The 57,671-nt window shown below is 45.3% G+C and carries 54 protein-coding genes (1 of these 54 running past the window's edge); 26 read left to right on the top strand and 28 right to left on the bottom strand.

Annotation, left to right across the window (positions count from 1 at the left end; all coding sequences use genetic code 11):
• The 3 genes from O3C43_09675 to O3C43_09665 all read right to left on the bottom strand — a co-directional run.
• A protein-coding gene (locus tag O3C43_09675; GenBank protein ID MDA1066759.1) for a nucleotide excision repair endonuclease crosses the window boundary here: on the bottom strand, positions 1 to 734 show its 5' portion. Its footprint begins 163 nt before the window's first position; only the first 734 of its 897 coding nucleotides appear in the window; it begins with the start codon at positions 732 to 734; its stop codon lies beyond the left edge, outside the window.
• A gap of 8 nt (positions 735 to 742) precedes the next feature.
• Positions 743 to 2,020 carry a glutamate-1-semialdehyde 2,1-aminomutase gene (gene hemL, locus O3C43_09670; GenBank protein ID MDA1066758.1) on the bottom strand — a complete coding sequence of 426 codons (1,278 nt, stop codon included), beginning with the start codon at positions 2,018 to 2,020 and terminating at the stop codon, positions 743 to 745.
• A 65-nt stretch (positions 2,021 to 2,085) separates the two neighbouring features.
• Complete coding sequence (locus tag O3C43_09665) at positions 2,086 to 3,726, bottom strand: NAD+ synthase (GenBank protein MDA1066757.1); 1,641 nt, start codon at positions 3,724 to 3,726, stop codon at positions 2,086 to 2,088.
• Positions 3,727 to 3,745: 19 nt separating this feature from the next.
• Here O3C43_09665 and O3C43_09660 point away from each other — a divergent pair, with 19 nt between their 5' ends.
• The gene (locus O3C43_09660) at positions 3,746 to 4,465 is read left to right on the top strand and encodes a Maf family protein (GenBank protein ID MDA1066756.1); all 720 of its coding nucleotides are present in this window, start codon (positions 3,746 to 3,748) and stop codon (positions 4,463 to 4,465) included.
• 195 nt (positions 4,466 to 4,660) lie between these two features.
• Here the strand turns inward: O3C43_09660 and O3C43_09655 are convergent, their stop codons facing one another.
• Entirely contained in the window at positions 4,661 to 5,077 is a 417-nt protein-coding gene (locus tag O3C43_09655; GenBank protein ID MDA1066755.1) for a hypothetical protein, read from the bottom strand.
• A gap of 94 nt (positions 5,078 to 5,171) precedes the next feature.
• On the bottom strand, positions 5,172 to 6,662 hold the full coding sequence (locus tag O3C43_09650) for a tetratricopeptide repeat protein (protein ID MDA1066754.1): 1,491 nt from the start codon (positions 6,660 to 6,662) through the stop codon (positions 5,172 to 5,174).
• A 214-nt stretch (positions 6,663 to 6,876) separates the two neighbouring features.
• Here O3C43_09650 and O3C43_09645 point away from each other — a divergent pair, with 214 nt between their 5' ends.
• The gene (locus O3C43_09645) at positions 6,877 to 7,053 is read left to right on the top strand and encodes a hypothetical protein (protein ID MDA1066753.1); all 177 of its coding nucleotides are present in this window, start codon (positions 6,877 to 6,879) and stop codon (positions 7,051 to 7,053) included.
• A 39-nt stretch (positions 7,054 to 7,092) separates the two neighbouring features.
• Here O3C43_09645 and O3C43_09640 read toward each other — a convergent pair whose 3' ends face one another.
• Together O3C43_09640 and O3C43_09635 are read right to left on the bottom strand one after the other, a co-directional pair.
• Positions 7,093 to 7,419 carry a hypothetical protein gene (locus tag O3C43_09640; protein ID MDA1066752.1) on the bottom strand — a complete coding sequence of 109 codons (327 nt, stop codon included), beginning with the start codon at positions 7,417 to 7,419 and terminating at the stop codon, positions 7,093 to 7,095.
• A 58-nt stretch (positions 7,420 to 7,477) separates the two neighbouring features.
• Entirely contained in the window at positions 7,478 to 8,098 is a 621-nt protein-coding gene (locus tag O3C43_09635) for a TIGR00730 family Rossman fold protein (protein MDA1066751.1), read from the bottom strand.
• On the opposite strand from O3C43_09635, the gene O3C43_09630 reads away from it, so the two are divergent.
• Positions 8,098 to 9,417, top strand: a complete 1,320-nt coding sequence (locus O3C43_09630) for an N-acetylmuramoyl-L-alanine amidase (GenBank protein ID MDA1066750.1) — start codon at positions 8,098 to 8,100, stop codon at positions 9,415 to 9,417. The genes O3C43_09635 and O3C43_09630 overlap by 1 nt on opposite strands.
• A 288-nt stretch (positions 9,418 to 9,705) precedes the next feature.
• On the opposite strand, the gene O3C43_09625 is transcribed toward O3C43_09630, so the two are convergent.
• The gene (locus tag O3C43_09625) at positions 9,706 to 9,957 is read right to left on the bottom strand and encodes a hypothetical protein (protein MDA1066749.1); all 252 of its coding nucleotides are present in this window, start codon (positions 9,955 to 9,957) and stop codon (positions 9,706 to 9,708) included.
• A 4-nt stretch (positions 9,958 to 9,961) separates the two neighbouring features.
• Here O3C43_09625 and O3C43_09620 point away from each other — a divergent pair, with 4 nt between their 5' ends.
• Positions 9,962 to 11,287: a hypothetical protein gene (locus O3C43_09620; GenBank protein MDA1066748.1), complete on the top strand. Its 1,326-nt coding sequence runs from the start codon at positions 9,962 to 9,964 to the stop codon at positions 11,285 to 11,287.
• Between the two features lie 5 nt (positions 11,288 to 11,292).
• Here O3C43_09620 and hemE read toward each other — a convergent pair whose 3' ends face one another.
• From hemE to xseB, 5 genes are all read right to left on the bottom strand, one after another.
• On the bottom strand, positions 11,293 to 12,318 hold the full coding sequence (gene hemE, locus O3C43_09615; GenBank protein ID MDA1066747.1) for a uroporphyrinogen decarboxylase: 1,026 nt from the start codon (positions 12,316 to 12,318) through the stop codon (positions 11,293 to 11,295).
• A gap of 64 nt (positions 12,319 to 12,382) precedes the next feature.
• Positions 12,383 to 13,318 (bottom strand): oxygen-dependent coproporphyrinogen oxidase, encoded by a 936-nt coding sequence (gene hemF, locus O3C43_09610; protein ID MDA1066746.1) that lies wholly within the window; start codon positions 13,316 to 13,318, stop codon positions 12,383 to 12,385.
• 159 nt (positions 13,319 to 13,477) lie between these two features.
• The gene (locus O3C43_09605) at positions 13,478 to 13,939 is read right to left on the bottom strand and encodes a helix-turn-helix transcriptional regulator (GenBank protein ID MDA1066745.1); all 462 of its coding nucleotides are present in this window, start codon (positions 13,937 to 13,939) and stop codon (positions 13,478 to 13,480) included.
• Between the two features lie 169 nt (positions 13,940 to 14,108).
• Positions 14,109 to 16,055: a 1-deoxy-D-xylulose-5-phosphate synthase gene (dxs, locus tag O3C43_09600; protein ID MDA1066744.1), complete on the bottom strand. Its 1,947-nt coding sequence runs from the start codon at positions 16,053 to 16,055 to the stop codon at positions 14,109 to 14,111.
• Positions 16,056 to 16,101: 46 nt separating this feature from the next.
• The gene (gene xseB, locus O3C43_09595) at positions 16,102 to 16,338 is read right to left on the bottom strand and encodes an exodeoxyribonuclease VII small subunit (GenBank protein ID MDA1066743.1); all 237 of its coding nucleotides are present in this window, start codon (positions 16,336 to 16,338) and stop codon (positions 16,102 to 16,104) included.
• Between the two features lie 116 nt (positions 16,339 to 16,454).
• Here xseB and O3C43_09590 point away from each other — a divergent pair, with 116 nt between their 5' ends.
• The 4 genes from O3C43_09590 (at position 16,455) to O3C43_09575 (ending at position 21,095) form a co-directional block, all read left to right on the top strand.
• Positions 16,455 to 17,702 carry a M48 family metallopeptidase gene (locus tag O3C43_09590; protein ID MDA1066742.1) on the top strand — a complete coding sequence of 416 codons (1,248 nt, stop codon included), beginning with the start codon at positions 16,455 to 16,457 and terminating at the stop codon, positions 17,700 to 17,702.
• 6 nt (positions 17,703 to 17,708) lie between these two features.
• Entirely contained in the window at positions 17,709 to 18,605 is an 897-nt protein-coding gene (locus O3C43_09585) for an endonuclease/exonuclease/phosphatase family protein (GenBank protein MDA1066741.1), read from the top strand.
• Positions 18,605 to 19,747 carry a radical SAM family heme chaperone HemW gene (gene hemW, locus O3C43_09580; protein ID MDA1066740.1) on the top strand — a complete coding sequence of 381 codons (1,143 nt, stop codon included), beginning with the start codon at positions 18,605 to 18,607 and terminating at the stop codon, positions 19,745 to 19,747. Before O3C43_09585 ends, hemW begins: the two co-directional genes overlap by 1 nt.
• A gap of 103 nt (positions 19,748 to 19,850) precedes the next feature.
• The gene (locus O3C43_09575; GenBank protein MDA1066739.1) at positions 19,851 to 21,095 is read left to right on the top strand and encodes a mechanosensitive ion channel; all 1,245 of its coding nucleotides are present in this window, start codon (positions 19,851 to 19,853) and stop codon (positions 21,093 to 21,095) included.
• An 18-nt stretch (positions 21,096 to 21,113) separates the two neighbouring features.
• On the opposite strand, the gene O3C43_09570 is transcribed toward O3C43_09575, so the two are convergent.
• Positions 21,114 to 21,773, bottom strand: a complete 660-nt coding sequence (locus O3C43_09570) for a YceH family protein (protein ID MDA1066738.1) — start codon at positions 21,771 to 21,773, stop codon at positions 21,114 to 21,116.
• An 81-nt stretch (positions 21,774 to 21,854) separates the two neighbouring features.
• Here O3C43_09570 and O3C43_09565 point away from each other — a divergent pair, with 81 nt between their 5' ends.
• A complete protein-coding gene (locus O3C43_09565; GenBank protein MDA1066737.1) occupies positions 21,855 to 22,502 on the top strand; it encodes a DUF445 family protein in 648 nt (215 codons plus the stop codon).
• Here O3C43_09565 and O3C43_09560 read toward each other — a convergent pair.
• Entirely contained in the window at positions 22,499 to 22,936 is a 438-nt protein-coding gene (locus tag O3C43_09560; GenBank protein ID MDA1066736.1) for a hypothetical protein, read from the bottom strand. The two genes, O3C43_09565 and O3C43_09560, sit on opposite strands and share 4 nt — an antisense overlap.
• A 24-nt stretch (positions 22,937 to 22,960) precedes the next feature.
• The gene (locus tag O3C43_09555; protein ID MDA1066735.1) at positions 22,961 to 23,440 is read right to left on the bottom strand and encodes a DUF456 family protein; all 480 of its coding nucleotides are present in this window, start codon (positions 23,438 to 23,440) and stop codon (positions 22,961 to 22,963) included.
• A gap of 153 nt (positions 23,441 to 23,593) precedes the next feature.
• Here O3C43_09555 and O3C43_09550 point away from each other — a divergent pair, with 153 nt between their 5' ends.
• Positions 23,594 to 24,991, top strand: coding sequence for a DUF839 domain-containing protein (locus tag O3C43_09550; protein MDA1066734.1), 1,398 nt, complete (start codon positions 23,594 to 23,596; stop codon positions 24,989 to 24,991).
• Between the two features lie 14 nt (positions 24,992 to 25,005).
• Here the strand turns inward: O3C43_09550 and O3C43_09545 are convergent, their stop codons facing one another.
• Positions 25,006 to 25,884 carry a polyprenyl synthetase family protein gene (locus O3C43_09545; GenBank protein ID MDA1066733.1) on the bottom strand — a complete coding sequence of 293 codons (879 nt, stop codon included), beginning with the start codon at positions 25,882 to 25,884 and terminating at the stop codon, positions 25,006 to 25,008.
• Positions 25,885 to 25,920: 36 nt separating this feature from the next.
• On the opposite strand from O3C43_09545, the gene O3C43_09540 reads away from it, so the two are divergent.
• From O3C43_09540 to O3C43_09525, 4 genes are all read left to right on the top strand, one after another.
• Positions 25,921 to 26,508, top strand: a complete 588-nt coding sequence (locus O3C43_09540; GenBank protein MDA1066732.1) for a DUF4013 domain-containing protein — start codon at positions 25,921 to 25,923, stop codon at positions 26,506 to 26,508.
• 46 nt (positions 26,509 to 26,554) lie between these two features.
• Positions 26,555 to 26,851: a zinc ribbon domain-containing protein gene (locus tag O3C43_09535; GenBank protein ID MDA1066731.1), complete on the top strand. Its 297-nt coding sequence runs from the start codon at positions 26,555 to 26,557 to the stop codon at positions 26,849 to 26,851.
• Positions 26,852 to 26,853: 2 nt separating this feature from the next.
• Positions 26,854 to 27,495, top strand: coding sequence for a hypothetical protein (locus O3C43_09530; protein MDA1066730.1), 642 nt, complete (start codon positions 26,854 to 26,856; stop codon positions 27,493 to 27,495).
• Positions 27,496 to 27,617: 122 nt separating this feature from the next.
• The gene (locus O3C43_09525) at positions 27,618 to 28,604 is read left to right on the top strand and encodes a hypothetical protein (GenBank protein ID MDA1066729.1); all 987 of its coding nucleotides are present in this window, start codon (positions 27,618 to 27,620) and stop codon (positions 28,602 to 28,604) included.
• Positions 28,605 to 28,611: 7 nt separating this feature from the next.
• On the opposite strand, the gene O3C43_09520 is transcribed toward O3C43_09525, so the two are convergent.
• Positions 28,612 to 29,790 (bottom strand): AAA family ATPase, encoded by a 1,179-nt coding sequence (locus O3C43_09520; GenBank protein MDA1066728.1) that lies wholly within the window; start codon positions 29,788 to 29,790, stop codon positions 28,612 to 28,614.
• Positions 29,791 to 29,800: 10 nt separating this feature from the next.
• Positions 29,801 to 30,832: a phosphate acyltransferase gene (locus tag O3C43_09515; GenBank protein ID MDA1066727.1), complete on the bottom strand. Its 1,032-nt coding sequence runs from the start codon at positions 30,830 to 30,832 to the stop codon at positions 29,801 to 29,803.
• 133 nt (positions 30,833 to 30,965) lie between these two features.
• Here O3C43_09515 and murJ point away from each other — a divergent pair, with 133 nt between their 5' ends.
• Both murJ and O3C43_09505 read left to right on the top strand, forming a co-directional pair.
• Positions 30,966 to 32,525 carry a murein biosynthesis integral membrane protein MurJ gene (gene murJ / locus O3C43_09510; protein MDA1066726.1) on the top strand — a complete coding sequence of 520 codons (1,560 nt, stop codon included), beginning with the start codon at positions 30,966 to 30,968 and terminating at the stop codon, positions 32,523 to 32,525.
• A 5-nt stretch (positions 32,526 to 32,530) separates the two neighbouring features.
• Positions 32,531 to 33,505, top strand: coding sequence for a bile acid:sodium symporter (locus O3C43_09505; GenBank protein MDA1066725.1), 975 nt, complete (start codon positions 32,531 to 32,533; stop codon positions 33,503 to 33,505).
• 50 nt (positions 33,506 to 33,555) lie between these two features.
• Here O3C43_09505 and rpmB read toward each other — a convergent pair whose 3' ends face one another.
• The 3 genes from rpmB to O3C43_09490 form a co-directional block, all read right to left on the bottom strand.
• Positions 33,556 to 33,786, bottom strand: a complete 231-nt coding sequence (gene rpmB, locus O3C43_09500) for a 50S ribosomal protein L28 (protein ID MDA1066724.1) — start codon at positions 33,784 to 33,786, stop codon at positions 33,556 to 33,558.
• Between the two features lie 100 nt (positions 33,787 to 33,886).
• Complete coding sequence (locus O3C43_09495) at positions 33,887 to 34,249, bottom strand: cupin domain-containing protein (protein MDA1066723.1); 363 nt, start codon at positions 34,247 to 34,249, stop codon at positions 33,887 to 33,889.
• A 75-nt stretch (positions 34,250 to 34,324) separates the two neighbouring features.
• A complete protein-coding gene (locus O3C43_09490) occupies positions 34,325 to 34,660 on the bottom strand; it encodes a rhodanese-like domain-containing protein (GenBank protein ID MDA1066722.1) in 336 nt (111 codons plus the stop codon).
• A gap of 641 nt (positions 34,661 to 35,301) precedes the next feature.
• Here O3C43_09490 and O3C43_09485 point away from each other — a divergent pair.
• Together O3C43_09485 and O3C43_09480 are read left to right on the top strand one after the other, a co-directional pair.
• Positions 35,302 to 35,574, top strand: coding sequence for an HU family DNA-binding protein (locus O3C43_09485; protein ID MDA1066721.1), 273 nt, complete (start codon positions 35,302 to 35,304; stop codon positions 35,572 to 35,574).
• A 50-nt stretch (positions 35,575 to 35,624) separates the two neighbouring features.
• A complete protein-coding gene (locus tag O3C43_09480; GenBank protein ID MDA1066720.1) occupies positions 35,625 to 36,125 on the top strand; it encodes a hypothetical protein in 501 nt (166 codons plus the stop codon).
• 34 nt (positions 36,126 to 36,159) lie between these two features.
• Here the strand turns inward: O3C43_09480 and O3C43_09475 are convergent, their stop codons facing one another.
• Positions 36,160 to 37,071, bottom strand: coding sequence for a glycosyltransferase family 2 protein (locus O3C43_09475; protein MDA1066719.1), 912 nt, complete (start codon positions 37,069 to 37,071; stop codon positions 36,160 to 36,162).
• Between the two features lie 142 nt (positions 37,072 to 37,213).
• Between O3C43_09475 and O3C43_09470 the strand changes: the two genes are divergently transcribed.
• Positions 37,214 to 40,135, top strand: coding sequence for a hypothetical protein (locus tag O3C43_09470; protein ID MDA1066718.1), 2,922 nt, complete (start codon positions 37,214 to 37,216; stop codon positions 40,133 to 40,135).
• 39 nt (positions 40,136 to 40,174) lie between these two features.
• Here O3C43_09470 and O3C43_09465 read toward each other — a convergent pair whose 3' ends face one another.
• Genes O3C43_09465 through O3C43_09450 form a run of 4 tightly spaced genes read right to left on the bottom strand, consistent with a single transcriptional unit; the run spans position 40,175 to position 49,330 of the window.
• Positions 40,175 to 42,046, bottom strand: a complete 1,872-nt coding sequence (locus O3C43_09465) for a hypothetical protein (GenBank protein MDA1066717.1) — start codon at positions 42,044 to 42,046, stop codon at positions 40,175 to 40,177.
• A gap of 2 nt (positions 42,047 to 42,048) precedes the next feature.
• The gene (locus tag O3C43_09460) at positions 42,049 to 45,219 is read right to left on the bottom strand and encodes a glycosyltransferase family 2 protein (GenBank protein ID MDA1066716.1); all 3,171 of its coding nucleotides are present in this window, start codon (positions 45,217 to 45,219) and stop codon (positions 42,049 to 42,051) included.
• Positions 45,212 to 47,416 carry a glycosyltransferase family 2 protein gene (locus tag O3C43_09455; GenBank protein ID MDA1066715.1) on the bottom strand — a complete coding sequence of 735 codons (2,205 nt, stop codon included), beginning with the start codon at positions 47,414 to 47,416 and terminating at the stop codon, positions 45,212 to 45,214. Before O3C43_09455 ends, O3C43_09460 begins: the two co-directional genes overlap by 8 nt.
• Before the next feature lie 51 nt (positions 47,417 to 47,467).
• On the bottom strand, positions 47,468 to 49,330 hold the full coding sequence (locus O3C43_09450; GenBank protein ID MDA1066714.1) for a glycosyltransferase family 4 protein: 1,863 nt from the start codon (positions 49,328 to 49,330) through the stop codon (positions 47,468 to 47,470).
• 130 nt (positions 49,331 to 49,460) lie between these two features.
• Here O3C43_09450 and cysC point away from each other — a divergent pair, with 130 nt between their 5' ends.
• From cysC to O3C43_09430, 4 genes are all read left to right on the top strand, one after another.
• Positions 49,461 to 50,075, top strand: coding sequence for an adenylyl-sulfate kinase (gene cysC, locus O3C43_09445; GenBank protein ID MDA1066713.1), 615 nt, complete (start codon positions 49,461 to 49,463; stop codon positions 50,073 to 50,075).
• Positions 50,076 to 50,094: 19 nt separating this feature from the next.
• Positions 50,095 to 50,997: a sulfate adenylyltransferase subunit CysD gene (cysD, locus tag O3C43_09440; protein MDA1066712.1), complete on the top strand. Its 903-nt coding sequence runs from the start codon at positions 50,095 to 50,097 to the stop codon at positions 50,995 to 50,997.
• 8 nt (positions 50,998 to 51,005) lie between these two features.
• Positions 51,006 to 52,277, top strand: a complete 1,272-nt coding sequence (locus O3C43_09435; protein MDA1066711.1) for a GTP-binding protein — start codon at positions 51,006 to 51,008, stop codon at positions 52,275 to 52,277.
• Positions 52,278 to 52,487: 210 nt separating this feature from the next.
• Positions 52,488 to 53,480 carry a transposase gene (locus O3C43_09430; GenBank protein ID MDA1066710.1) on the top strand — a complete coding sequence of 331 codons (993 nt, stop codon included), beginning with the start codon at positions 52,488 to 52,490 and terminating at the stop codon, positions 53,478 to 53,480.
• 38 nt (positions 53,481 to 53,518) lie between these two features.
• Here O3C43_09430 and O3C43_09425 read toward each other — a convergent pair whose 3' ends face one another.
• Positions 53,519 to 54,307 carry a glycosyltransferase family 2 protein gene (locus tag O3C43_09425; protein MDA1066709.1) on the bottom strand — a complete coding sequence of 263 codons (789 nt, stop codon included), beginning with the start codon at positions 54,305 to 54,307 and terminating at the stop codon, positions 53,519 to 53,521.
• A 1,496-nt stretch (positions 54,308 to 55,803) separates the two neighbouring features.
• On the opposite strand from O3C43_09425, the gene O3C43_09420 reads away from it, so the two are divergent.
• From O3C43_09420 to O3C43_09410, 3 genes are all read left to right on the top strand, one after another.
• Complete coding sequence (locus tag O3C43_09420; protein ID MDA1066708.1) at positions 55,804 to 56,574, top strand: aldolase/citrate lyase family protein; 771 nt, start codon at positions 55,804 to 55,806, stop codon at positions 56,572 to 56,574.
• A 36-nt stretch (positions 56,575 to 56,610) separates the two neighbouring features.
• Positions 56,611 to 57,324: an acylneuraminate cytidylyltransferase family protein gene (locus O3C43_09415; protein ID MDA1066707.1), complete on the top strand. Its 714-nt coding sequence runs from the start codon at positions 56,611 to 56,613 to the stop codon at positions 57,322 to 57,324.
• A gap of 28 nt (positions 57,325 to 57,352) precedes the next feature.
• Positions 57,353 to 57,671 (top strand): hypothetical protein (locus O3C43_09410; protein MDA1066706.1); only part of this gene is annotated, 319 nt, incomplete at its 3' end.

Raw genomic sequence — 57,671 nt, 5'->3', positions numbered from 1 at the left:
TGCCGCAAGGATTTCTCCATACGAAACATATTCAGAAGCAAGGGAGCCGATAGTGCCCAAAGTGCCCAGCGGTGTTTTCCTCGGAGGTAGGAAAGAAATTGTTTCTGAAGCCAGTGGTTGAAGCGACCACGTCCGAAGGAAAGTGTGAGCTGCTTGTAATACTGGTTTTCCATGAGGTTTTCCGGCAGAGAAAAACCGTTTTTAGATTTGGACTGCTTAATAAGCAGAAGTCGCTGCCAAGCCCGAAGTGCTCGTGGAGTCAAACCAGCCGGGAAGGAACCGAACAGCAGTTCATCCCCTTTAATCTGAGGAAACTCTTCGCCGGAATGGCGACGAATTGAAAAGCGGTCTCCTTCGTAGCGGCAAATGACAAACGGGTTTTTGTAGGGATAAACCTGCGCGCGGTTGTAGCATGGGTTGTGCTCGCGAATCAATTTGTTCTCTAGTTTGAGGGCCGCTTTTTCTGAACTGCAGGTTTTGAAAGTGATGGCTCGCGTGGCGTTGACGAGTCGCACGAGGCGCTTATCTGCTTTTTCCGCTTTGATTCTACGGTAAGAATTCAGACGTTTTTTGAGGTTCTTGGATTTACCTATGTAGAGAACCTTATCCTCTTCACCGCGAAAGTGATAAACTCCGGGGATTTCTGGTAAATTGAGGAAAAAGTCTCGCCCCACTGTTTTCGTCAGAGGGTTTGGTAAATCAAAAAGAAGGAGTTGTTCAGTGTTGGAATCCACTTTGCAGTTTAGAGATTTTTAATAGCCTCACTGAGCACATCGCAAGCCATATTAATCGCATTTCCCTCATGAGCCGAAGAAATAAAGCAGGTCTCGAATGGGGAAGGCGGTAAATAGACACCATTTTCTAGGGCTTGATGGAAAATGGACTTAAAATGCGCGGTTTCAGTAGCGATGGCTTCATCGTAATTGGTCACAGGTGATTCTGAAAAATAGAGGCAAAACATGCTGCCGGTTTGAGGAACCTGCAGGGGTAGTCCTTTTTCATCGGCCGCTCCCAAAAGCGCATCGCGGATCTGTTCACCAAATGACTCGAGGCGAGGGTAAGGATTTTCAGATCGGAGTTTTTCAAGCGCGGCAATACCGGCGGCCATCGCCAGAGGGTTTCCACTCAATGTTCCTGCCTGGTAAACCGGGCCGAGTGGAGCTATGGAGTCCATAATTTCGGCTTTGCCACCAAAAGCACCTACCGGTAAACCACCTCCGATAATTTTTCCGAGTGCGGTCAGGTCAGGAGAGATACCGGTTTTTTCCTGAACACCGCCAGGAGCAACTCGGAACCCGGTCATGACTTCATCGAAAATGAGGATGGTGCCATACTGGGTGCATAAATTCCGCATGTGATGCAGATAACCTTCGAGCGGGAAAATCAGTCCAACGTTTGCAGGAAAGGGTTCAACAATTACTGCTGCCAGTTCGTCACCGTAACGCTCGAACGCAGCTGTTAATGCATTCGAATCATTATAGGGAAGAACAATGGTTTCAGCCGCAAAGCTCGGGGGGATTCCTGCACTGTCTGGATTACCCAAGGTGAGCGCACCGGACCCGGCCTGGACCAAAAGGGAATCAACATGCCCGTGATAGCACCCCGCAAACTTGATGATCTTATTTCGACCCGTGTGACCACGTGCAAGGCGAATGGTGGACATAGTTGCTTCGGTGCCGCTGTTGACCATCCGCACTTTTTCAACGGAAGGAACCATAGAGACCAGGAGCTCAGCCATCTCAACTTCGTAAGGATTGGGCGTTCCGAAACTGGTCCCTGAATCGAGGGCCTTCGAAATAGCTGCCTTTATCGTGGGATCATTGTGGCCGTGGATCGAAGGTCCCCAGGTGCAGACAAAATCTACGAGCGCCTGATCGTCTGCGGTGTAGAGCATTGCACCTTCTGCCCGCTTTGTGAAAAAAGGTGTTCCACCTACTGAACGAAACGCCCGGACAGGCGAGTTAACTCCACCAGGAATGATTTTCTGAGCGCGTTCAAAAAGGTCTTCTGAATTAGTCATGGGTGATTCGGTCTAAATTTATTGGATGATATTTGTTTGGTTATCGATTTTCGGGCTTCGCCAGATCAATCAATATACTTCTGGACGATCGGGATTCGTCTGCCGACGCCGAAGGCGAGGGGAGTGATCTTGAGTCCCGGGGCAGCTTGTTTGCGCTTGTATTCGTTGAGGTCGACCTTGCGTACCATATCGTCGACCACGGCGCGGTCAAATCCCATGGCGGCGATGTCGGATCGGGATCTGCCTTCTTCGACATAGGCTTTCAATATGGCGTCCAGAATGTCGTAAGGTGGAAGACTGTCTTCATCCTTTTGGTCTGGGCGAAGCTCAGCTGACGGTGGTTTTGTAATGGTTGAATCAGGGATAATTTCGACTTTTCTGTTTATGTGGCGAGCAAGTTCGAATACCTTGGTTTTAGGTAAATCCGAAATGACGGCCAAGCCCCCACACATATCGCCATATAAGGTGCAATATCCGACAGCCAGCTCACTTTTATTTCCCGTAGTTAACAGTAGCGCTCCATATTTGTTGGAAAGGGCCATGAGCAGTAATCCTCTGGCGCGGGCCTGGATGTTTTCTTCTGTCACATCCCGTTCTTGTCCTTCGAACAAAGTTTGAAGGGTTTTTTCAGAGGACTCAACCACATCTCCAATGGGAAGGTAGTGGAATTGAATTCCCAGGTTTTTGGCCAGCTCCTCCGCATCATCTTTACTATGTTGGCTGGAGATAGTTGAAGGTAGACTGATACCAATCACATTTTCAGCGCCTAAGGCTTCTTGGGCAATTACAGCGGTTACCGCCGAATCGATTCCGCCACTGAGTCCGATCAGTGCTTTCTTGAACCCTGACTTGTGAACGTAGTCACGAAGGCCAAGAACGAGTGCATCCCGGATATCCTTCATCTCTGACTGGATGTAAGAGGGTGCAATCTGGTAATGCGGATTCTCCAAATCAACGATAGTAGTATCCTCCTTGAATGCTTCCATGGCGCAAATGATGTCGCCCAACTCATTGGCAACCAGGCTGCGACCATCGAAAATCAGCTCATCGTTGCCGCCGACCATGTTGCAATAAACAACCGGGCAGTTACATTGACTTGCTGCGTCCGTAATCAGGATGGATCGGATTTCGTTCTTCTGATTATGCCAGGGACTGGCGGATAAATTTATAATCAGGTCGACCTTTTCTTCAGCCAACGTTTTGATCGGATCCGTATTGTATCGGTGTCTTGTTTCGACATTCGGGTTAGTCCAAATATCTTCACAAATGGTCACACCAATTTTTAGACCCTTGAACTGAATGCATTCGGGGCAATCGGCAGGCTGAAAATAGCGGTCTTCATCGAAGACGTCGTAAGACGGAAGGAGCGACTTACGGAATATTTTATAAACCTGGCCGCCTCGGCACCAAGCAGCCGCATTGAAAAACCTCCGTCCGGTTTTTGAACTATTGGTTTCCACAAATCCCAGCAAAATGGGGATATTTTCGGTGATGCCAGCGATCTTTAAAAGAGCCTTTTCATTGTCAGGGACAAATCGTTGCTTAAAAAGCAGGTCTCTTGGCGGATAACCGGTTATAACCAATTCAGGAAATACCACCAACTCAGCCCCCTCGTTGCAGAGCTGTTGGTAAGCTTTAACAATCAGGTTTGTATTCCCCTGAATGTCACCGACTGTGGTGTTAATCTGAGCGATTCCAATCCGCATGGTGGCATTAGAAGGATAGTTGAACTGGAGGAAAGGAAATAGTTTTGTTGGTGTCGCTTGCACCCGAAACGCTTCGCCAGCCGTCGTTGAAGCTATGGCGCGGCACAGCTTTTGCCTGGCGGCTTATTGCTTCGAATATCGGGTTTACCTTCACGTAAAACTCTTTCTTATGAGCCTCATGCTTATTTTAGCCTCTGGTTCACCTCGAAGAAAAGAGCTACTCGCAAGCCTGGGAGTAACCTTTCAAGTGATTACATCCGACGTAGAAGAGAATAACGATTTGTCAGATCCGCGCGAGTTGGTGGAGACTAATGCAAGATTAAAAGCAGATCATGTGGCCAACTTGCATTCTGACTATTGGGTGTTGGGTTCTGACACCACCGTAGCGCTGGGAAATGAAATATTAAATAAGCCAGTTGATCTTGTGGGTGCACGTTCGATGCTCAAAAGGATGAGTGGCCGTACCCACACCGTTTATACGGCAGTATGCCTGCTCCACAAAAAAACGAATATCGCTGAATTATTTACTGTGAAGAGTCGGGTCAGTTTTAAATCTTTGGATGATGATCTTATCACGAAATACTTCGAACAGGTTAACCCTCTTGATAAAGCAGGTGCCTACGGAATTCAGGAAGGCAAAGAGTTGATTATTGAAGGCTGGGAAGGCTCTTTCTCCAATATCATGGGGTTGCCGCTTGAGGAGCTAAAGATTCTTCTGGAAAAATATTCGTTACTTTAATGATTGGGTGCAGGTGCCGATGTAAGCTTGGATGCCAACCAGATTTTATTATCATGGAATTAGAATCCGCTAGAAAACACTCCTTTGGCGGTTCGAGGAGAGATGAACACCGTGTGGACTCGTATCAATCTAAACAATGGGAAAAAAAGAGTCGGTGCAATCACCCGAAGGAATAGTTGAAAAGCTCTCGGGCGATTAATCGACTGATTTAGGTTTTGATCGAAGCGAGTCGGGCATCTTTACGTCAATCTGAACGTCGATGGGTCTAATCTTTATTGCCTGTTTGTTTTCCTTTAATTCGATCGATTCCTCCAGGACGATGGGCGACTCTTCTTGACGATTGAACATGTAGTCTGGATTGGGCGGTGGAAGGCGAACCACTCTTTCTTCGGGTGCAGGTACAATCCATCCTGAATGTATGGTCTCCGATGGTTTAAGAGCTTCGTTGGCATTCTTAATGTTTCTTTGAACACTCAATAGGGCGAAAAACATTGCGACAAAAATGATTGCTAGCCACAAGGACGTAGTCGGACTGGAAAGGGCTTTGCCTCTTGCAGTACCTCCTGTGGAAAAGCCTCTTAGAATTGGCGGATTATTTTCTTTTTTGGCCATAAAACATTATCATCAATAAGTGCGGATTGCTGCCTGTCAAACTCTGGGAGTTGCTGAGTTATCTTTTCAATCGACGATTAAAGAGCTGTTTTTATTAATCGTTAACCCAAAAATCACCTGCAGGTAGATCCTCAGGAAGTAACTCGATTAACTGACTTCTGTTTAGCTCTCCCAGTTCACCTAGACGATTGGCTTGTCGGGTAATGGTCAGTTCGAAAAAATTCCTTACCCCGCGACCATTTCCAAATAGGCCGATATCTTCAGGAGCCAAACTCTGGAAAGCTTCGGCTGCTTTGGATTTGGCAGCTACATTCAATTCGTATTGGTGATCGGCACACATCTTTTCGAAAATAGACAATAATTCAGTAAAGGAATAGTCTTCGTAGCGGATGACTTTGCTAAAACGTGATTTGATGCCCGGATTTGCCTGGAGAAATTGTTTCATCTTCTCCGGGTAACCGGCGACAATGATCACCAAGTCATTGCGATTATCTTCCATGCCTTTGATCAATGTATCAATGGCTTCCAGTCCAAAGTCCTTTTCGTCTCCACGAGATGTGAGTGAGTAGGCTTCATCAATAAAGAGAACGCCACCTTTGGCTTTGTTAAGAACCTCATGAACTTTCAGGGCTGTTTGGCCCACATAGCCAGCGACTAATCCTGCTCGGTCGACCTCGACCAGGTGGCCTTTACTGAGGACACCCAAGACATGATAAATGAGAGAAATGAGTCGCGCTATTGTGGTTTTTCCCGTGCCAGGGTTTCCAATGAAAACCAAATGAAGGGACATCGGAACTGCCGGTAATTGTGAATTTTTCCGAAGCAGTCGGATTTTCACCAGGTTCATTAACGATCGGACTTCCTCTTTTACTTTATCCAGCCCAATGAGTTGATTGAGGCTTTCCAGGAGCCTGTCCAAAAGCACTTCAGGGTTGTCCAAATAATCCAGCTGAACATTTGGATTGAGTTCTCGCGCACGTATGAAGTCAGCAATGCCATTTTCCAAATCATTTTCAGAACAACGAATGATGCCACGAACCCGGTATGCTTCTGCTTCTTCGGGGTCTAGTTCGAGGGATCGATTTATCGCCTCATTCGCCAGATGATTCTCGTTTGTTCCAAGGTAGACATGCGCCAGGATCGCATAAGCGGCGGCACCTTCAGGTGCGAGGGTCAAAGCAGTTTCACAATCAGAGCGGGCCAATTCCCAGCTTTTGTTGGCGATGTAGGTGACTGCCCGGTTTTGAAACACCAATGGATTTTCAGGATCGCCAGCTTCGGCTTTGTTAAAAGAGTCAATAGCCTCATCAATTTTTCCTGCGTCCCGTTGAATACATCCAAGGTTAAGGAAACCAACCCGGTGTGATGGGTCGATGGTCACCACTTGAGCCAGGTCTTTTAGCGCTGCTTCAAAATTTCTTATTTCCCTGTGAGCTAATCCACGAAATGTAAATGCATTGGCATCGTGCGGGTCCCATTCGATGACTTTGTTGAAGGCATGAATCGCTTTCTCAAATTGGCCAGATTCGAAGGCTATCCGGCCTCGTTTGAAAAAGTCATTTCGTTTTCTGAAATCTCCTGACATGAAAGAGTTAAATCCCAATTTCCTGTGAGATTACAATGATTTCCTTTCGTTTGTAGTATCTTACACAGTCTTCAATTTTGAAAGGTGCTGAGTTGGCACCCCATTGTATTATGAAATTGTTAAAAACGGAGACATTCTCTGGAAACCTCCTGCCCCCTGGGATGCTCACACTTGATGTATTTTATTCGAAGCAACCCACTAAACCTTTTTATAGATGAAGATTAAACTCGGCAGTAGACTCAACGGTTTGGCGACCAGGATACTCTCCCTTAAAAAGGAAATGACTGGATACTCTATTCAGTCAGCCCGTAATCCCTTTCAGTCTACTCGTAAGGATGTTCAGTTGTCTTCCTATTATCGATACCCCACTACCATTGAACGTCGTCTTTGAGCCTTCCCATTGACTGTCCATAGAATTGAAGGGGGAATCCTAAAACTTTTTCGGCGATAAGGTTGACCAAATCTGTCGGTAAGAAAAAAACTTTTCTCTTTGATCGGGTGTCTTTGAAATCGCATCGCGGAAATTCGGATAGTTGATATGATCAAATGTTGCGGCAAGTAGGCGCCGAGCTGAGCCTCGTTTCAACCGTATTGAATAACGATAGTCAGCAGCGTCAGATTGCTTTATCTCTGTTTTAAACGTTACTAAGTTGGCAAGATTTTCGAGATCATGTTGCCTTCTTGTGCGAATCAGCAAATATCCTGGCTCCTTATCTTCAATAACTGAGTACAAACCGTGTTGAGTCATTAACCACATAATATTTTGAACAGTAAGTGCCGTTAAGCGTTAAACAACCTTTTTCTTGTTCATGTTTTTAGGGTATCATAGAGGAGCGGTCATCGGAGATCAACCAATCCTGTACTTGTTCTATGGATTCGCGAATATCGAAAAGTTTTAAATGCTCAGGGCGCAAGAATCGGTCGCGAATACTATTTTCAAATAATTGAATAAAGGGATCATAGAAACTCCACAAATTGGCCACGCAAATAGGTTTGTTGTGAAGCTCAAGTCGTTTCCAAGTAATGATCTCCATCGCTTCTTCGAAAGTTCCACAGCCTCCAGGTAAGATTACAAATGCGTCGGATTGTTTTTCCATTTGCTCCTTTCGTTCGTGCATTGTTTGAACCTTAATCTGTTCCGATACTCCTTTATGCGCCCATTCTCGATCGATCATAAACTCAGGAATAATACCGATAACGTGCCCCCCATGATCTAATGCGCCATCCGCCAATCTTCCCATTAAGCCTGTACCTCCAGAGCCATAAACCGTCGTCATCCCTTGTTCTGCCAGAAATCTGCCTAGAGAATAAGCGTTTTCCAAAAACGTTTCATTGGAATCCTTTGAGGATGCACAGTATACACATACCCGTTTGATCATGCTTGGGTTTATGGAAAGGTCAGCATCATTGGCAATATCGGAAAGAGAGAAAAGCATTGCAGTGGGATCTATCAAATCGACAGCTTTCAGGTGTGATGAACGGGAGTAAATTGGGGAGAACTTTTTTCGGAGTCCTTTTATTGTCGAGCCAATGTCTGATCTGGCCCGGTGCTTTGCAGGGTTATAAGCTCGGTATGCTTGGAGAAGATCCTGATTGGAATTCCCTGGATGTTTACCAGGAAACAATGAGCCGTGAAGAATTTGTCGCAGCACTTGAGACCTTATACTTGCCCTACGGCTATAATGATAAATTTGTGTCCGTACAAACGGGCTATGCACGTATCAAGATGAACGAGGATGAAGGCGATCAATATTACCATTTTCGTTTTGCGCCATCGGTACAGGTTGAAGAACAGCAAGCCACCTCTGTCGTCAAAGTGGCTGAACAAAATGGTAAATCACTCGATGGATTGATTATTGCCATTGATCCTGGGCATATCGGAGGTGATTTTTCTGAATTGGAAGAGAGACATTTCAAAATCGGTGACGACCCTCCCATCAAAGAAGGGGACCTAACTTTAATCGTATCGCGCAAACTGAGTATCGCTTTAGAAGCTCTTGGGGCAACAGTTCGTCTTATAAGAAAGGATGCTCAGCCACTGACAGAGAGACGGGCCAAAGACTTTATTGAAGAAGCCAGTATAATTGAGAAGCGGCTTTATTTGGATGGTGACGGGCGTTTTCTAACGGTTACGCCGTGGGATTCCGATTGGTTTAAAAAACGAATTCAACTTCGCGCAGAAATGTTGTTTTATCGAGTGAGCGAAATTCAGGCCCGGGCTAAACTCATTAATGAGGAGGTGAAACCGGATCTTACGATTGCCGTACATTTTAATGTGGCTCCTTGGTTGGAAGAGACACAGCAGGTTTTGGCAGAGGAAAACCACATGCATGTCATCGTTCACGGAACATACACGCCTGGCGAATTAGGCTTAGATGATGTGCGCTTTCATCTCTTCAGAAAACTGCTTTCCAGAAACCACGAAATTGAAATCCCTTTAAGCAGTGCGGTCGCAAATTCGTTGGCAAAGGTGAATGGCTTACCGGCATTCAGGTATGGAGGGAAAAATGCTTCTAATCAGGGAAATAACCCGTATTTGTGGGCAAGGAATTTGTTGGCGAACAGGCTGTTTGTCGGCCCGGTGGTGTTTTTGGAGGCTTATTGCGCCAATTCGAGAGTGGTTTATCAGCGCATCCAATTGGGTGACTATAATGGGCTCAGAGAAGTAGACGGACGGAATGTCCAAAGCTTGTATGCTGAATATGTTGAAGGCGTGGTAGAAGGCATTGTTGACTATTACCACGAAGGTAGTTAGTTTTCAGGCTCAATTTGCAACAACCTGGTTAACAGGGGGTTTAATCCCTCAGTTAATCTTCACCTTGATCGACATGAGCATACGACCACAGCATACCCTCGTTTTATTAGCGGTTGTCTCGATGACATATCTAGCCAATTCTCTTAGAGCCCAAGACGAAAAAGCGAATCCACGTTTCCAAAATCGGAGCACACAGAGCAATCAACATACTGGAGTCTCGAATCGAACCGCAGTCCAACAACAGCGCCTAAGGGAACAGAATCAAAGTTCATCCAGCAGTTCACAAAGTCAGAGTAGCGTAAGACCGAGGAGCAGCCAAAACAAAACTCCTTCTACAAGCAGAAGTCGAATTACTACAACAGCGGGTACTTCCAACTCCGACAGTCGCACCAGCCGGACTACTCCCAGCACGGGTGGTGGCAGCGATCGAAACAGACCGACAACCACAACAACGAGCGGTGATGACCGATATGGTCGTTCAGCCACGATGGAAGGGAGCAGGAATTCCTCGATCACCTCAGATCGAAGAGGATCGTCCACCGTTTTGAATCCTGGCAGCAGCGGCTCCGATAGCAGTAGCGGAAGTAGTTCCAGGAATCGTGGGAGTTCCAATGGTGGCTTTGATCGCGATTCACGCTATCCAAGCATTGCCTCTGGGAGCTTGAACAGAGGAAGTGGAAGTACGGGAAATTCTACAGGTAGTTATAATCGAGGTGGCAATTCGAACGGTGGTCACGAAAATAATAAGACAGGCAGTGATTCTAGAACGGGTCGGGATACAGATTCCAGAACCGGTAATGATCGAGGAGGGCATGGGGATGGTGGTCGACACGACCATGACGATGACGACAAAAATTATGGTAGAGGTCATGATTCTTATGGAAGGGACGGTCACAACGACTACTATAGACGCACCAGCTACAGTCGGTATAATAGCCCATTGAGACGTTATGGTTCTGATCACTACAATAATATTTATTATGACAGATACTCCACTCGCTACCCTTCCTACTCTTCATTTCATACCAGTATTATTTTAGGTGCAGCAGCAGTTTCTCATGGTAGCAGGGTCCTCAGTGAGGAACGTCGAGCGGAGGCGGTTGGCTATGCCATATTCTTTGAAGATAGTAGTTTTCGTGGCGAAGCCCTCGAGATCTATGCCGGTGAAAGTGTCTACAATTTAAAAGACATTCAGCTGGACTACTCAAAAACCTTTAATGACCGTATCTCCTCCTTGAAAATCTACGGAAGCTTGACCGTTGTTCTTCATACGGATGCGGCATTTGGCGGCGAAAGAATTTTCGTTCATGGAGACCTGATAGACTTTAGCCGTATTAGCTCAATGCGACGCTTTAACGACCGTATTTCTTCGATAGAAGTTCTTCAAGGAATCGTGGACGAGCACAATTATTTACCAGCCAGAGGTGGCGAGTATGCCGTCTATGGTGACCCAAATCCTGAGGTTGATTATTCCGTTGGTGATCCCACCGTTTCGTATCAAGATTCAGTGCCCCCAGCTCCGATTGATTCAGCGAGAGCTTCAATTCCTCAACCATCGAATTCAGGACAAGTTAATGCCCGGGTTCACTTATTTGACCAACCTGGATTTAGGGGAAATCAAATTGTACTTACTGGAGGATTTTCGGAAGCTGACTTAGCTGCCATTAAAAAAGGTCTCGTTGGAAGTTGGGACAACAGCGTCGCTTCAATCCGGATTGAAGGGGGTGCGGAAGTATTTCTTTACACTGACCGGGATTTTTCGGGACAAGCCATAGCACTTAATAACAGTGTTGAGAATTTGAGCCTTGCGGGTGAGCTAGGCCCTTTTGTTGGCACAATCAGTTCAGTGATTGTAAATTCACCCCGCTGATTAATTCAGGGTCCAGATCTTACTGTATCGAGAAGCGCTTCGACGTTTTCTAACTTGGCATCTTTGTCGATACCGTGTCCCAGATTAAAAATGTGTCCGGGTCTTCCTCGCATTGAATCCAGTATTTTTTGAGTTTCTCTGCGAGTAACATCCCAGGTGCCGTTTAAAATCATGGGATCCAAGTTTCCTTGAATAGCTATATGGTTGGGAATCTCTTTAGATATTTCTCCAATATCTACTGTCCAATCCAGGCCTATGATTTGAGCTCCAGTTTGGCAAAGTTGTGACATGTGCTCGGCGCAACCTTTGGCGAACAGAATAACTGGAATTTCTTCCCGGATGGCTTCGATAATTCTAATGATCCACTTTAACGAACCTTCCATGTAGTCATCCCCTTGTAGAATCCCTCCCCAAGAGTCGAAAATTTGTACCGCGTCTACGCCTGCATTGATCTGCATTTTATAATATTCAATCAGCGCGTCCGTGATCTTTGTCATCAGGACTTCAAAATCGTCACGGTTATTCTGATACATATCCAAAACAACTTTATAATCCTTGGATGAGCCGCCCTCCACCATGTAGGTCGCTAGGGTCCAGGGGGATCCTGCAAATCCCAAAAGAGCTCGTTGATCGGATAGTTCTTTCCGAAGTATTTCTAACGCTGCCCTTACATAATCAAGACGTTCCGTTACCGAGTTTATGGTAAGTCGATCGATGTCGGCACGTGAACGAACCGCAAAGTCCATTTGAATTCCACCCTGTTCACGGAAAGAGTAGGGCTGACCCATCGCTTCGGGGATTACCAGGATGTCGCTGAATAAGATGGCTGCATCGTAATCAAATCTTCGGATTGGTTGGAGTGTTACCTCGACAGCCAACTCAGGAGTTTGCGCAAGTTCTAAAAATGAATAACGCTCTTTCAGCTCACGATATTCTGGCAAAGATCGGCCTGCTTGCCGCATGAGCCAGACAGGTGTTCTGTCAACGGGTTGGCAGTGTGCGGCGGCTAAAAATCGTTCTCTGTAATTCATAGGGTGGATCGTTTCCAAGATAGCCGTTTAGAAAAGGTGGGTGATTTTGTTTTGCCAAACAAAATCATTCCTCTTCAGCCAGACCTAGCCAGTCGCGAGGTTTCAGGTATTTAGCATACAGTTCATCCTCGCGAGTGCCAGGTGTCGGTTGCCAATCATATTCCCAGCGTGCCAAAGGCGGAAGGGACATCAGGATTGATTCAGTACGACCTCCCGTTTGAATACCAAACTTGGTGCCGCGATCCCAAAGCAGATTGAACTCTACGTATCGGCCTCGTCGGTATAATTGAAATTCTCGCTGTTCCGGTGTCCATAATTCATGTTTTCGTTTTTGAACAATGGGAATGTAAGCAGGGATAAAATGATCCCCGACGCTTTGCATCAGGCTAAATCCGAAATTGAAATTCTCTTCGTTAAAATCATCAAAGAACAATCCACCTATACCTCGTTGTTCATTTCTATGGGGCAGGGTGAAGTAGTCGTCACACCATTTCTTGTAGGTTGAATAGCGTTCTTGACCAAATGGATCGCATGCATCTTTCGCCGTGTGGTGCCAATGAATGGCGTCCTCTTCAAAGCCATAATAGGGTGTTAAATCAAATCCGCCACCAAACCACCAAATAGGCTCAGCGTGTTCTCGTTCGGCGTAAAAGAATCTAACATTGGCGTGTGTGGTCGGAACAAAGGGATTGAGTGGATGAATTACCAAACTGACCCCCATGGCCCTGTATTCGCAGCCAATGAGTTCAGGTCGATTTGTTGTAGCTGACGCGGGCAATTTATTTCCCTGAACGTCGGAAAAATTAACTCCTCCTTTTTCAATCACATTTCCTTGAAGCACTCGGCTTCGACCTCCGCCACCTTCCTCTCGAACCCAATTATCCTCTCTTACCGCGAGAACTTCATCTTCTTCTTCAAGCGCATTGCAAATACGGTCCTGTAGATTGAGTAGGTAGGTTTTTACGCGTTCCGGATCTGCGGATTGTTCAGGGTCGTTCATCTAGTTGAAGAGGATCAATGAGCTAGGAGGAAAATCAATGGTCTATAAAACGCAACTCTTCGCTCAGAATCTTCATTATTCCATCATGTCCGGAACAATACTTATTGTACAAGGAAATGACGGACCCAGAGGCCCGTCATTAAAAAGGGAAAATTAAAGCTAACCCTTAACTTTTCTATTAGGTAAGTATTGTGGCTTTTTAAGTATCACAGCCAGGCTCGACGTGAAGTCTTTCGTGAAGTCTCGAGCCTCAGCGGATTCCGCGCACATCTTGTACAGTTTTTCAAATTCCTTCTTAAATGCCGCAGGAAGCCGATCGACTTCAAAGAACCAATTTTGATCCTCCTGAGGTTTTTCCAAAGGAGTGATTTCCAGGTAGTTCTTAACTGAGTCGGGGGTGACATCCAGCAGATAAGACTTAGCCAATTCAGCTCGTTCACTGTTATCTTCTGAACATTCTATTATTATAGCAGCAAGATGCTCCTTGGTAATAGACCTGAAGTTTTGATGAAGATAATTGTGTACTTGTGACGGCGTTAAGTTGGTGCGCTTTGCCAACTCAACCTGATTTATACCATTCTTTTCCAGAATGATACGCAGACGAGTGGAGAATAAACTCATTTACGGATTGGTAAGATGTTCTAGTATGTTCAGTAACTTTCCTGAGTCAAAACAGATTCCTATCGGAAAATCCATTAACGCAAGATTCACCGCTAAATTTATATCGGTTTGTTGAGTTTACAATCTATTACTCAACAAAAATTTATTCCTAAATTTTAGAGAATGTGAATTAGTCTCTACCAGCTGAGCTTATAGTATTTGTGCGGGTAATCCCTAAAAGCTTCCTGATACGGTCTTCAATTTTGCCTAATATCGATGCATCATCCAGTCCGTTTTCCAATCTGAGCTGATTCACTGATGAACCGTGTTCGACAAAATTATCAGGCCAACCGATTCTAAGAACGGACGTCTTAATATTTAATTCGTTGATTGCTTCGAGGACGCCGCTTCCGAATCCGCCTTGAATCACGTTGTCTTCAAAGGTCACAATCATCTGTGCTCGCTTGCTTTGTATCTCGAGTAGCGACTGATCAAGTGGTTTTGCAAAGCGCGCATTCACAACTCCGACACTAACATTGAAAGTTTCTGCTATAACGGGGGCCAATCGTTTGCAGTCTTCTACCCAAGGACCGAGTGCCCATAATTGAATATCTGCGCCTTCTCGAATTATCTCAGCTTTCCCCATTTCAACCATGGCCGGTTGACTCTTAATTGGGGTCCCTATGGCTGCTCCTCTAGGCCACCGAATAAAGGTGGGTCGTTCGTATTTGATTGCAGAATAAAGCATATCCACTTGTTCGTCTTCATCTTTTGGCTGCATGATTACCGCGTTGGGAACACAGCGAAGGTAGGATAAATCAAACAGGCCGTGGTGTGTCGGCCCATCATTCGGAGAAAGTCCCGCACGATCCATACAAAAAACAACGGGAAGATTTTGTAGGCAGACATCGTGGATAATAGGATCGTAGGCTCGTTGTAGGAATGTGGAGTAAATAGCAACGACGGGTTTTTTCCCTTTTGTTGCCAATCCGGCGGCAAACAACACCGCATGTTCTTCGGCAATTCCGACATCAAAAAATTGTCCCGGTAGCTCTTTCTGAAAAATGTTTAGCCCTGTTCCGGAAGGCATCGCAGCTGTGATGCCGATAATGTCCTTATCTTTCCTGGCCAGTTTGCTCAAATGTTCACCAAAGACATTTTGATAGTTAGGCGGAGAATTGGGCTTTGAAGGAAGAGATTTGCCGGTTTCAGGATCAAACGGACTTGCCCCGTGAAAGCGCTCGGGTTGATTTATGGCTATATCATATCCTCGACCTTTTTGAGTTATTACGTGCAGCAGCACTGACTCGGGAGAGGTTCGGGCAAATTCCAGGTATTTCTTTAAAAGATCAAAGTCGTGACCATCGATCGGACCCAGGTAACGCAGCCCCAGTTTCTCAAACAGAGATGAAGGTACAAAGAAGTCCTTGGCTTCTTTTTTCATCTTTCCTCCTAGTTGGATCAGAGAATCTCCGCCCGGAATCTTTTTCAAGAATCCTTCCAGGTCGTGGTGCAAACGGTTGTAGGTCGGGTTGGTGATCAGCTCCCCCAGATACTTCGAAATGGCTCCAACGTTTTTAGCGATAGACCATTCATTGTCGTTTAGGATCACCACCATCTTTTTGGTGGATTGAACGATGTTGTTCAACGCTTCCAGGGCGATTCCACAAGTCAGTGTCGCATCACCTATTACCGCGACCACATTTTCATCGGTGCCATTGAGGTCCCGAGCAGTTGCCATACCCAATGCAGCTGAAAGAGCAGTGCCCGCATGGCCAGCCCCGTAACTGTCGTATTCACTCTCAGCGCGATTTAAAAATCCACTCAGTCCTCCAGTTTGGCGGAGTTTTTCAAATGCTGCACCTTGTCGACCGGTAAGTAACTTATGTACGTAGCCTTGATGAGCTACATCAAATACAAACGGGTCCTCCGGGCTGTTGAAAACACGGTGTAACATGATGGTTAGCTCGACGACCCCCAGATTTGGTCCGATGTGCCCCCCATTCGCTGCAGTCACTTCGATAATTAGGTCACGAATTTCCTGGGCCAATTGCTCCAGTTGATTCTTCGCCAGTGCTTTAACATCAGCAGGGCCTTTTAGGGTCGGCAGTAATGGTTTTTCTTCGGATTGGGACATTCGTTGGTTTGGTTGAGGGGAATCTAAAAGCTCGTATGAAAGCTTCTTATTCGTCGGGGTCAAAGTTTTCGAAGACCGGTTGGTCGGATTTTTCCCTCAGCTTTTCGATTTTCAATTCGGCTTCATTCAAGCGCTCATGGCAGGTTTTTAAGAGATGTGTGCCTTTTTCATATTGGTCTACCAGTTCGGAGAGGGGTACATCTCCCGTTTCCAATTCTTCAATTATGGCCTCGAGGTCTTTCAATGCTTCCTCAAAGGACTGATCCTTTTTTGTTTTACTCACTTTTTCCACAGTGAGAGTTCCTTTCTTCTTTTCAATGTTATCCTTCAATTCTTTTTAGAGAATTTGAAAACTTGCGCTACGTCCAGGGGTCGCCTAAAACGCTCACTTTTCATTCAATGCATTGGCTACTGACAACCTTTCTCCTTCTGCTAATCCTCAACAGTGTAAAATCACTTGTTTTAGACCTGCTTAACGCGCGCAATATTCGCGCCAACGCCGGGAAAATACCCGATGCCTATGCAGGAGTTATGGAGGAGGAAACTTACGCCAAAAGTGTGGCATATTCTTTGGAGAAAACGCGTTTTAGCATTATTACTTCTTTATATGGAAGCATCATTCTGGCTCTGGTCATTCTCGGCGGATTTTTGCCCTGGATGTGGCACGTGCTCGAAGGTTTCTGGGGTGCTTCGCTTTGGGCTCAAGCTGGCTACCTGGTAGTAGTAACCTTGGTATTAAGTATACCTGATATGCCATTTGACTGGTACAGCACCTTTAAATTGGAAGAAAAATATGGATTCAACAAAAGCACACTCGGCTTATGGATCTCGGACAAAGTGAAAGGTACGCTCATCGGTTTTGTAATCGGTTATCCTTTAATATGCTTGTTGTTGAAATTAGTTGATTGGCTTGGTTCCCATTGGTGGATCTGGGGATTTGTGGTTATCTTTGTTTTCCAATTGGCCATGATGGTGCTTTATCCCAAGTTGATCATGCCTCTGTTTAACAAGCTTGAGCCCTTGGAACCTGGCGAACTTAAGGATCAGCTCATGGACCTTTCAGATAGTTCCGGGTTCGCCGCCAAAACGATTGAAGTGATGGATGGCAGTAAACGTTCAGGACACTCCAACGCATTTTTCACAGGATTCGGAAAATTTCGCCGCATTGTATTGTTCGATACCTTGATGGAGCAGCTCGAAACGAATGAGCTCAAAGCCGTGCTTGCTCACGAAATAGGTCATTACAAACGTGGTCATGTGCCTAAGATGGTAGCCATGTCTGCGGCGGGAATGTTGCTTGCGTTTTGGGCGATCGCCTTCCTGGCCAAGAGTTCCTGGTTCTACGCCGGTTTCGGATTCGAAGGAGTTGCGAGTATCGCTCCTGCCTTTCTTTTGTTTTCGATCATGAGTGGATTGATCACTTCCTGGTTAACCCCGGTGTTCAGTATATTATCTCGAAAACACGAATACGAGGCCGATGCTTTTGCCCGGGATGCTATGGGTGAGTATCATTCACTAATTGGAGCTTTGCGTAAGCTGAACGAGAAGAACCTGAGTAACCTTACTCCGCATCCCATCTACAGTGCGTTTTATTATTCTCACCCAACTCTTCTTGAGAGGGAGTCGGCCATGAAGGGTGAAACTTGATTCCTGATGGCTCGTACGGCGCTGTCTTTTATTTTGTTATGCCTTGGCCCTTATAGCTTAAAGGCGGAAGTAATTCGGGTGGCTACCTACAACGTTCGCAATTACCTTGAAGTGGATCGCTGGGTCGACAGCCGTTATCGTCCTGGATTCCCAAAGACGGAAAAAGAGAAAGCAGCATTACGTTCCGTCATCCTCTCTGTTCATCCAGATGTTTTGGTTATTCAGGAAATGGGTACTGAGCCATATTTAAAGGAACTCCAAGCCGATCTCAAGGAAGCGGGGATTGAATACCCTTACCAGTATGTAGCGAAAGGTTCCGATGAAGAGAGGCATGTGGCATTGTTGAGTCGGATAAAGCCAATTGATCTTGTCTCTCACGCCGACATGAATTTTTCCTATTTCAAAAGTGATATTCCGGTTAAACGTGGCATGATGGAAGTGGTTTTTCAAACGAACGGAATTAAATGGAAGCTCTTCGGCCTGCATCTAAAAAGTAAATGGTCGGACTACGACGAAGACCCTCATTCGAACGATCGGAGACGATCGGAAGCATTGGCATGTCGCGGTCGGATACTAGAGCTCCAAAAGCGGGATGAACTTCCGTTTCTTATAGTGGGTGATCTCAACGACACTAAATCAACCCCGCCGATTCGCCTCCTTCAATATCGCGGGAAAAATGAGGTGGCTGCCATGGTAGATGCGGTTGATTCTCGAGGAGATCGTTGGACTCATTATTATGAAGCTGAAGATACTTATACGCGAATTGACTACATATTAAAAAGCCCTGATTTCCCTGCCGCAGTCATCGGAAACCACGCTCATGTCTATGATGGACCAGGGTATTTGGATGCGAGTGACCATCGCCTCGTGTGGATCGATCTCCATTGGGAAGGGGCAAATTGATGACACGCGAAACAGGGTTAGGTCTATATTGTCATGTGCCCTTTTGTGCAAGTACCTGCGATTTCTGTGCTTTCTATCAAGAAAAACCTCAGCGAAAGGAGCTGGACCGTTATCTCGATGGAATGGAAAAAGAACTAGCCTGGGTAAATATCGACCGTCCCATAGACACCATTTTCTGGGGTGGGGGAACCCCGAGCTTGCTTCCGGCTTCCGATCTTCGACGCCTGGGAGAATTGGTCCTGAAGACCGCGGGGCAACCTCCGCTCGAATGGACCGTTGAAATGGCTCCAAGCACAGTCAAGCCGGATAAACTCAAAGTGCTTCGAGATCTCGGGGTGAATCGTATATCGATGGGAGTTCAGAGTTTTCAGGATCGCTTTCTGGAAGGACTAGGTCGTTTGCATCGACCGAATCAAATTTATCAAGCCTATGACTGGATTCGCGAAGCGGGATTCGCTAACGTAAATCTGGACTTGATGATCGCCCTTCCTGGTCAATCGGCTGAGGATTTAAAACAAGATTTGTCTGAAGCTTGTCGACTCGATCCTGAGCATCTTTCCACCTACTGTCTTACGTTTGAAGAAGACACTGCGCTTTGGGTGAAACTTTCTCAGGGCAAAATAAAACAGGACCTTGAGAAAGACGCTGACCTCTACGAACTCACTTGGGAACTTCTTAGCGATGCGGGTTACGATCATTACGAAATCAGCAATTTCAGTAAGCCTGGATATGCTTGTCTTCATAATCTCAATACCTGGAAAATGAAGGAATGGATCGGAGTCGGCCCTTCTGCTGCATCCCAGTATAACAATCTTCGTTACAGCAATCCTGCCGATTTGAATCTCTGGTTAAACCAAACAGCTATCGCTGCTGAAGATCGTGGCGAAGTTCAAATTCTCACAGATTCGAATTTAATCGAGGACTCCTTAATATTTGGACTTAGAACAGGGCAGGGCATCTCACTTAAGGAGATCGAAGCTCGTTTCCCCGGTGCGTCACTCGACACGTTCAAACCTTTCTTTTTCGATTTAAAATCCGACGGGCTCGCCGACGGAAATGACGAAGACAGCATTCAACTCACTCTTCAGGGAAAGTTACTTGCAGATAGGATTGCGGTCGAGATTCTTGAGCTGGCTGGGTAAGTTTTTTCGGAATGGGAGCTCTTTTCTATGTGCAGTTTTGATTTCCTCAATTCCCTTGCAACAAGAATTGTCTCCTGACTTCCTCGTTTAAATTTTATTTATTATGATAGAGAGCTTTGAAAATTGGTTGCTGAAAACAGGAATTCCACAAGGTCAAATTGATGTGGTTATGATTGTCGCGGGAATTCTTGTTATTGTCCTCGTGGCCTTTGTTCTGAACCTGATCGCAAAGCAAATAATAGTAAGGACAGTGATCGCTATTATTCGCCGGAGTAAGATCTCCTGGGATGATGTGCTTATTGACCATAACGTCCTCATCAGGCTTTCACACTTCGTTCCTGCCATTGCGATCAATTGGTTGGCACCGTTCTTTTTCGCGGACAATGAAAAATTTGTCCAGGCGCTCAGGATGGGGGTCAATATTTACCTGATCCTCATATTTATTTGGGTGATCGATTCCTTTCTGAATGCGGTCCTCGACCTTTATAATCGTTCCGATAAGGCCAAGCGTGTTCCTCTTAAAGGATTTCTTCAGGCGGTCAAGTTGGTGATCTACCTGATTGGTATCATCATCATTCTTTCAATCGCGTTTGGGAAATCTCCGATCTATTTTTTCTCAGGCTTAGGTGCGGTTACCGCCGTACTTTTATTGGTGTTTAAAGATGCGATACTTGGATTTGTAGCTGGTATTCAAATCTCGGTAAACAACATGGTTCAAGTAGGCGACTGGATTGAAATGCCAAAAAGCGGTGCCGACGGAGATGTTATCGATGTAACCTTAACCACCGTAAAAATCCAGAACTGGGATAAGACTATCACCACTATTCCGACATATAATCTGATATCCGATTCATTTAAGAACTGGCGTGGCATGTCGGAAGCGGGTGGTCGTCGAGTCAAGCGTTCATTGAATATAGATATGAATAGCGTCCGGTTTGCCGATGACGAACTCATGGAAAAATTCAAGCGGTTTGAGCTTTTGAAACCGTACCTTGATAAAAGGGTCGCTGAAGTGCACGAACACAACAGTTCGAGACAGGCGGATATGAACGAACTGATTAATGGTCGTCACCTGACTAACATTGGCACCTTTCGAGCCTATTGTCTCGCCTACCTTAGAAACCACGAACAGGTCCACCAGAATATGACTTTGTTGGTTAGACAGCTTCAACCAAACTCTGAAGGTCTACCCATTGAAATCTATGTGTTTACCAAAGATACCCGATGGGCCGTCTATGAAGATATTCAGGCCGATATATTTGATCACCTGCTTGCCGTGATTCCGCAATTTCAATTGAAGGTTTTTCAAAAGCCAAGCGGTAAGGACTTGGAGCTGATCGGGAAATAAATACCAGGCCCCAAGGTATTACTCAAATTGCTCTTTGAACCGGGCAAAAGCAGCTTTTAATCCTTCAACTTCTGATTTTAACTCGGTGACTTGTTGTTCCAGTTGGTCGACTCGTTCGTTTCGCGAAGGTCCTGATTGGATGACGACTGGAGCAGCCTCTTGAATTTCAGAAATCTCAATTTCACCTCCCAACAACTGGGCATAGCGTGCCTCTTTTTTTCCGGGAAGCACGGGCAGCTTCAGGATAAATGGACCTTCTTCGTGTTCTTGAAGGTGTTCGAGAGTGGATTCTACTTCGTTTAAATCCAGGAAGGCATGCATCCGTTCACCCCTTGTTCGCAATTCACCGGGCGTTTGAGGTCCACGAATGAGCAACTCGCAGATAATGGAGAGGTGTCGGGCGGAAAACTCCCATTTTTCAGGGACCGTATATTTGAACTTTGGCACACGGGACCCGGTTGTATCGACCCTGAAGCAGAGGTGCTGGACTCGCAATTCGTCCAATGCATCGAGAACTTCTGATTCGTCGAGATCAAGGATTGGAGATCGGTTTGATTTCTGGTTACAAGCGTTGACCAGGCTGTTGAGAGAAAGGGGATAGTTCTCTGGAGTTGTGATGGATTTCTCAATCATACAACCGAGGACGCGGCATTCATTGGGGGTTAGCTCAAGATTCATAACAGGTGGTTAGCGTTCAGACTTTTTGATGGCTGTCAAAACAAGCTATTTTCTCTCAAGTTTTTTCTGCTCGCGCCCTGGTTGAATTATACATTTAAGACAGCTTCTCTTATGGATAACCTGGTCGTTTTTTCACTTCCGTTTATTACCGCTCTCATTGGTTGGTTTACCAACAAGGTGGCTGTGTGGATGTTATTTCACCCCAAGAATCGGGTGAATATACTGGGTTACAAATGGCAAGGCCTGATTCCCAAGCGGCAAAAAGAAATCGCTGAACAAACCGGCGAGATAATCGAGCAGGAGATTCTGCAAAAGCATCTGCTGTCCGCCTCTTTGCGTGAGATGGATTTTACGCCGCATTTTCACAAGTTTATTGATGAACTGGTAGGTAAAGCTTTGGTCGAGAAACTGAGATCTATGCCTTTTATCGGCGGGTTTCTTAATGACTCGCTCGTAGCACAATTTACAGAGATGGCCAAGTCGGAGATCGATACTCACGCCGCACCTTTCATTGATCAAGTCGCCAGTGATTTGGAGCAGAGAGTCCACGTCAAGAAATTGGTGGAAGATCGTATCAAGGCACTCAATTTGGATGACCTCGAACGATTGGTACATAAGATAGCCGCGAAGGAGTTTCGCAGTATCGAGCTCCTCGGTGGTGTGTTAGGATTTGTGATAGGTTTGATCCAGCTATTGTTGCTCTGGATGACTGGTCACGTGGCTATTTAAGCGTCTTTTGGAATCTTATTGTCCGTCGTCAGCATCAAGACTGGAACCTTGGTTTTTACCCAAGCGTTTTGCTCCTTGAAGAATCTCGCAGGTACTACCTCGCAGGCTTCACCAATTGTCTGTACCGGAATCCTTCGGCCTTTCGGGGAAGCATTGTAATCATATGCTGCGTTTATGATCCGCTCCTGAGTGGTGGCTGGCGAATCGTCCTCGGGAATCTGAACAATCCATCCGGTGTGGTCCTTGCCCTGCAACGATCCCACCGGATCAGAGATCATGATGCACCACTGCTTTTTGACCATGGGCGGTTTATCCTCATCTACCTGATTTCTTATTTCAGTTTCGATGTCGTCCATAATACGGGCAACCACTCGAATATCGAGTTCGTTGCGTGTTAGGATCAGTTTGAGAAGCTCGGTGTCTACTTTAGCCATGTTTTTATAGTTTTATGAAAATGATTAAAAAACAGTGTTCACCATAAAAGCAGCAATAATCAAAAAACAAATGGTAAGTTTAGAAACATATGCCGCAATCGTCCCAAGAAAGCTGCCCCAGCCAACACGACTCGCTTGCTGAAGGTTTTGACCGTCCAATAATTCTCCAATCAAAGCGCCAACAAATGGACCAATAATAAGCCAGATAAGGAATGGGGGGATAATAAATCCCACAAATCCACCTACTAGTGCTCCAACAGCTCCCTTCCTTGATGCACCAAATTTTTTCGCACCGAGAATAGTTAGGACATAGTCCATCAAAAAGGTAATCCCAACAAATACACCGGCAATCAGGATTAACATCCAATGCGCCGACGCTTCCGGCACCCAGATTTTATGAATGACCATGCCGATCCACACAATTGCCGGTCCGGGAACCACTGGCAGAATACAACCGATGAGCCCGGTCATAAAAAAACCAACTAGCACAATAAGTGCCAGCAAAGGTAGGGAAGCCCCCCACCAATCGCCAGCCTGGGATATAAACGATGACCACCAATCCATAAATGAAACAATCAGGTTTCAGCGCAGTAAATGGCTTTACCTGTCAAAATTAAACCCGCAGGCTTTCAAACAAGTCGCAACAATCTTTTTACTATGAAAATTCCCCTAAGAAGTCGCCGGTCATTCTTAAAATCTGCCGGGATCGTTTCTGCCGGTTTTTTGACCATGCAAAAGGCTACCAGTGTTTTGAATGCATCCGAGGCTCTACCTATTTCAAAAGCTTACGGACCTTTAATTAAAGATCCGGCCAATGTGCTCGATTTACCTGAAGGATTTGATTACCAGGTTCTGTCCAGAGTTGGTCGCACTATGAGCGATGGGCTTGTCACTCCGGGAAATCACGATGGCATGGCTGCCTTTGCTGGAGATAGAGGTCGAATCATTCTCGTGTGCAACCACGAATCGAATCCTGATCAAGGGATCGCCAGTCCTTTTGGGGTTAAGAATGAATTACTTAACAAGGTAGATAAAAAGAAGTTCTACGACTATGGCTACGGAGAGCAACCAGGCTTGGGTGGAACAACCACTTTGGTCTACGACCCTAAGCGACGTAGAGTTGAAAAACAGTTTCTCAGCCTGGCTGGCACGCATAGAAATTGTGCCGGAGGACTAACACCCTGGAATTCCTGGGTCACCTGCGAGGAAACGGTTCGTCTTGCCGGAGATGGAATTGAAAAAGATCACGGCTATAATTTTGAAGTCCCCGCTACCATGCGACCAAAGCTTGCTGAGCCAATTGCGTTGAAGGACATGGGACGTTTTAATCACGAAGCCATCGCGGTTGATCCCAAATCGGGCGTTGTTTACCAAACCGAAGATCGAGGTGATGGATTGATTTATCGTTTTATCCCCAACGAGCCTGGTAAACTGCAAAAAGGTGGGAGGCTCCAAGCACTGGCGGTCAGGAGTTGGCCAGGTTGTGATACCCGCAATTGGAAGGACCTTTCGACGAAGGAATTTCAATTGGGTCAATCCTATGGAGTTGATTGGATTGACCTGGATAATCCTGAAGCCCCGCTCGATGATTTGCGTTACCGTGGGTTCGAAGCTGGAGCTGCACGTTTTGCCCGTGGCGAGGGTATGTACTATTCAGATAAAAGAGTTTTCTGGGTTTGCACCAATGGAGGGAAGGTGTTGAAGGGCCAGGTATTTGCTTATACTCCCAGTCCTTATGAAGGTACCGATAAGGAAAAAGAAATGCCCGGTAAGTTGGAGCTCTATCTGGAACCTAACAACGGCGAAATCGTTGAAATGTGCGACAATCTCGATGTTACACCCGATGGTGGTTTATTGCTTTGCGAAGACGGAAACGGGGATAACTTTCTGGTAGGAGTAACTCCCAAGGGTGAGTGGTTCAAATTGGCAAGGAATGCCTTTGCCCCAACTGAGTTTGCCGGGGCTTGTCATTCCCCTGACGGAAAAATCGTCTTTGTCAACATCCAGAAAGCCGGACTCACTCTGGCTATAACAGGTCCGTTTGGCTGGTTGTAAAATAATCGAATTATTTAGCTTATTCGATGTTCCAGGTATTGAATTAAAGCCTCGAGAAATTCTGTCTCGCGGTTCAATTCAGCGCATAGATTCGAAGCGGACGCTGTATGCGCCTTTGCTTGATTGCGCGCTCCTTCCAGACCATAGAGTTTTACGTAGGTTGTTTTTTCATGCTCCTCGTCAGCCCGTGTTGGTTTCCCCAGGGTTTCATTATCCGAAGTTGCGTCCAGAATATCGTCTGTAATTTGAAAAGCCAGGCCGACGTGGCGACCTATGTTTTTAATAGTGCCAAGCTCCTTTTCAGATCCGTTTCCCAGCCTGGCACCCATAGTCATTGCTACGGTTATAAGAGCAGCAGTTTTATTCAAATGGATATAGTCGAGTTGATCCGCGGTATAGTCAGATTTTTCACCTAAAATGTCCTCCATTTGACCACCGATAAGTCGTTGGCTTCCCGCGGCGGTGCTAAGGTCTAGAATGAGATCCTTGGCTAAAATAGCGGAGTCGTTGTATGACCTGGCAATTATTTCAAATGCCAGTGTGAGTAAGGCATCTCCCGCAAGCAAAGCAGTTGGTTCATCGAAGGCTTTATGACAAGTAGGCTTTCCTCTACGAAGATCGCTATCATCAATACTCGGAAGGTCATCGTGAATTAGCGAATAGGTGTGGATGCATTCCAGGGCGATGGCAGCTGGTAGGGGATCCTCTGAGGTTTCGAATAATTCGGCTGTTGCTATGACCAATACGGGCCTTAGTCGTTTACCTCCAGCCTCCAGGCTGTATCGCATGGCTGAGTGCAAGTGGGCTGGCTTTGTTTCCTTGGAAGGCGTCCAAATGTTAATACCTTGTTCAACGCGTATTTGATAATTGTTAAGCGTTGCTTTAAAATCCATATCGATAAAAATCCCGAAAATTAGAAAAGAAGTATTATGGTTTCAGTCGAACAAGTATGGCGTAAGGTGTTTAAAACCTCTGGGTGTTGGCCCAAACTATTAATTGGCAGCTTGGTAATGCTGATCCCGGTTGTGAATATCTTTGCATTGGGATACCTTTACCGGACCACGGCTTTGGTCAAGTCTGGAGCTCCATTCATATATTCGGATTGGGACCGCTGGAAAGACCTGTTTATCGACGGTCTTAAGTTTCTGGTTTTGGCTATTGTCTGGCTTGGTATACCAATGTTCATCGGGTTTTTCGTCTCGATAATGGTTGGTGTGGTTTCACATGAGCTTGGACAAATTGCGTTTATGATCAGCGTGCCGATTGGTATTCAGCTTTTTTCATCCAGTCTGTATCGCTACCAAAATTTTGAGTCTTTTAAGGATGCGATGGATCTGCCATTGCTTCTGAAAGTTTATATGCGGACAGTAAGCTATGGGCTTTTGCCATTACTTGGCTACTGCGGAATCCTCTGGATTCTTGGCTCATTATCGGTGCTCGTACTCTTTATCATAAGTCTTGTAATCCTGGTTTATTTCACATCACTTTACCGCGCTATTGAGTATGGGAACATGTAAGTTCCTGTGATCTTTAGAAATTCAGGTAAAAAATCTAATAAGAATTATGCCAAATTACGATTACGTGTGCACTTCGTGTAGAGGGGATTTTGAGTTCTTCCAGTCAATGAACGACAGTCCACTCACGCAATGCCCAACTTGTGAAGAACCTTCTCTCAAACGCAAAATTGGAACAGGTGCCGGAATTATCTTCAAAGGAACTGGTTTCTATGAAACCGACTATAAAACGCCTAAAAAAGATTCTTCAGCTTCTGAGCCTAAAAAAGATGCGGGGGAAAGTCCTAAAAAAGATGGGAGTAGCGATTCAGGTGGAGGTAGTTCGACCTCAACATCTGAAAAATAGCTATGTCATTTGAAAAGTCCTCCGAACTATCCCCAACATTAAAACTTATCCTGGGTGCCTTATTTGGGTTGGCCTTGGGTTGTTTTGTGGGAGCTACCTATTTAATTACCCTTCCTGTTAAGGAAGTAGTTGAAATGCCCGATGAAGTGAAGCCAGGCTATCATTATGTTCTGAAAGGACGAACAGGTGGCGGCGATTCCTGGAAGCTAAAAGCCATCGACTTTCAACAAGGTAAGGAAGAGGTTGTTTTCCTCGAAACAGACTTAAATCGTTGGGCTTCCTCGTTTTCGACGGAATATCCTGATGAAAAACCAACTCTTTATTTGGAGCCGCAGAAACCGATTTTCCGACTCGATGAAGACAAGCTCCTGGCCTCGACCCAGGCAGATGGCGGATTCGGAAGTTGGACAAGAATCGTGACCATTTCGATGGAGGGTACCGTTGCTGAGTCTGAAGACTCTTATGAAGTAATACCCAATAAGCTTTATGTTGGTTCTTTGCGACTACCCAATCTTGTTAAAAATTTGGTTTGGAACCGAATAGCTGCCGGGTACAAAATGGATGAAGAATTTCAATCTTTGTGGTCTTCCATCGAAACAGCAAATGTGCACGAGTCACAATTAATCCTTACGGCCAAAAAGTAAGGCAGCTACCTCATGGGCTGAAGATTGCGGGTTTGTTACTCTGCAGTTTTTCGTTATTTACCAGTTCCTTGAAAGGGGCTGAGAACCAAAAGTCCGAGAGGATTTCGAATAGGTATTGTGACATGGTTGGCTTCGATATTTCGGAGCTACAGGAGGTAGACGGAATATGTCGAACCGTAATTGCCGGTTGTGCCTTGGTATTTGATTGGCCTGAAAAATTCCCTGAACGCATTTTGGTGCAATTAGCCGAAAGTGGCGTACCTCAGGTAAGCAAGAGCTCCAAGGGAAATGTAAGCCTTCGACTTATCAACGGATCGCCACAAAATGAAAAAGCTGAGTGGTTAGCCCGCGTTCTACTTACACGATACGCTCTTTGGAAAGGCAATGAAACTCCTCCACCTTTATGGTTGGTAAATACAATTCTTATCGAGGGTTCTTCAGACGGTAGTCCTCAGCTACTAACGCTGATCAAACGTAGACTAATAGATCAGGCGATCCCAACTATGGCTCAGAAGATCCAAACCTATGACCGGACTATGGATATTGGGTGGGACTTTCTTATTTTTCGCTTCCTGAAATCAGGAGGACTTGAGCAGGAGGTATTTCAAACTCGATTGCTTCAGTTTTGGTCGAACGGTTATGATTGGACTCAACTTCAACTGTTTTTCACACCTCGTTTCCCGGGCCTGAATGGTGCGGAGTTAGAACTTCTCTGGAAAACCTTTGTTGATGAAACCCTGTCAATTGAGTCTGCTGTGTGCTGGACCGAATCGCATTCCCTCAAAGCATTAGAAGATTTAGTCACGATGGAAGTCACACAAAACAATCAATTAAAAATACTCAGTTTGGACACCTGGTTTTTATATCGAAGCTTTTCCTTCGTCAGCTCTTTATTTAAGGATAAGCAAATGGAATTGGAGTTAATGGCGATTTCAATACACCCATATTATTTTAACGCCTGTCACTCCCTCAATAATGTTTTAATCGCTATTATGGAAGATGACCTCAGCGGATACCAAACCGCTGTGCATCAATGGAATCAAGACATGCTCGATGCCCAGCAACTATCATTTGAGACGGACCGAATTCTTAAATTAATTTGTCCTTAGGTTGTCTTTAAAACGCCTTTATGATCTGAGAAATATCTACGTTATCCAAGACCATTTCCTTGATGATGGGAATTTTATCCAGATCTTGTGGTTCGGTCTTCACAGTCATATTGTTGATGATGGATGCTACTTCATAGCTATCTCGTTCAACTGAAATAACAGGTATGTCTGTGGATGCCAGCATGTCCAGAATCTTGGGATGGGGAGACAGATCCCCGGTCAAAATAATACCTGAGATCAGTCGTTCTCCTGAAATATTGGCGCTGGCAATGGCCCATAACAATATGTCATCACGGTCGCCAGGCGCGATGATTAGCGTTCCCGGGGAAAGGTAATCAATGATGTGTTTGGCGGTCATCGCGCCAATAACTACTCGGGTGATCCTCTGCTTTGAACCATGTAGCTGGCCGTTGATCCAATTGCCTTTAATTTCTTTCGCTACTTGGGAGAGATTAGGGGCGCTTAATACTTTTTTCTTGGGCAGGACTCCCAGTAAAGGAACGCCCAGACGTTCCAGGCCTTTGCCGGCATAGTCTTTAACCATGGCAATTTTTGATTCTTCGACCTTGTTCAGAATCGCTCCAACAACTTCCAATCCTTCCTTGTCGAACAGCGCTTTGTTGAGAGCGATTTCGTCGACAGGACGTCCAATGCCACCTTGGGCAACGATGATAACTTTGGCATCGAGTAGTTTCGCTACTTTTGCATTGGATAAATCAAAAACAGAGCCGACTCCCGCATGTCCGGTCCCTTCAATCAGAATACAATCCTTCTCCCAGGCAGCTCGGTCAAAAGCATGGCAGATTTCGTGTATAGTTTTTTCCAGGATGGTATCAGGGTTGTCCAGGTATCGACGGGTGAAATTTCCGTCTACTGCAATGGGAGACATCGCGGAAATGGGAGTGGACACGTGATAAATCGAATCTAACAGGAATGAATCTTCATCAATATCGTGACCTTGAACCTGTAGAAAGCGTTGTCCGATCGGCTTAATAAAGCCTACCCTGGAAAACTCTTTGAGAAGCGAAGCAAAGAGACCAAGACAAGTAGTCGTCTTACCGTCGTTCATCCGGGTGGCGGCTACAAAGATCCGCTTTGTCTCTTTGTTTGTCGGTTTTATCAGGCGATTCTCTCCTTTTGAGCTCGCTTTGCTTAAGGCCGAATTTATTGGATCAGGTTTTTCCATTAGACGAAAATTAAGTCAGTAAAAACTCACGATTAGTCGCTTGAGCTCCAACAATTACAGAAGTTGCAAAAATATCATGCGCACTGGCTCCGCGAGACACTTGAGCAGCCGGCTTGCTCAGACCGGTCATGATTTGTCCATAGCCGTAGCCTCCAGCTAAAATCGTAACCATCTTAGCTGCAATGTTACTACTATGAAGATTGGGGAAGATGAGCACATTTGCCTGACCTGCAATCTCACCCCCAACACCCTTCTGTTTGGCTGCGTATCTATCCAGCGCAACATCTGCTTGGATTTCGCCGTCGATCCTGATCGGAAAATCCAGGCTTTTGGCTTTTTCTCTGGCGAGGTCTGTGGCGACTTTCATTTTTGTTACGGTCGGATCGGATGAGTTCCCACTATGAGTGCTGTAACTTAACAATGCGACTCGGGGAATTTCTCCCGTCAGATGGTAAGCCAGGCTTGCAGACGAAATGACCATATCGGCCAATTGCTCTGCATTGGGGTCTGGTAAAACCGCGCAATCGGAAAGAAACAATCCCCCGTCGATTCCGAATTCCTGCTTATCCTCCAGATCAAGGATAAGAACGCTCGACGCAGTTTTCACATTTTCCCGTAAAGGAATGGTTCGAAACAATGAAATGAGTGCGTTGGATGCCGGAGTGCCTGCTCCAAATACCAATCCATCCGCTTGAGAATTGGCCAGCATCAAGGATGCGAAATAGTTTGGCATTTTCACCGTTTCCAAAGCCTCTTCCTCCGTTATCCCCTTTCCTTTGCGACTTTGGAAATACTGTTCGGCAAACTTTTCCAGTTCCTCGCTGCGTTCGGGATTTATGAGGCGAATATTATCCATATTGATGCCTAGTTGTAGGGCAGTCTCCTTAATTTTCTGTCTTTCGCCGATCAAGATAGGTGCGCCCAATCGTTTGGTTGCAAATTGTCGAGCCGCCTGAAGGACCCTATGGTCCATGCTGTCTGGAAACACGATGCGCTTGGGATGACGCTGTAATTGTTGGGTAAGTTTGTTGATGAACCTCATGCCGTAAAATCGGGAGAATGCTTAGAGCTAGGCATTTGATAGCCAAGCTCAATAAAAATGAAAACTAATCAGAGATAGAACCATTTTTAAGTTCTACTTGTTGGAGCTTTGTTTCATGGTCCTGAGAAAAGATATGTCATCCCGCTTTTTGAATGTCATTGTTGTATCCTCATCCACCGTCGGATCACGCGTGTTGGGGTTGTTTCGGGATATCCTGGTTTTTTCCATCTTCGGCAGTTCAGTTCTCAACTCCGCATTTATTTTAGCCTTCACTTTCCCCAATTTGTTTCGTCGGCTGTTAGGTGAAGGTGCGCTGACAGCCGCGCTTTTGCCCCTTCTGACTGATCAGCGTGAGCAGTATGGAGATCATCGTTTGTTTTGGTTATTTAACAAAATCCTAAGTCGGGTGATGACTTTGCTCTTTGCTCTGGTGGCGGTGGGTAGTCTTGCCATGATTGTTGTTGGGAAATTACCGGGGCTGCCGGAGCGATGGGACCTCGCTATGCTTCTTGGCGTTCTTCTTTTCCCATACATGGCCTTTGTCTGTCTGGCTGCTGCTTTGGCTGCAGCGTTAAATGTGCTCCATCGATTTGCGATTCCGGCACTCACAGCAGTCTGGTTGAATCTGTCGATAATTTTGTTTCTCGGAGGAATCGGATATTTTGCAAGTGAAGTTCCTCTTTACCGCATGTATTGGCTCTGCGCCGGTATGCTTTTCGGTGGGTTTCTTCAGTTAATGATTCCGTGGATCGCATTGAGGCGGGAAGGTTGGCGGTTTGAGTTGGATTTTAAGCCAAGTCCCGAGGTGAGGGATTTTATCCGCCTGTTGCTACCCGGGATTTTGGGAGCCTCGGTTATTCAAATAAATATCCTTATCTCCAGGTCGCTAGCGCATTTTTTGGACGAATCCGCTGTGTCCATTTATTACTTGGCTAATCGCCTGGTGGAATTTCCCCTGGGTATTTTTACGATCGCAATAGCGACGGTGTATTTTCCTGCATTTTCGAAATGCGCTTCGCGTAAAAATACCAGCGAATTTGCCCTGGTATTTAAGCAATCGATGCGACTGATGTTCGCGATTACGATTCCAGCGACGGTAGGTTTCTTTGTATTGGGGGAGCCTATTCTTCGATTCTTATTTGAATGGGGTGCGTTCAATGCTTCGGATACTGCCATCACACTGCCACTTTTGCAGGTGTTCGCCATAGGACTACCACTTTACTCGATGGTAGCTCTGATGATTCGTGGATTTTACGCCTATAAAGATACTACAACTCCCATGAAAGTGGCGCTTTTCAGCTTTGTTCTCAATATAGTCCTAAGCCTGGCCCTTATGTGGCCGCTTGGTATTGTCGGGTTGGCTCTTGCCAATGTATTGGCGATTTTTGGTCAAACGATTCTTCTTACCGGGATGCTATCCCAGAAACTTAAAAGTAATTTGGTTAGAGATCTATTATCGGATATACTCAAGATTCTTGGTGGATCGGCCGTTATGGTTGGGGCAATCAAGCTATTAACACTAGGGATTATTTATCTGCCGTTTACGGACAAAGGTGAAGCGGCGGTGTTGGTGTTGGTTGTGATTCCTTTGGCCGTCCTCATTTATTTTGGAGTTCTATGGGTATTGAAGTTTAGTGAAATAGATGAGATTCCTCGATTGTCTGCCCGAATGTTTGGAAGGAAAAATACCTAAATAAGATGCGGAGTTTTCTCAGTAAACAATGGCTTCTTTTAGGTCTTGTTATTGCCGTAATCCTGGCATTCTTTTTCCCTCATTGGGGTGAAGCTGGCGGTGTTCTTAAATCAGAAGTTACCACTAAAATCGGGATCGTCCTTATCTTTTTTCTTCAAGGATGGGTGCTTCCCACTGAATTACTCACCAAGTCAATGTTACACTGGCGAGCGCATTTGTTCACCCAGGTATTTATTTTTCTGATTTTCCCTTTGGTGTTCATTGTTGGTGGCTTGTTTTGGTCACCGTTTATGAGCGAGCCCTTAAGGGTTGGTTTTCTCTTTATGGCTGTTCTTCCCACCACAATATCCTCAGCCATCGTGTTTACATCCCAAGCCCGCGGGAGTACTTCGGTCGCTCTGTTTAACACAACGGTGGCGAACGTGATCGGAGTGTTTCTTTCCCCGTTGTGGATGGCGGTACTCATTCATACCGAACTGAATCAGATGGGAGACCTCGGAGCCGTTTTATTGAATCTTTCGAAGTTAATTTTGCTCCCTCTGTTTTTGGGACAAGTTGCCCATGTATTTTTCAAGGCCGCGTTGAATAAGGTCCGCCCGGCGATTGGCCATTTTAGTCAGGTTGTCATCGTTTTCATCGTATTTGCTGCATTCTCGGACTCGGTTGTTGATGGGATCTGGGATGATCAAGCCGATGAATTGGTGATTATCACCACTGTACTTTGTATTGTGCTTTTTGTTTTAATGACCGGCCTGTGCATTTTTCTGGTCAAATTACTGAAGTTTAATGAAGGCGACAGGATCGCAATCTTGTTTTGTGCTACCCAAAAGACACTGGCTACCGGTGTGCCTTTGGGGATTTCTCTTTTTGGAAGTGACCCGTCGTTTGGGATTATTTTGCTCCCGTTGATTATCTTTCATCCGGTTCAATTGATTCTGGGTGCCTTGCTCATCAGCCGAATCCAAAAACCTGGGCAATAAAAAGCCCGGCTGGGTAGCCGGGCTTAGAAATTGCTTGGTTGAGTTGTTTTTTAAACGACTTCAACTTTTCCGGATTTCAGTGCTTTTGCAGAAATCCAAAGGCGCTTTATAGTGCCGTTAGGCAAGCGAACGCGTTTGCGTTGTAGGTTTGGGCGGAACACACGTTTGTTTGACTTGGTAACGTGAGTACCAATTCCGCCGCTTTTCTTGCTTTGACCCTTCCGTGAAATAGATCCACCGGTGACGGGTCGTTTACCTGTTATTGCACAAATTCTAGACATTGCTCGTATCGAGTTTCGAAGTAAAGGGGAGGAAAGTAGGTCTGAGAGTCCCAATTGCAAGCGTTATTTGGACTCAAATCCCTTAAAATTATTTAGACGATCAATCGAACCATTCGTCCTCTGGGTCAAAGGAAGGGACTGCGAAATTGATGATTTGCATTTTACCTACTGCACGGTGTCTACAGCCTGGTTTTATCATGATGGTGCTCATTGGCTTTACTGGAAATTTCTGCCCATCCAATTCCATATAAGCCCCGTCTTCTGTTTCCAGGATTATGTAAAACTCAGTGATTATCTTATGATAGTGCGTTTGTGCGTCTGTCGAGATATCTACGCGATGCACGGTAGCTGTTGGGTTATCGGGTGAGAAAAACGCACGTTTCGACGTTCCGCAAGGGCAGGGCACTCCGTCTATTTGGTCAAAGTGTTCTATTTCAAAATTCTTATTTTTTGTAATGTTCATGATTAAAACTATAAATGTCCCTGGTGATTGAATCCCCGAATTGGTTGATCGTGGGCAAAAATCATTTTGGCTAAATCAAAGTTCGGTTCCTTGGCGACTTTTAAGGATCTCCTCATAGCCACCGTCGTTTAATACATTGATGAACCCTAATTCTTCCAGCGCAGTTTTTGCTCTTCCTGCGCGACCACCACTTCGGCAGTAAAGGTGAATGATTGCGTCTTTGTTGGCAGTAACTTCGCTAATACAGTCGGCAATTTGCTCATGCGGTATATGGAATGCTTCCTCCAAATGACCCGAATCAAACTCTTCCAGGGTGCGGACATCGATCCAGACTTCATCTGTTTTTTTGGTACAGGAAGAAAAAGCTAATCCAACGAATATTAGGATAGAAATGGTTATTCGAGATTTCATGGTACTATTTTGAGTTCTATTTATTGAGTCGCAATCTTGGTTAGTAAACCAAGCTTTCTTGCCTTGGTAAACATCCATATGAATATTTCAGCAGCGAATACCAAATATACCAGGTTGAGAAGAGCAGAGTAAAAAATAGTTTACCAATCCATGATGCCCGTTAGGATGAATTCACACATGCCTTCGAATATATAGGCTCTCGGGAAACAACATACCACATATTGGATCGTTTTTGGTGGCGTTTCAACAGAGTAGATTACTGCCGAGGCAAGCGACTCGGCGGCTTGATCCCGGCGAACACTATTAGATTTTTAATTACAGTGAGATTCGATGGCAGGTTTGCAAAGTGGTTGATTTTTCAGCACCATTTGCTCCACGTAAACCAAGTATTTCTCCTGATTTTATGGACAATGTAAGCTGATTTACCGTCAGGGTGTCACCAATGGATTTTGAGAGGTTTTGATGAAAAGTGCATTGTTGGAGATCAAATTCCTGATTTTCCGCTAACTTTCGCCACTTTTTTGGCCTGAACAGGCCGAAAACCCCGAAAACACGCTTGTCATCGGATTAAAATTCGCCTTGTTTAAGGAATTACTTACCCAACATAAAATCCAAACCTATAATATCGAAAGGCACCCAAAATGAATAAAGCAAATCTTGTTGACGCTATCTCAGACCAAACCGGGCTATCAAAAGCCGACGCTAGCAAATCGTTTGACTCTGCTCTTAGTGTAATCACCAGTGCTCTTGCTTCTGGAAATGCAGTATCTCTTGTCGGATTCGGCAATTTTACCGTTTCCCGCCGTAATGCGCGTGTAGGCCGCAATCCAAAAACCGGAGCTGAAATCCAGATTCCTGCGCGTAATGCGGTTAAGTTTTCTCCAGGGAAAGCTCTTAAAGATGCGGTTCAATAGAACCAACTACCAGTAAATTTTAAAAGGCCGGATTTTCCGGCCTTTTTTTTGTGAAAATATATGCATATTATTTTTCGGACGATGGCTCGATTCCGAATAATGCTCTTCCGCTTTTAGTCTATTCAAAAGCGATGGATGTTGGTGTTTCGAATCCTGCCCAAATTATTGAGCGTGTTTTTGAGAATCATGGATGGTCCGGATTCTGGAGAAATGGAATCTATGCCTTTCACCATTACCACAGTACTTCCCATGAAGTTCTAGCTTGTTACCATGGCGAGGCCGAAGTTCTGATGGGAGGTGAAAAAGGCATTCTGCTTCCAGTTCGTGCTGGTGACGTATTATTGATTCCTGCCGGTGTTGGTCATTTTAACAAAGGATCCAGTTCTGACTTTGCGGTTGTCGGTGGATATCCTCGCGGATTTTTGTGTGATATGCGCTATGGCAAAGCTGACGAGCGTCCTACGGTACTCGAAAATATCGATGCACTTCCGTTGCCTCCCCAAGATCCAGTTCTGGGCCGCTCTGGTGGGTTAAACGAGTATTGGGCCTAACGATTTCGATAGGAAAAATGGTCGTCCATTTGTGTCATGATTCGTGTGCCAGAATTCGCCGACGTTTTTCAATAGCCCATGGCGAATCACCTGATCTAAGTTTTACGATGCGAAGCAACGCATCGATGAGCTTAGTACCATTGAAAAGCCAGGGTTTATTCCAATAGCGCATCAAGTATTGAAATGGCCAATTTCGTTGACCGTGGCTTTTCAAGTCTTCGCCCCATCTTTTTAAGAGTTTCTTATTATTCGATTGGTCATTGTCTCGTCTCCCTGGAGATGCACTGACATGGTGCCAAACGGTACTTTGCCCGGCGACGATATTCCGGTAACCCTTTTGCCCAATCCGTAAGCAAAGATCCACATCCTCGCAACCATTGAGGTAGGATTCATCGAAACCCTGCATCTCTTCAAACAGTGATCTGCGAATCAACATACAAGCCCCGGTTACAGCCGGGAAATCCCGATAGTCGAATGTTGGAATAAATGGGTAGTTTTTCCCGTAGTGGTCGGGAAGTCCTACGAGGTCGAAAATGATACCTGCATGATCGATTCTTCTGGTGTTAATATTTCGCTGAATATTTCCAACCGTTCCAACTTTTAGTTTTTTATTGAAGCATTCGAGCATGGGTTCCAACCATCCATCAGTCAGGACCAAATCATTGTTTAACAAACCGAGAAATTCGCCAGTTGCATTTACTGCTCCACGGTTAACGGATTTCGCATAACCCATGCGTTTCTCATTGTGCAATACAACTATCCTTTCACTTCGGCGGGCATCCAGGAACTCTCTACTTCCGTCATCGCTACAATCATTTACGAAGATAAGTTCAAAGCTGACTGAATGAATCGTTGCGATGAAGCTCTCAAGTAAGGCCTGGGTGCAGTCCAATCGATTATACAGTGGAACGATAAAGGATACTTTGGGTTGGTCGAGCAACGGCATCGGAGTCATGTTTTAGCTCAAATCCTGAGGTGCAATCCTTTTGTTTTCCAGGTGCTTAGGCGAAGTAATGAAAGTGTCAAAAAATCCATTGCCGTTGATAATTACAGGCTCTCAATCACCTTACGCTTGAATATTAAAACCGTTGAAATCGTTCACCAAATTCAAGGATCGGCTCTTTGGAGTCGTAGTCGTCCTTTTTGCCTCAAGTGTTTTTTCATTCGCTCAGTCCGCAGAGATTGAATGGAAGGATCCCGCTATCACAGTGGATGAATCAAGTGGAACAGTTGATGTCACTCTTTTACGAAGCGGAAGTTTAACTGGATTGGCTAGCATTTTTTACCAAACAGTTGCAGGAACTGCCACCTCCGGGTTTGATTACCAATCGATCAATAATCGTCAGGCATTATTTACTGGCGGAAAAGAAGAATTAACGGTTTCAATTCGCATCAATCAGGACTTTCAAAAAGAAGGTCCGGAGACGTTTCTTCTGCAGTTATTCAATCCAAACACTGGGACGATTATTGGAAGTAACAAAGACCTCACCATTACCATCCAAGATGATGATGTTGCTACCATTGAATGGTCGGAGGGGGTTGTTCGTGTTGGAGAGGATGCAAGCTCTGTTGAATTGATTGCTACCCGATCTGGTGGTACGGGTTTTTCCGCATCCGTTGATTACAATACCACAGGAGGGACCGCGTCACCCGTTTTTGATTTTCAATCAAAAAGTGGGACTCTCAACTTTTTGGCCGGCGAGGTGCAGAAAAGCGTTTTCATAAATATCACCAACGATACGCAGTCAGAATCAGATGAAGAATTTACCGTTCAGTTGAGTGATCCAAACTCAGCCGAACTCGGGTCGCAAGGTCAGGTCCGTGTGATTATTGAAGATGATGAATCCTCGCCAGGTACTATTGGATGGAATGTGAGCTCAATTCAGAAATCGGAAGGAGGTTTGGAAGTGGAGCTTGTCGCCCAAAGAACGGGTGGAAGTCTGGGCAGCGTATCAGTACAATATGCAACCTCTGATGGATCGGCTGCAAATGGAACTGACTATATTGGATCGAGTGGATTCCTAAACTGGGGTGCCGGGTCGACGACTCCACGATCTGTAACGATAACTATTCTGGAAGATCAAATGGATGAATCTGACGAAACGTTTAATCTGATTCTCTCAAATTTGGTAGGCGACGCTGATTTAGGACAGTCAACCGCGATCATCACAATTCAAGATAACGATGAAATCAGTAGTGCTGGGACCGTAGGTTTTACTACGGGAATATTGACTGTTGAGGAATCAGTCGGTGTTGCATTCGTTTCAGTTTCTAGAATCGGAGGTTCATCTGGGGAACTGGAGGTTAGCTATTCATTCACGGACTCCACCGCTGTTCGAGGAAGTGACTTTACCGGAGTCGACGGTGTGCTTCAGTGGAGTGATGGCGACGTGCAGAATAAATTTATTTCTTTTCCTATCATAGATGACGGGGTCTTTGAAAGTGATGAGTCGTTTGTCATAAGCTTAGCTGCATCAATTCCCGAAATCTTGAATGAATCTTCAGCAATCAATGTGGTCATTGAGGACGATGACGTGGCGAGTCAAGGGACTGTAGTTTTTGCCTCTTCAATTCAGTCTATCCCTGAAAGTGCGGGGACCCTTAATGTTGCTGTCCAAAGAATTGGTGGAGCGACGGGTGCTGTGTCGGTTAGCTACCAAACAATCGAAGGGGTTGCCATGGCCTCGATCGATTTTGTAAATCAAGTTGGCGAGCTGAATTGGGCTGATGGAGATGGTGCTGATAAATTTATCGTGCTAACTATACTTGATGATCTGCTTTTTGAAGGAAATGAAAGTTTCTCAATTCAATTAAGCGACATTGGAGATGGTTCAGTGGCGGGAGAAAATAGCATCCAAACGATTACCATCTCTGATGATGAGGCCGAGCCTGGAACCTGGTTCGAATTTAATCGTACTTTGTATTCAGGTACAGAGGGAAGTGGACTTGTTGAAATTCTTGTTGAACGCTTTGGCGATGGTGTCGGTCAGGCTTCGGTTCAAGTACGATCCGAGAATGCAGATGCTATCGCAGGTGTCGATTATACTCAACTCAGTGTCGTTCTTAATTGGGCTGATGGAGATGTGGAACCTAAAACTGCCAATTTAGTTCTCTTAAATGATTTTAGCTCTGAGCTAAACGAACGTGTTTCACTTTTGTTATCTGACCCCAGTGAAAATGCGTTGGTAGGTGATGTTGTCGAAGCTCAAGCTCTGATTTACGATGATGATACCAATTCGGGCGAATTATTAAATTTATCTACCCGCGGTTACGTCGGATTCAATGATGAGGTTCTTATTGGTGGATTCATTATTTTTAATGGACCACTGAGAGTGCTTATTCGCGCGGTGGGTCCGTCTTTAGTTACCGTTCCAGGTTTTCTTCAAGATCCTTCGCTTCAGATAATCAACAATGCGGATCAATCCTTGGTTGATGAAAATGATGATTGGTTAGACAATTTTACGCAGATTCAACCCATAATTGATACTGGATTGGGAAATCTTAATGCACGTGAGAGTGCGCTACTTCTTACTCTGCCTGCGGGTAGCTATTCTGCTATCGTTTCGACCAATGGACCGCCTGGAATAGGGTCGATTGAAATTTATGTCGATCAATCTGCAGGACTTTCCGGCGACCTGGTCAATATTTCAACCCGTTCTCTTGTAGGAACGGATGATAAGAGAGTAATCGGAGGGTTCGTCATCCTGGGTAGTAAACCTAAGCAGGTTCTTATTCGGGGAATTGGACCAAGTATGGCAGCAGCGGGTGTGAATAATGTCTTAGGAGATCTAATGCTCGAACTCTTTTCGGGTGCTACAAAGATGACCGAAAATAATGATTGGCAGTCCGCTGACAACGCAGGAATGGTTTCTTCTTTGCTTCCTCCGGCTAATGCTAAGGAATCAGCTTTACTCATAACTCTGGACCCTGGAGGTTATACCGCAATTCTTTCAGGAGCTAGCGGAAGCACTGGCATCGGGCTAATAGAAATATACGAAGTTACAGAGTAACCTTATATAATCCAAATTAACTTTACTCGAGGCGGCCCGTTATGGGGTCGCCTCTTTTTTTAATTCGTTAAGTTCCAAGGCGAATGACTTTGTTGGGAAAAATGAATTCCCTTCTATACTAGCCACGGTAAAGCTTTTTACTTTAGTGATCGGAGTGTGCGTATTTAGGAAATCCGACAAGGCTTTATCTCCTTCCATTAACGGATTAAGGAGGAATCCTTCATTAAGATTTCCACCTACCAAACGAAAATTCCTACTGGTGCCATCTTCGAGGTTTAGACCTATGACAAGAACTTCCGGCTTATAAAAAAACGAGGAAAGCTTGTGAAGAAATGATGGGTTGTAATGAACTTTGAGCCACAAGAGCTTTTGAGAAAATTCGGCAATGTCCACATACTCACCAGACTGTATGGTTTTTTCAATCAGTGCGGACCCCATCTCAAGTTTTCTTGGCACATCCGTTCGTTTCAAAAGCATGTAGTTTTTTTCCTCCATTGACGGTTTGTAGTTCTCAAATACTTCCAGGTTATACAAAGCGTCATCGCTGTACGGGTACCTTTGATCTACCAATCCATACCTGACTAAAATAAAATCTGGAGGGTTATTCCGGATATGTGCCTGGTTTAGTTTTGAAAGATAGCGGTTGAATGCATGGTAGTTTTGGATGGTGGGTCTGGGTTGGAAATTTAATCCGTTCAAAATCAAAACGGAATGTTGGAAATGTAATAAATCGATACTGCTTTTCCCCACCAGTTCTTTAACTCCCGGAAGTTCGTTTTCAGCCAAAACCATGGGAATAATCCTAGTGTAGGTTTGGTTTAACGAATCTGGATTTACCAAAAAATGCAGGTTACCTTTAAATAGGTTCCAGGTGTTGGTAGCAATCGGCTTTATGCCCCCCGGATAAATCCAGGTTAAACTTGCAAAGTAGCCTGACACCGCCAAGGCCAGCCAAAGTTTTCCGAGGGCTTTAGACGTTGCGATAGGGAATAGTAATAGAACAATTACAGGGGCCGATTGAAGGAAGAAAGCCAAGTGAGGACCTGCTCGTGTAATGCCTGCTTTCCAGGATAAATAAATAGACGCAGCAGCGATTATTAGTGTTATCCAGTTTGTTGCTTTTCTACCCTTCCAAAGGCTATAGATCAAAATCGGGATGCATATCAGAAGTAGATAAAAGACGAGGAAATAAAATATTTTAGAATTCTCATGCAAATTCATGTTCCACAAATAGCCTTTGGAGATTTGCAATGAATTAATGAAAAATGCCGGAATAGTGAGAGGGTTCTGACCAATGATAATCCAGATCCCAATAAAGGATACTAAATAAGTCCCTGCCAGTTTATATGCCCTGGAATGATCTTTTTGAATGTATGCAGCGACGGCCAATACCGCGATGCAGGCTATTCCGAGCGTGGCGAAACTAAACTTCATTAAACCTAAAATTGCCAGGTAAGTGGGTATGCCTTTCGCAATCCATCTCAAGTGTTTTGTATCTAGAAGGATCAGGGATGCGGCCAGAATTGAGGCCATGAAAATACCATCCTTTCCCATCGTAGCGCTTGGAATTATACAAATAAATGCCAGCGCTTTTATCAACAGTGACTGAGACCTGAGAGCCCTGAAAATCAAAAAAATGGCTAGAGAAAGTATCAGAGACTCTGCGGCTATTTGCCAAAAGACATAATAGCCTAAAGAAGTTGGCGAATACAGAAAACTGAGTGGCCCTCCTGTGAAATTTACGGTAGTCCCAAATTCCCAGTTTTTAAAGAAAGCTTCCTCCAGTGTTACCTGCCAGGAAGCATCCAGGGCAGGAATAGTAAGGTAAGGTTTTGGAATCAGGAATAGAAAGGTTAGGAGAGTAAGCGCTATTTCTATGGTTAGCGGTTTTTTGAGAAAATTGAATTTCATTGTTATTCTTTAGGTAATCGTGGAGGCCAGGCTAATGAAAAATCTTCAAATTCCAAAGTTAGATTTGGGTTGTAGGTAGGATCGAAACGTAACTGGTCTCCCCATCGCTTGCGCATATAATCAATCTCACTATCCACTCGTGTTTTTCGTGATTGATCGTTGTCATCCCCTCGAGAGACAGACTCGTGGTGGTAAAGCTGAGCGTGAGGCGTCCAAATATTTACATAACCGGCTTCTCTAATTCGCAGACAAAGATCGATGTCGTTAAAAGCAACTCCGAGATTATCTTCCTCAAACCCTTCGACCTCATCGAAGATGGATTTCTTCACAACCAAACAGGCTGCGGTAACGGCTGAAAATTGTTGGACCAGATTTAAACGATTTCGCTGTCCAGGTTCGCCTCGAACTGCGTATTTAAAACAGTGGCCGGCGATGCCATTGATCCCGAGAATTACACCTGCGTGTTGAATGCAGTCTTCCGGAAAGTAGAGTTTTGCTCCTACGGCACCCACCGTTTTCTTGGATGCATGGCTTACCATTTCTTCCAGCCATTCTCCATTGATCACCGTCACGTCATTATTTAGGAAAGCGAGGTATTCACCTGCGACCTGGGAAGCGGCAAAATTATTGATCGCCGAAAAGTTGAACGGTTTGGAGTATTCAAGAATCCGAATTCCTTTAGCTTTGATATCCTCGAACAATTGCTTGGTTTCATCTTCTACAGACTGGTTGTCTACGACCACTATTTCGTAATTAGTGTAAGTGGTTCTATTTCGAAGGCTCCCGATACAGCTTCGAAGTACCCCGGCCTGATCCTTGGTTGGTATTATAATAGAAACCAAAGGAACCGGTTGTGGTACTTGGTATTTCAGGCGCCAATGTCCATGTGCGATGGGGATAATTTCAACATTGGGTCTGGATCGTTCACAGTGCCCCTGAAGGGTTTTTAATGAGGACTCCCGGATATAGCCTTTTTCTTCCAGGGCAAGCGCCGTGGATCCCTCGATGGCTCGCCAATGGTAGAGTAGATAGGGGATGTGGACCACTTGATCGGTTTTAAGAGTCTCTGTGATCTTTAAAAATAAATCCCAGTCCTGACTACCCTCAAGGCCAGGTTGAAAACCACCAACACGTTTAACAAGATCAGTTCTTGTGATGGTTAAATGACAGAGGTAGTTCTGGCCCTCCAGGAGTTCAGGGTTCCACTCGGGTTTAAAGTAGGGGTCAAAACGTTTATCTTTTTCGTCAAGTTTGTCCTCATCGGAAAAGAACAATCCAGCGTCTGGTTGCTTGTTGATATACTGGACAGCTCGAAGTAATGCATCCTTGGGATAAGCATCGTCATGATCAAGGAATGCGCACCATTGACCGGTCGCCAATTCCAGAGCAGAATTCGAAGCATGGCAAATGTGGCCGTTTTCTTTGCGTCTAACTATTTTTATTCGCTCATCTTGGGTGGAAAAAGCTTCAAGCATCTTCCAGACGCCTTCATCGGGGGAGGCGTCATCCGCGATGCACAATTCCCACCGTGGGTAGTATTGATCTATAACAGACTGGATGGCCTTTTTAAGGTAATTTCCCGGAGTGTTGTACACCGGCATGATAACAGAAATTAGTGGTTGTTGCTTTAATGAGTCGAGCAGGAGAGCAGCCTTTTCTTCGGGAATGGATAGTTGATCCTTATGTTTTTCGAGCCACTTATTGTAGTCGCGCTTTTCCTCGGACTGAGATGCAAAATGTGAAACCGGAAATCGAGAAAAGTCCTCCAGTGCAAACAGGGTCCATTTACCTTTTGAGTTTTTGTATTCGAATCTTAACTTCGCTGACCGAGGGATGTTATCTAAAGGAATCTCAAATCCTGATCTCAAGCTGTTCGGGTGGTTATCCCCGTTTTCCGCAAATACGTCTTTTCGTTTTAAGCCGGTTTTCCCTGGAAAGGTTTGTTTGCCCGTACGAATTCGAATTTCCTCGATTGCTTCTCCGTCGGTTCTGAAGCACCAACCAACAAACATGAATTGGTGTCCATAGCGTCGGCCGATTTGAGCGCTCTCTACATTTGACCGGACTCCACTTTTACTTTCAGCAATTTTTTTATCGGTGTAGTAGGTGAACGGAATTTGAGCTGGTTTGCGCTGATCGAATTCAATCCAATCGCTATCCGCGGTTTTAAATTGGAAAACCAGGTTGGGATTTCCCGGCAGATCGTCCAGTTTTAGTTCGAAACCCGAATTCAACGCGTTTGAGTGTCCCGGGAATTCCTGATGAACATCTTCCCGCTGTAACCCGTAGCGCAGGTTAAGTTCCTGGTTTCTGAAAAGCATCCTTACCTCGGAGATGGGAGGTCCGTCTTTTAAAAATATCCAACCAGACAATTTGGTCTTAAGCTTTTTTTGTTGTTCTACAAAAATGGTCTCAACGTTGTAGAGACTCTGCGTCTTTGGCTGAACAGCAGGGGAGGGATCATTGTCGATGGTTTTGAGTTTCTTTTTCTCTATGGATGCAAGATTCTTTTGGCACACTTCGATCCAGGTATCGGAGTCAAGTTGGCATTCTATCGTAAGAGTGCCATCCGATTTGTTCGGCGGCAGCTCACACTCAAATCCGCACATTTTCGAGTCTGGCTGATCAACGAAATTGTCAGCTATGTCTTCCCTTTCGAGTGGAAATTCGACACTGAGTTGAACTTCATCCAACCGAGCCTGAATTCTACTAACCTTCAGAGGATCAAGAGCAAAACACCAACCGTAAACAATCTCTGTTTTCAGAGCTTCGTGTGGAAATCGTCCATCCAGTTTATAAAGGATTGGCAAATGGATGGAGGTGGGCTTCAACTCTCGAGTAAGCTTACTCAATGCGAGCAAGAAGTAGTCTTCTTGCGATGGCTTTACCATCAGGGATATTGAAGTGTCTTCTTCCGGCTCAAAGGTGGTTTCAATGACTATTGTTTCCTCTTTGTCTGTTGGAGTAAAAGGGGAGACACGGTCCGGTATTTGATTATACGCCAAGTTGGTGCGATTGATGTAAACCGCTGGTGAACCGCCCTTTGGAAGAACAAATGCGATCACCAAATTAACACGCTTTAGTTGAAGCCAATGGTTAACCTCGATGATTTCGGCCTCTATCCTTGGCGTCCAGGGAAGGCGGTAGTAAAGATTAGCCAGAGCCTTAATCATCCCTCTGAGCTTTATTTGATTTTTCCAAAAACTGATCCCATGGCCGCTTGTAGCGCGGTGGTTTCGCTAATCCGAAATCCTCAGTGTTAAGTGAAAAAGCTGGGTTATAGAAGGGGTCATTTCCGATTGTTTCTGCCCACTGTTTTTTAAAGGCGTCTGCCTCTTTTTGCCAACGTTCTTTTTTTTCTGTATTGTTTTCCAGTCCACGAGAAGCAGATTCGTGATGGTAGAGCATCGCATAGGGGGTGTATACGGTACGGTAACCTTTTTGCCACGCCCTTAAACATAAGTCGGCATCGTTGTAAGCTGTGCCAAAATTTTCGCCATCGAATCCACCCAGCTCCCGGAAAACGGATTTTCGAATCGCCATGCAAGCTGCAGTTACGGCTGAGTAATTTTGGATAATTCCAGCCCTTCCAATATGCCCGGGGTTTTGTCGATGTAAAAACTTGAAGGCGTGTCCCGCAATCCCGGCAACACCCATAATCATCCCTGCATGTTGAATGTAATCGTCTGGATAGAGCAGCTTTGTTCCAACGGGACCCACATTGTTTCGGATAGCATGGCTAACTAGTTCTGCCAGCCAATCTTCCTCCACGACCTCCATGTCATTGTTTAAAAATAAAAGGACCTCGCCCTCGGCTTTTTCACTGGCCCAATTATTCAGTTTCGAAAAATTGAAAGGTACCGGGTTATTTAATACGCTGACCCGGTCTTTTTTATTTAGTGATCCAAGGAAGCTTAGCGCATCTTCTTCGTCGCTGCCGTTATCTACGATAATAAGTTCGTAATTGGAGTAACGCGTTTTCTCTATAATGGAATCTACACACTTTTGAAGTAGCTTTGCATTATTTTTTGAGAGTATAATAATAGAGACTAACGGGTCGTTGGGAGTAATATAGCGTATCCTGAAAGAGCCAGTCGTTGGTCCTTTTTCTACCTTCCCGTTCGGCTCGTGCTTATCCAAATATTCTTGAAGAGCCCGATGTCCGGAAGTTACAGCGTAATCTTTATTACCAACGCTGGCACTCGTTGAATCATTTGAAAGCCGCCAATGGTACAGAACTCGTGGAATATGCCGGATGTTATCCGCTGAAATATGGTCGAGGCATCTTAGGACCAGGTCCCAATCCTGTGATCCTACAAAATCTTCTCTGAAACCTCCTACCTTTCGCAGCAGTTCTGTTCGGTAGACTCCAAGATGAGATACAAAGTTGTGGGAACATAAAAGGTCTATGCCAAAATCCGGTTTAAAATAAGGATCAAGTCGGTATCCGTCGGGTGTTATTTTATCCTCATCCGAATAAATAATATGGGCCTCGGGATGGTTGATTATTTCAAGAGCTACGTAATATAAAGCATGTATTGGCAATTCGTCATCATGATCGAGTAGGGCAGTGAATTCACCTTTCGCCATTTCGATGGCCGTATTTGAACAGGCTGAAATGTGGCCATTTTCATTTCGGAAGCTTACATTGATTCGTGAGTCTTTCTCTGTCCAGTATTTCAGCCGTTTAAGAGTACGTTTGTCCGTCGAGTTATCGTCGGCAATACAGAGTTCCCAGTGTTCGTAAAGCTGCCTTCGGACACTATTCACCATGGTGTCCAGAAGCTTTACTGAGGTGTTGTAGGTCGGAACTACTATAGAGATCTCTGGTTTGCGGGCAAAGGTTTTGATGTGGGCACAAATGGCGTTGCGATCTTCGAGACTCAGCGTGTCATATTTCTTTACCCACTGGGTATAGGGATGTTTTCCCCTGACAGAGTTTTCCGGATCGAATGCCTTAAGTCGCGGGCGCACAAGGTATTCGGAGATAAGAGGTTCCCAGTCGCCTCCTTTGAATTTCGTTTCCAGTTTAAAATTAGTGGAGCCACGACCGACTTTCATTGGTACTTCAAAACCTGAGTAAAGAACACGCTCATTTTTGGTATTAAACGCTTCCAGCAGGTCGTGCCGCTCAATGCCAAACCGCGCAATTTGGGTACCATATTTGCTGATGAGCCTGACTGCTTCGATTGTTTTGGTTTTATGATAGCACCAACCCCTTAATAGGAACTCGCGCTGCTTCGGTCGCAACCATCGGGGTCCATCGATAACGCAGCGCACTCCAGTCGGAGTCTCGATAATGTCGTGCCGATAGTTAATAATCGGCACGAACTCGCTAAATACTCGGGATAACCTTTTAAGGAGCGGCATCAAAATCAGAAACTCTGCATTGAGAGCAGATTGAACAAATTGATCAACTCTTTATCTTTTTTTGAGACGGTGAATGAAACGAAGTAATGGAGACCTTCGTTGTGCCAATGTTTCCAATAGGTAATCTATCTTCTCGTTAAGGCTACTCACGGCTTTATCTTCCAGCGTTTTAGGTCTTCTTTTCAGGGTGAGTTGATTCGAGAGAGGAGATTCAATTTCAGTCGCCAATATCTCAACCTTTAACCATTGGATTTGCCCGGTTTCTATTTCTGGTAGTGGAGCAAACAGCAACTGAGGATCATGGGTCAAGCTCCAGAATTCTTGTCCATCTTCCGTTTTGGCTCCTAGGCTCACGCCATTTGCCTGGCAGGTAACCTGAGATGCTTCATGAGGATTCCATTCAAAAACGGGAGCCTGATTAGCGTCCAGCAATGACCAGGATTTTATAAAGTAGGTGCCGGGGTATTGCCCAGGGTCAAGTCGAAGCCATTCCATGGGTTGCGGGGGAGAAAACGGAATAAGCCAGATATGTCTCTTCTGTCCACTATACCAAAAACGAAGTGATCCCAGTTCCAGCTTTTCAGGTTCCTGTGGATAGTAGACCTGCATTTCCAACAGAGTCTGAGGCACCCGCCTCTTGGTTCCCTCCACATTGTTCTGTGCTGAACGAACGTTTATTAAGTAGTCTCCGATTTGTTCAGCTTCTTTACTCGGTTTCTTAATCGTAGATAATTCTATTTCCAGTGCTTTAACCGCATTCTCAACCTGATTCCCGGAGGACCGTGAAAGCGTGTTTTGGGGTAGTGCAATTATCTCCTCATAGAATTTTGCCAGCTGAGACGTGTTTTTTGATAAATCGAACCATTCCTGCCCGGCTATCTGACCTGCTTTGGCAATCGTCTTGGCCAATTCGGCGTTTGAAAACAATTCCTGGCAGCGGGCTGCAATTTCTTTCGGGTTGGATTCTTCGAGCAGCAAAGCCTGTTTCCCGTGGATTAACCTTTCTCCCAGGTTCGTTCGGGTCGTCACCAGAGGTCGACCGAGGCAGAGAAAATCTGGAAGCTTGGATGGAAGACGATATGCATTGTACTCATTAATGCGGCCGGGTTGCACTACGACATCTGCCAATTCGATCAGACGCCATACTTGATCTCGCGGTAAGTATCCAACATCTCTAATCCATTGGTTGGCACCTGCCGGGATGGACTTTCGTGTCTCCCCATCAGGGAAACCGGTTTTCATGAGAATCGTGGGAGTCCCGTGTTCATTGAGAAGATGAATAGCAGTGTAGAGATCGCAGAGATCCTCCTTGTTGTGGCCAGATGCGCCTCCAGGGTAGGTGATTATTTTGAATGCTTCTGGTATCCCGAATGTATTTTTATGGAATTTTGGTTCCTGGTTTTTCTTTGCAGCACGTAAATCGAAACCAGGTTCCAGAATGTGAATCGGTTTCGCCTCAGGTAATGTTCTGGAAAGACTTTCGGTTATTACCGTAAATGCGTCGGCTAGTCCTATGAACCACGGTCCATGCAGGGGATCTGTTCTACTTAGGACTTCTTCTTTATTTAACGGAGAATCGCTTCGAATGGCTTCTTCGTTATCTTCCAGATGGATGATGCACCGTGTCTCAATGGTCTGATTAAGTTTTTCGAAAAATTGCCGAACAATCTCTCTAGGCGTCCAGACATGGACGATATCCGGACCAGTCCCATTAAACCGCTTTGGATTTCCGAGCATGTCCTCGTACGAAAATACGGGAACTTCCTGGTGAGGGAAAAAGAAGAAAGTGGGATCCAGTTCGGGTAAAGTTATGGCGACTTCGTGTCCCAGCTTTTTAAGTTCCGCAGCAAATGGGCCAATATGATTCATGCTGTTTGCGGCGAAGGTACCATAGTGCACAAAGAGAATATTCATACTAGCAAGCTGGGTAGGATCTAGGAGACATAAGGCAAATTTGGTGATTACGGTCTGGTCATCAATTTAAAGATGTGAATTTATGTCTGGATTAATTTGTAGGCGCTACCAATTTTCTCATTTTAAATTAATGACTGAAGAGACTAAAGAAATACATCCGGATTTTTCAGGGTTACTCCCCCGGAACCTTAAAGAGACTCATTTGAACCAACGTGGCCATGTGTTCTGGTTTTACGGCCTGTCTGGCTCCGGTAAGAGTACATTGGCCTATGCTCTTGAAAAGCAATTGTTTGCCGAGGGTTTTTTTGTGCAGGTTTTGGATGGTGACAATGTGCGCACAGGTCTGAACAGCAATCTCGGATTCTCGGATGAGGATCGTTCAGAAAATATTCGCCGGATTTCTGAGGTGGCAAAGTTGTTTGCGCAGTCCGGTGTCATTACGCTGGTTTCTTTCATAACGCCCAAAATCGAACTGCGGGAACGAGCGAAGGCCGTTATCGGAGAGAAGGACTTCACCGAAATTTTTGTGGAAGCGTCGTATGAAACGTGTGCGGAGCGGGATGTAAAAGGGCTTTATGCGAAAGCGAAATCCGGTGAGTTAAAGCAATTTACGGGAAAAGACTCGGCATTTGAAGCTCCTGTATCGGACAAAGTTATCACTGTTAACACAGAGCTGTCCGGTGTTGAAGACTGTTCAGCTGCGCTGCTGCAAAACATCCTCCCGCTAATCCAATTTTCCGAATAATGCCACATTGGTTATAACCATGGACTACCGACTAAGTCATATCAAACAACTGGAATCCGAAGCGATTTTCATCATGCGAGAAGTCGCGGCTCAGTTTGAGAATCCTGTGTTGCTCTTCTCTGGCGGCAAGGACTCGATCGTGATGCTGCACCTGGCCTTGAAGGCGTTTCACCCGGCCAAACTTCCGTTTCCGTTGCTCCACGTTGATACGGGGCATAACTTTCCGGAGACTATAAAGTTCCGCGATGAGCTCTTGGAAAAGCTCGGGGAACGGCTTATCGTGAGATTGGTTCAGGATTCCATTGACCAAGGCAAGGTGACAGAAGAAAAGGGAGTCAACGCCAGTCGCAATCGGCTTCAGATAGTTACGCTCTTGGATGCAATCGAAGAATTCAACTTTGATGCGTGTTTGGGAGGCGCCCGTCGGGACGAAGAGAAGGCCCGGGCCAAAGAGCGTTTCTTTTCACATAGAGACGAGTTTGGTCAATGGGATCCGAAAAATCAGCGTCCTGAGTTATGGAACTTGTTTAACGGGAAGAAGCACTTTGGTGAGAATTTTCGGATATTTCCCTTGAGCAACTGGACGGAGCTGGATGTTTGGCAGTATATCCTTTGGGAGCAGATTGACCTTCCGCCTATTTACTTTTCTCACAAGCGGGAAGTCTTTAACCGGCAGGGCGTTTTACTGGCCAAGTCCGAATTTGTAACCCCGTCGGATAGTGAACCGGTGGAGGAGCGAGTTGTGCGTTTCAGAACGGTGGGTGATATGACCAATACCGGCGCCGTGGAATCTCCCGCCAATTCTGTTGAGGACATTGTGGTAGAGGTAGCTGCAGCCCGTGTGACAGAGCGGGGTGCGCGAGCCGACGATAAACGTTCGGAAACTGCGATGGAGGACCGAAAGAAAGAAGGATACTTTTAATTTTTCCCATGGAATCAGACATACAAGACACGAATATGGACCTACTGCGCTTTACCACGGCGGGTAGCGTCGACGATGGTAAGAGTACGCTGATCGGGCGATTGTTGTACGACAGTAAATCGATCTTTGAAGACCAGTGGGATGCTGTCGAAGTCTCCTCTAAAAAGAAGGGCGATGAAAATGTTAACCTTGCCCTATTAACAGACGGTTTGAAAGCGGAGCGAGAGCAAGGCATCACGATCGATGTCGCTTACCGCTACTATGCTACTCCGCGCCGCAAATTCATTATAGCTGATACACCTGGTCATATTCAGTACACGCGAAATATGGTAACGGGTGCCTCGACCGCAAATTTGGCCATCCTTCTTGTCGATGCGCGAAATGGAGTGATCGAGCAAACGTGCCGACATGCCTTTATTGCCACGCTTTTACAGATCCAGCACATAGTAGTGTGTGTAAATAAAATGGATCTCGTGGATTGGGATGAAGCGGCATACCGCAAAGTTGAGTCCGATTTTAGAAAATTTGCATCCCGTTTGGATTTAGCCGATGTCCGGTTTATTCCTATAAGTGCTTTACTTGGAGACAATGTCGTCGATCGTTCTAAGAATATGCCCTGGTACGGGGGATCGCCACTATTGGAAACGCTGGAAACGGTTTACATCGGAGATGCTCAAAATCACGTGGATGCTCGATTTCCGGTCCAATGGGTCATACGGCCTCAATCAGCCGAACATCACGATTTCAGGGGTTATGCCGGGCGTATTGCCAGTGGTGTTTTCAAGCCAGGTGATGAAGTCACGGTTTTGCCTTCTGGATTCAATAGTCGGATAAAATCTATCCATTCAATGGATGGAGAACAAAGTGAAGCCTTTGCTCCTCAATCGGTTTCGATGCTTCTTTATGATAACATCGACATCAGTCGAGGGGATATGATTGTTAAGCCCAACAATAAACCTAACGTGGGCCAGGATATCGAAGCCATGATTTGTTGGTTCTCAGATAACGAGACCTTGCGTCCAGGAAGTCGGTTTTTAATGAAACATACCACTAAGGAAGTAAAGGCCATCGTTCGCGAATCCCGCTACAAAGTGAATGTTAACACCTTGCATAAGTTGGAGGGCGATCCTGAGTTCAAATTGAACGAAGTGGGTCGTATCAGTCTGAGGGTTTCAGCACCACTGTTCTACGACAGTTATAAAAATAACCGAACGACTGGAAGTTTCATACTGGTTGACATAAATACCAATGCCACCGTCGCTGCGGGAATGATTATTTAGTCAGTCGGGTTAACCGAGGCTTTCGTCCCTTCACCTGCGATCCGAGTCGTTTTGTTTGGGAGCGCGGAGAATAAGGGCGCGGAGAAGGGAGAATAAGGGGAAGGAGAATAAGGGGACACACCTTGGATCTTGACAAAATTCGAGGGGGAGAATAAGGGGACACACCTTGGATCTTGACAAAATTCGTTGATTTGGTTTTCTCCTTTCTGCATGGCGAGAAAAGCACGAGTAGAGTATGAGGGAGCCTGTTATCACGTAATCAACCGCGGTAACTTCCGTCAGAATATTTTTACTGAGCCTGGAGCTGCTGAGTCTTTTGAGAAGGCACTTTTTGAGGCCATTGATAAGTACGGCTGGAAGCTGAGCGCGTATGTGATCATGAGCAATCACTTCCATCTGGCTCTGGAACTGATGGAACCAAATCTCAGTTTGGGAATGAAATGGCTTCAGGGGACCTGGGTGATGAGAAACAATCTTTTCCTCAAGCGCGTAGGCAGACCGTTCCAGGGTCGCTATAAGTCGATTCTCATCGAACCCGGTGTGCTCAATAACGTGGTTTCTTACATTCACCTCAATGCAAGGCGTGCGGGCCTTGAAAAGAAGGGAGAGATAGGGAGTTATCGCTGGAGCAGTTTACATTTATTGCCGAATAGACGAATGCGCCCAGTCAATCTGCTGCCCGACGAAGCTTTAATTTCTCTGGGAGGACTGAAAGACAGCGGCTATGCCTGGAAAAAGTATTATCAATACCTGGAAGCCCTGGCAGAAAATGAACCGCGTCAACGGGAGCTTGAGTTTGAGAAGTTGAGCAAAGGTTGGTGCCGTGGTAGTCAGACGTTTCGCAAAGAGCAGTTGAAAAGCCTGAAAGACAAGGAATCATTTCTGGACAGAGCCAAGTTGAATAAAGTGGGCAAAGCTGACTTGAGAGACTTGGCCGAATCTATATGGGAAGATCGACTGGAACAGTTTGCGAAAGACTTTGGAATCTCTTTAAACCAGCTTGGCACCCTGAAGTCGGACCCACAAAAAGTGATATTGGCGACGCTCATGAAAAGACGTACGTCAGCGAGCAATGGCTGGCTCGCCGCACGGTTAAAGATGGGGCATCCCGCGAGTGTCAGCCAGTTTGTCGGTAGATTTTCCCGTGGAGAAAGTCCGGAGTGGAAGCAAGTGGAGGTTTATTTGTCGAGATCCAAGGTATGACCCCTTTTTTGAGGATCGGAGTGGAAGCAAGTGGAGGTTTATTTGTCGAGATCCAAGGTATGACCCCTTTTTTGAGGATTTTTGGACCGGTGGTAGTCCCCTCGGGCAAAGAATTTTTCTAGCCAAGCGTATAGGATGATGAAGATATAGCGGCTGCCCATCTCCTTGATTTTAAACTTTGCGGATCCACTCTTTCGATTTTGCCAGGTGATCGGAATTACGGTCCAGGAGTAACCACGTATGATTGCCTTCAGAGGCAGTTCAACTGTCAGATTAAAATGCGGAGACAGCAGTGGTTGGCATCCATCGATGACCTCTTTTCTGTAGGCCTTGAAAGCATTGGTGGTATCGTTCAGACGAATACCAAACATCATTTGAATGAACTTGTTTGCGAACCGATTCAGTAGAAATTTGAAAGTAGGATAGTCCTTGATCTCTCCTCCTTCTACAAACCGACTGCCGAAAACACAGTCATGGCCTTCATTAAGTTTGTGCCAGTAGCGAACGACGTCTGCCGGATCGTCTGATTGGTCGGCCATAAAAATCACAACGGCATCTCCGGACATTTTCGAGAGTCCAAACTGAATAGCATTCCCGAATCCAGGGTCGCCGGTATTCTTCACTCCCCGAATTTCCGAATGTCCTTCCTGCATTTCTGTCAGAATCTTCCAGGTATTGTCCGAGCTATGGTCATCCACCACTACAATCTCGAAAGCAATTCCCTTAGGTCGCAGTGCGGCAAAAAGATTTTGCAGGGTCTCCTTGATGCACCCTACCTCATCCTTGGCTGGGATAATTATTGAAAGGAGTTTGATTGATTCGGGCATATAACGTTTTGGCAAAGTTAGTTAGAAGAAAGAATCTTCCTGTCAAAGTCCAGAAGTTGGAGTGCCGATTTCCTTAAAAAATATTATACCCTGGAAACTCATTGCGCATGATATCATTTGTAAGCCGCTGAAAGCTTGATTTAGATGGTGCTCAGATTTTTAAGAATTCCCCGATTAGGACTTGGAGGTGTCCGGGAAATCATTATTGAAACCATGACGGCCTCTCGCAGGTTCGAATTGAACCTCATGATTCAGAACCTTATAATTCAGGAACATTTCTGGACTTGAATCACAATCTGTACTATCCAAATTAAGAATCAAAGAAAACGATTACCGATAGTGGACAGACTACAGTGCATAATTGGAGGACATGAACGAGGTGGAACGACTCTATTTATAGAAATCTTAAAAAACCATCCATTAATCAATGGAGGCTTTGAGTGTGGAATGTTGATGTGGGACAGTCCTATTAACTTTATCAATTCAGGCATTTATTGGGATATCTTCAAAAGAACATGGTGTAATAGTGATCAGGCCCAAGCAATCAAAGTCTGCTCAACTAAAAGCTTTAATGAATCCTGTAATCTGCTTCATCAATTGAGAGCTTACCCGGAAGACGTTAAGCTCTTTTACAAATGTCCTGCTTACATGCGACACTTGGACCAGGTCTTAGCACGATGTTCTTCCCCGAGTATTATTGTTTCAAGAGATCCGAGAGGGCTCTTTTGGTCCAGATGTAAACATCAGGATATTCTACCAGGGGACTTGGGAATTGATGAATTCTGTAACCGATACAACGATTACGCGAATTCACTCGAACTAGCCCTTAGAAAATACAAGGAAAGAATTCTTGTTGTACGGTTTGAAGATTTCTGTGAAGCGCCACACTATTGGGGCGATATTGTCTTCAATTACCTTGGTTTGGATTTTAAAAGGTCTTACGTCGATGGATTTACTAACAACCGGAAGTCATATAGCGTACACGGCGGGAGCATAGATAAATCTTATTGTTACGAATGGAAGAACCAGTTCAGCTCGCACCAAATAGATCGAATTCTTAAAAATACGATCGAGCACAAACAATTCTGGATAGATCCATCTTGAAAACTACTGCATTCTTTTTTTTGAAATATGGAATAGAATGCAAGAAGTTAAGCAAAGGTAGAACTTTTTCGTTGGAGAACTCCCGACCACAATCCAAATGGGTACTCCTGCTTACCTCAGAACTTCAAGGAGATTTTCGAGCCTCTCTTAGATACGTCCCTACTCATCTCTGGAGGGAATGACGATGGATAAAAGTTGTATTGGTTCAGGCACTTTTTCTGAGAAGCAGGAATGAGTCATCGGATTTACCAGGCCCAATTTTGAATATCAATTGCAAATTCCAATGGACAAGGTCTTTACGGCATTTCTGCCGTTTCTACATCCCAATGGACTTAATCTCTTGATTTCTTTCCCTGCTTCTTCATGGGTAGTTACTTCACCAATAATCCTATATGCAATCAGTCAGAAAACGCTTAAAAGCTGGGGAAACCCTAATTGGAAGTTGGATCAACTCGGGGAGTCCTGCAATTGCCGAGCTTATGGCAACAACGGGATTCGACTTTTTATGCATCGATGCTGAACACTCCGCAGTTGATCTACCACAAATTCAGCAAATGTTTCAGGCGATGCATTCGGGGAATCCAAATTGCGCCAATGTAATCAGACTGCATGGAGTCGATTTTTCGTTTGTTAAACGTTATTTGGATGCTGGTGCCCAAGGTATTATTGCGCCTCTGGTTATGAATCGTTCGGACGCTGAGTTACTTATAAGAGCTACCAAATATCCTCCTATGGGTGATCGGGGAGTCGGATTTTGCAGGGCGAATCAATATGGAATGAATTTGGCGACCAATGTGGTGACTGCAAACGAAGATATTTTTGTTGCCGTTCAGATTGAACATATCGACGCCGTAGATTGCATCGACGATATTCTTGAAGTTGAAGGAATCGATGCGGTTTTTGTTGGCCCGTATGATCTCTCCGCTTCGATGGGGCTTACTGCCCAGTTCGATCATCCCGACTATATTGCTGCCAGAACGCGTGTCCTGAATGCTTGCAAGGCGAAAGGGATTGCCCCTGGGATTCACGTCGTTCCACCTGATGCCGACTTGTTCATTGAACAGAATCAAGAGGGGTATAAGCTTATGGCGTACAGCTTGGATATTACCATGATCCTTGAGTCCTGTAAAAGTGCTCTCTCAAAAATTCGCGCTTCTTTCTAATCAGCTAGACTTTAGAAAAAAAATCTGACCTTTATTATGTCCGAAACCTACAAGACCGTAGCCCTTTTACCTATGAAAGCTCACAGTGAGCGTGTTAAAGGCAAGAATTTCAGGAATTTCGCGGGTAAGCCATTATTTAGATGGATCCTTGATACGCTTCTTACAGTAGAAGAGATAGACAAGATTGTTATCAATACGGATGCCCGAGATATCCTTGCTGAGAACGGCTTAACAGATTCGGATAAAGTGCTGATCAGAGATCGTCCACCTGAAATTTGTGGCGGACATATCAGCATGAACCTTGTAATTGAGGACGATCTTCAAGCGGTCGATGCAGAGACTTTTGTTATGACCCATACAACAAATCCGCTATTAAGTTCAGGAACTATTAGATCAGCCATTCAAGCTTTTCAGTTAGGTGTCGCGGAAGAAGGCAAGGATAGTTTGTTTACCGTTAACGAGTTTCAGACAAGGTTTTACCGGAAAGATGGATCGGCGGTAAACCATGACCCTGATAACCTCCTCCCAACTCAAGAACTGGAACCGTGGTATGAGGAAAATTCCAACCTCTACATTTTCACAAAAGACTCGTTTAACTCAACCAAGGCCAGAATTGGTAAACAGCCTGTCTTGTTTCCTACTCCCACGCTGGAGTCGGTGGATATCGATAATGCCACCCAGTGGAGGATTGCTGAGATAATCGCCTTGGCGGAAATGCTGGTGCAAACCGCATACCCGCCGGTTTCTTAGTTTAAGAAAACCGCATTTACTTTTTCTGATGGACATCCTGAGCCGTTTTCTGGGGTTAAAAAAAGGCGCTGGCAGCAGTCAATCCGAAGAAAGAAATACGGAGAAGTTCAAGAATCTGCAGAATGCCTTCAAGGGCAGTCGATGCTTCGTAATGGGCAATGGTCCAAGTCTTAACAAGACGCCATTGGAAAAATTGGAGGGAGAGTACGTGTGGGGCGTAAACAAGTGTCATTTGCTTTATGATCGAATTTCTTGGAGGCCGTCTTTTTATTGCGCGGTTGATCACAGGGTAACACCTGATATTGCGCCGGATATCGACCGACAATCACTCGAATTGCCGGAAACTT

The sequence above is a fragment of the Verrucomicrobiota bacterium genome, from assembly GCA_027622555.1.
GTDB lineage: Bacteria > Verrucomicrobiota > Verrucomicrobiia > Opitutales > UBA2995 > UBA2995.
This window is presented reverse-complemented; position numbering and strand designations above follow the sequence as displayed.

Excerpts from the sequence above, each read along its gene's own strand:
- hemL (MDA1066758.1), bottom strand. The coding sequence starts at position 2,020 with ATGACTAATTCAGAAGACCTTTTTGAACGCGCTCAGAAAATCATTCCT.
- O3C43_09665 (MDA1066757.1), bottom strand. The coding sequence starts at position 3,726 with ATGCGGATTGGAATCGCTCAGATTAACACCACAGTCGGTGACATTCAG.
- O3C43_09655 (MDA1066755.1), bottom strand. The coding sequence starts at position 5,077 with ATGGCCAAAAAAGAAAATAATCCGCCAATTCTAAGAGGCTTTTCCACA.
- O3C43_09650 (MDA1066754.1), bottom strand. The coding sequence starts at position 6,662 with ATGTCAGGAGATTTCAGAAAACGAAATGACTTTTTCAAACGAGGCCGG.
- O3C43_09645 (MDA1066753.1), top strand. The coding sequence starts at position 6,877 with ATGAAGATTAAACTCGGCAGTAGACTCAACGGTTTGGCGACCAGGATA.
- O3C43_09640 (MDA1066752.1), bottom strand. The coding sequence starts at position 7,419 with ATGTGGTTAATGACTCAACACGGTTTGTACTCAGTTATTGAAGATAAG.
- O3C43_09635 (MDA1066751.1), bottom strand. The coding sequence starts at position 8,098 with ATGCTTTTCTCTCTTTCCGATATTGCCAATGATGCTGACCTTTCCATA.
- hemE (MDA1066747.1), bottom strand. The coding sequence starts at position 12,318 with ATGAATTACAGAGAACGATTTTTAGCCGCCGCACACTGCCAACCCGTT.
- hemF (MDA1066746.1), bottom strand. The coding sequence starts at position 13,318 with ATGAACGACCCTGAACAATCCGCAGATCCGGAACGCGTAAAAACCTAC.
- O3C43_09605 (MDA1066745.1), bottom strand. The coding sequence starts at position 13,939 with ATGAGTTTATTCTCCACTCGTCTGCGTATCATTCTGGAAAAGAATGGT.
- dxs (MDA1066744.1), bottom strand. The coding sequence starts at position 16,055 with ATGTCCCAATCCGAAGAAAAACCATTACTGCCGACCCTAAAAGGCCCT.
- O3C43_09590 (MDA1066742.1), top strand. The coding sequence starts at position 16,455 with ATGCATTGGCTACTGACAACCTTTCTCCTTCTGCTAATCCTCAACAGT.
- O3C43_09585 (MDA1066741.1), top strand. The coding sequence starts at position 17,709 with ATGGCTCGTACGGCGCTGTCTTTTATTTTGTTATGCCTTGGCCCTTAT.
- hemW (MDA1066740.1), top strand. The coding sequence starts at position 18,605 with ATGACACGCGAAACAGGGTTAGGTCTATATTGTCATGTGCCCTTTTGT.
- O3C43_09575 (MDA1066739.1), top strand. The coding sequence starts at position 19,851 with ATGATAGAGAGCTTTGAAAATTGGTTGCTGAAAACAGGAATTCCACAA.
- O3C43_09570 (MDA1066738.1), bottom strand. The coding sequence starts at position 21,773 with ATGAATCTTGAGCTAACCCCCAATGAATGCCGCGTCCTCGGTTGTATG.
- O3C43_09560 (MDA1066736.1), bottom strand. The coding sequence starts at position 22,936 with ATGGCTAAAGTAGACACCGAGCTTCTCAAACTGATCCTAACACGCAAC.
- O3C43_09550 (MDA1066734.1), top strand. The coding sequence starts at position 23,594 with ATGAAAATTCCCCTAAGAAGTCGCCGGTCATTCTTAAAATCTGCCGGG.
- O3C43_09545 (MDA1066733.1), bottom strand. The coding sequence starts at position 25,884 with ATGGATTTTAAAGCAACGCTTAACAATTATCAAATACGCGTTGAACAA.
- O3C43_09540 (MDA1066732.1), top strand. The coding sequence starts at position 25,921 with ATGGTTTCAGTCGAACAAGTATGGCGTAAGGTGTTTAAAACCTCTGGG.
- O3C43_09535 (MDA1066731.1), top strand. The coding sequence starts at position 26,555 with ATGCCAAATTACGATTACGTGTGCACTTCGTGTAGAGGGGATTTTGAG.
- O3C43_09530 (MDA1066730.1), top strand. The coding sequence starts at position 26,854 with ATGTCATTTGAAAAGTCCTCCGAACTATCCCCAACATTAAAACTTATC.
- O3C43_09525 (MDA1066729.1), top strand. The coding sequence starts at position 27,618 with ATGGTTGGCTTCGATATTTCGGAGCTACAGGAGGTAGACGGAATATGT.
- O3C43_09520 (MDA1066728.1), bottom strand. The coding sequence starts at position 29,790 with ATGGAAAAACCTGATCCAATAAATTCGGCCTTAAGCAAAGCGAGCTCA.
- O3C43_09515 (MDA1066727.1), bottom strand. The coding sequence starts at position 30,832 with ATGAGGTTCATCAACAAACTTACCCAACAATTACAGCGTCATCCCAAG.
- murJ (MDA1066726.1), top strand. The coding sequence starts at position 30,966 with ATGTCATCCCGCTTTTTGAATGTCATTGTTGTATCCTCATCCACCGTC.
- O3C43_09505 (MDA1066725.1), top strand. The coding sequence starts at position 32,531 with ATGCGGAGTTTTCTCAGTAAACAATGGCTTCTTTTAGGTCTTGTTATT.
- rpmB (MDA1066724.1), bottom strand. The coding sequence starts at position 33,786 with ATGTCTAGAATTTGTGCAATAACAGGTAAACGACCCGTCACCGGTGGA.
- O3C43_09495 (MDA1066723.1), bottom strand. The coding sequence starts at position 34,249 with ATGAACATTACAAAAAATAAGAATTTTGAAATAGAACACTTTGACCAA.
- O3C43_09490 (MDA1066722.1), bottom strand. The coding sequence starts at position 34,660 with ATGAAATCTCGAATAACCATTTCTATCCTAATATTCGTTGGATTAGCT.
- O3C43_09485 (MDA1066721.1), top strand. The coding sequence starts at position 35,302 with ATGAATAAAGCAAATCTTGTTGACGCTATCTCAGACCAAACCGGGCTA.
- O3C43_09475 (MDA1066719.1), bottom strand. The coding sequence starts at position 37,071 with ATGCCGTTGCTCGACCAACCCAAAGTATCCTTTATCGTTCCACTGTAT.
- O3C43_09465 (MDA1066717.1), bottom strand. The coding sequence starts at position 42,046 with ATGAAATTCAATTTTCTCAAAAAACCGCTAACCATAGAAATAGCGCTT.
- O3C43_09460 (MDA1066716.1), bottom strand. The coding sequence starts at position 45,219 with ATGATTAAGGCTCTGGCTAATCTTTACTACCGCCTTCCCTGGACGCCA.
- O3C43_09455 (MDA1066715.1), bottom strand. The coding sequence starts at position 47,416 with ATGCCGCTCCTTAAAAGGTTATCCCGAGTATTTAGCGAGTTCGTGCCG.
- O3C43_09450 (MDA1066714.1), bottom strand. The coding sequence starts at position 49,330 with ATGAATATTCTCTTTGTGCACTATGGTACCTTCGCCGCAAACAGCATG.
- cysC (MDA1066713.1), top strand. The coding sequence starts at position 49,461 with ATGACTGAAGAGACTAAAGAAATACATCCGGATTTTTCAGGGTTACTC.
- cysD (MDA1066712.1), top strand. The coding sequence starts at position 50,095 with ATGGACTACCGACTAAGTCATATCAAACAACTGGAATCCGAAGCGATT.
- O3C43_09435 (MDA1066711.1), top strand. The coding sequence starts at position 51,006 with ATGGAATCAGACATACAAGACACGAATATGGACCTACTGCGCTTTACC.
- O3C43_09430 (MDA1066710.1), top strand. The coding sequence starts at position 52,488 with ATGGCGAGAAAAGCACGAGTAGAGTATGAGGGAGCCTGTTATCACGTA.
- O3C43_09425 (MDA1066709.1), bottom strand. The coding sequence starts at position 54,307 with ATGCCCGAATCAATCAAACTCCTTTCAATAATTATCCCAGCCAAGGAT.
- O3C43_09420 (MDA1066708.1), top strand. The coding sequence starts at position 55,804 with ATGCAATCAGTCAGAAAACGCTTAAAAGCTGGGGAAACCCTAATTGGA.
- O3C43_09415 (MDA1066707.1), top strand. The coding sequence starts at position 56,611 with ATGTCCGAAACCTACAAGACCGTAGCCCTTTTACCTATGAAAGCTCAC.